The following is a 57,671-nucleotide window of genomic DNA, read 5'->3' as shown; positions in this document are numbered from 1 at the left end:
TGGATCCCTTGCCGGACGATATCCATGCTCAGCTCTTGGGCTCGAAGCCGCACTACTTGCGAGTTGCGTCCAGTAATCAGGCCACACTTAAAACCTGCTTGCCGCCACAGCTTGAATCCCAAACCGTCACGGATGTGAAACTGCTTCGACTCAACGCCTTCGTTGTTCAATATGACCCCGCCGTCGGTCAATACACCATCGACATCGGTCAACAATAGTTCGATCGCCTGGCATCGCTGTTCCAGATTCATCTACGCCTCTCGTTCGTCTTGGTTCGGATAACGAATTTTGAGGGTCGGTCGTTCGGCTTGCCCCGTCGACGAATCTTCGTCGCGAGGAACCTGACCCACCATATCCGTCACATCCAACATACCAAGAGGCCGACCGTCGGCGTCAATCACCGGCAACTCGCTGATTTTTTCATTCGCCAGGCGGTTGAGTGCCGCCTGAAATCGAGTTCCGATGATGGTGGTCTTGGGGTGCGTTGTCATCACCGTTGAAATCGGAGCATGAATATCGACCAGGTCGTCTCGTTCAAAGAGCCTCGCCAAATCGCTATCGGTGAAGATCCCAGATAGTCGCCCGGCGTTGTCGACCAGCATCACCGCTCCGGTACGTCGCCCGGTAACGCGCACCTTTTGGAAGACGTCGCGAATCGAAAGCTTATCGGAAGCAACGCGACACTGAGCCAGCGGGCGCATCTTTTCTTCAACGAAAGCCAACTTACGGCCAAGACTTCCGCCGGGGTGATAACGGGCAAAGTCTTCGGGACGAAAACCGCGATGCTGACTGACTGTCATCGCCAACGCGTCGCCCATCGCCAACATAGCGGCAGTACTTGCCGTGGGTGCTAAATTCAGCGGGCAAGCTTCCGTAATGCCACCCAATTCCAAGACGACTGTCGCTGCTTTGCCCAAGGTGTTTTCGGCCGACGAAGTAATGGCAATCAGCGAAGCCCCCAACCCGTGGATCATCGGCAGCAAGCGTACGACTTCTTCGGTTTCGCCACTTTGCGACAACATGATCACAATGTCTTGTTCGCCAACGCGTCCCAGGTCACCATGAATCGCTTCGGCCGGATGAAGAAAGTGACTGCGTGTTCCTGTCGATGCAAAAGTGGCCGCCAGCTTCGTTCCGACATGACCTGCTTTGCCGATGCCGCTGATGATCACATCCCCGGGGCAACGCAGCACCATTTCGACTGCCGTAGCAAATCGATCGTCAAGCGCATCCGCGACGCGCAGCATGACGTCTGCTTCGTGGCGAATCGTAGCTTGGCCATGCTCAATCCAATGAGCACGGGGCAGGGAGGTTTCTTCCCGACGAATGGGCGAACTCATGACACGCGTCTTCCTTGACAGGGTCATTGCTGCGGCGGACCGGATGCAACGTAGGCAACCGAAGCGGGGCGATTCTACGCGTTTTCGCGAAATGCCTCAACAGAAACTGCCGAACGACCACACTGGCTCATTTTGAGACAATTCGTCTCAGATCGACAGCAAGTCATAAATATTAGTCAAGTTCGATGCGAATTATTTTGCGGCAAGAAGTCGGGCAGCCATAACGGCTTATAGCGAGTATCAGGGAAATCCTGACACTTTGTTCGAATCTGGCGTGTGGTTTGCTCGGTTTAATCTTTTGGCAGAAGAGGCGAACGATTACTATTCCGCGCGCGTCCAAATGATTGCGACCCCTCGCATGCCTAACCGATTTGAGGGAACGATCGATGATTGAGCTATCCAAGTTAGGTCCATTTGCCCTGGAGAACCGCCTCGGCAATGACCCCTCCAGCCATGTGTTCCATGGCTTCCATCTAAAACAAAAACGCCAAGCGGTCGTTTGCATCCTGCCTGAACGATACGCAGAGAATCCTCGTGCTCGGCGGCGGCTCGAAAAGCGTAGTCGTCAGCTGATGAAGATGAATCACCCCAACATTGTCCGCTATCACGGCGCTGGCATCGATCAGGGGATTCCATTCTTTGCACTCGACTTTGTGGACGGTATCAGCCTTCAACAATATCTTGATCAGCATGGGCCACTGCCGTGGGAAACGGTGGTTGAGATTGGCCTGCAGGTTTGTGCCGCGCTCGCGGCCGCCCATCACATGAACATCCATCACCTTGATGTTCGCCCGGCCCACATCCTGCTTTCCGGCGATGGTCTGAAAGATCCACGCCAGCCGCTGAAAGTTCAGCTGACAAGTTTTTGGGCTGATCCTCGCTGGCGACGTTCTTCCTTGTTGCTCTTCCCGAAAGACCGACAGCAGTATCTCTCGCCAGAACAGTTTGAAGATCCACAGTACGTCGACGACGCCACCGATATCTTCTCGCTTGGCTGCGTTCTGTACGAAATGATCACCGGCAAATTGCCGTTCAACCCGCTCGCTTCGGGTGAAGAGCGTTGGAAACTGCCCGAACGCCCTGCGTCGCTGGAACTGGACTGTCCGGTTTGGCTCGATCGCGTCATCATGCGAATGATCGAAGTGATGCCTGACCGTCGCCCATCTGATATCGACGCGGTCGCCGCTGGTCTTCGCGAATCGCAAGACGCCGTCGCGCGAGGCATGAGCGCCATCGAACACGCGTTGGTTGGCAACAATGGACGCGAGAGCATCATCGATATCGGGATCGATCGGAGCGAGGCAGAAAAGCTTCTGCATAAGCCGAGATACCAGGAACGTGGCTCGTTCTTTAACAGCCGAATCTTCCTCGGTTTGGCGTTGATCGTGGTAGTTGGTGCACTGGTTTGGCTGCTTCGCCCGCTAAACGACGCTCAGCTTTACGCCAAAGCGGAACCGTTGATGCTGACCGAAGACACCACCAAGTGGCGCGAGGCGGAAACGAATTACATTCAACCGCTACTAGATCGCTATCCTGAAAGTGAGTATGCCGAAACAGCCCACGGCTGGATCGACATGATTCACGTAGAACGCGCCGAGGCTCGCTTGGCAATCAGCCTACGTATGGGACGCGAGTTCCGAAGCGATGCCGAGCGTCGTTTGGCCAATGCACGCGGCTTGGAAGAAGCCGGCAATCATCTTGCTGCGTGGCATCAATACGACAAGATGCTGGAAGAACTTCCTGATACCACCGACAACCGTCCCTATCATTTGATCGCCCAAAAAGAGATTAACCTTCTCCAGCATTTGCGTGTTCGAAGCGGCGTCCAGCAGTCTTCGCTGAACGACTTCGTTCTGCAAGCCGAAGAAATGATTCTCTCGGGCGAAGTGAAAGAAGGACGCGAGATCTTCCGTCGTATCATCTCGCTGTACCAGGAATATCCTGACGGGGAAGGGGCCGTCGAGCTTGCCAAAAGTGTGCTGGCGAAACCAATCTCCGTAAACAATGGCAAAGAAGCAGCCGCTTCCAAACCGCGTATCGCGCAGGGAACCGATGCCCAGCAAGAGGTTCGCAAGCCAGAAATGGCTGCGGCCGAAGAAGACGTTGACACATCGCCTGCCGAGACAACCGACACCGAACCGATGGAAGACGCATCTCCAGCCGAATCGGACATGACTCCGGCCGAGGAGGCACTGGACGTCGACGTTTCGGAAGTCGCGACGCCGGAAGCTGGTCCTATCGAGAGCGAAACACCGACCAAGCGAGCTCCTTTGTTCCCCGTGAATCCTGGCTTCTCGTCAGGTGAAACACAGTTCTAACTTCGCAATTCGCTTAGTTCGTTCCTACAAAAGAGGCCTGTCGAGTGAGTCACTCGGCAGGCCTCTTCTATTTGTATCGATTGCAACGGCTTTAGCAACGTAGATCCATCCGAGAGGTGGGGATTACCGCAACCATCTGGCGGCCCTGATCTGTTTCCCGGCATAAGGTTGAAGTGAGTCGAGCGGCCCTGTTTGCATGAACCGCGGCCACCATGAACTGCCCCGATCTCAGGACTCAGCTTCAATGCTTCGTGTTTTGGAAATTAACGAGCCGCAGGATTTGTCCTACGTGCGATGCAACTGGCATCGCTTGTGGGAATCGACTCCCGGCGCGACGTTCTTCCAGACCTTGGAATGGCTTCAAATCTATTGGAAGCACTTCGGAGAAGGTAAATCGCTGCGCGTCATCCTTGTATTGGAAGAGCAGCGACTTGTTGGGGTCGTACCTCTGGTTGTTGTGAACGAGCCGACACGTCTGGGGCGCGTTCGCGTTCTGACTTATCCACTGGCCGACTGGGGAACCCACTTCAGCGTGCTTGCTGAGAACCCTCAAAAGACATTAAGCCGTGCGCTTCAGCACGTTCAGGAAACTCCTCGAAACTGGGACATGATCGATCTGCGCTGGCTGGCAGAAGAAGACATGGAGATCAATCTGACCAGCAGCGCGATGACCGAAGCAGGCTACTCCGCGAACCCAGGAGTTTGGAAAGAAACGGCGTTCGTCGACTTCGACGGAGACTGGGAAGACTATTTGCGGGCACGCAGTCCAAAGCTGCGTAGCGAGATTCGCCGCAAGTTAAAGAAATTCGATCTTACCGGACGGGTTCATCTCGAGCGTTATCGACCCAAGGGCAAAGAAGCCGGGGACTGCGATCCTCGCTGGGATTTGTATACCCAAGCTACAGCAATCGCCGAGAAAAGCTGGCAAGGGCATTCAACCACAGGCACCACGATTTCGCATCGCCAGATTCGCGCCTACATTAAGTCCTGTCACATCGCTGCGACAGAACTAGGCATGCTCGACTTGGCCATCTTGCACTTCGATGGGCGACCAGTTGGATTCTGCTACAACTATTGCTCACACGGACATATCTTCGGACTGCGCCGTGGCGATGCTCCTAAAGCAAGAGAACATGGCCTGGGAACCGTGCTGACGGCCATGCTGATTCGCGATAGCTTCGAGCGAGGGGACGTATCGCTCGATATGGGGCCAGGCTCTTTTGAGGCCAAACGTCGCTGGATGACGCGAATTGCCACCGTTGGTCGCATGACACACTATCCGATGTTAGCTCCCCGCGCTCAGATTCTTCGACTGAAACATTGGTGGCAAAGCTGTCGCGACCGCAAGACCGGGCGTCTTCGCACGACGCTGGAAGAAAAGCAAGGAAGCGTTTGAGCTAGCTAAATGTTCTGAAGAAAAGCTCAAACGAATGATCAAGACTATCTGATCGCTTGGCAAATAATTAATAGCCTGCGAACGAACTTCTCGGAATAACTTCCCCAAGAAACGAAACACGGCCGAAAGTCTTTACTACCACGAGGTAATCAGGGGCTTTCGACCGTCGCGCTTCGTTGGATTATGTCGCCGGGACTGTTTTACCCGGCTTTTTCCCGAGGAAGTAACAACTTCGACGGGCTGATGTTGCTTGGTTATTAATAGGTTCGCAGTGAGGTCTCGATTTTCTTCCCGCTCTGCGAAACTTTTTTCACCTTTTTCTAGGCGACCAATTCCTTGATAACTTTGCCACCATTGGCGATCTTCATCGGACGACCGCTCTTGCTGGTGAACGTTGTATCAAGCGAGATACCCATTGCACGGCAAACCGTAGCCATCAGGTCTTCCGAGCTGTATGGTTCCGTTTCGACGCGAGTACCATCCGAGCTGGTCGCACCGACAGCGATACCGCCGTTGATACCACCACCACCGACGACCGTGCTCCAGCTGCGAGCCCAGTGGTCACGACCGGTGTTGCCGTTGATACGTGGGGTACGGCTGAATTCACCCATCCACACGATCGTGGTGCTTTCGAGCAAGCCACGCTGCTTGAGGTCGGTCACCAACGCGCTCATCGCACGATCGAGAACCGGCAGCTTGTTGTCGGAAAGGGTGTTGAAGATGTTCTGGTGGTTATCCCAACCGCCCAGGTCAACTTCGATGAACGGAACGCCTGCTTCGACCAAACGTCGAGCCAGCAAGCAACCACGGCCGAAGCCATCGTTACCGTACAGTTCCTTCATTTCTTCCGGCTCTTCCATCACCTTGAAGGCCTTCATCTGATCGCTGGTCATCAGCTTGACGGTCTTGTCCAGGATCTTTGCATGATCCATGGCAGCCTGACCGCGATCTTGGCTGACGAAACCACGTTCGATCATTTGCAGCATGCTCAAGCGGCTTTGCAGCGTTTCATCGCCCCAGCCCTTCATACCCAGGTTACGAACCTGACCGCTGCTGCTGACAGTGAACGGTGCCCACGACATTCCGAGGAAGCCTGGACCGACACTACCACCACCAACGGAGACGAATGGAGGAATTTCCAATTCGTTGTGGTCGCTGGCCAATTCGTGAGCGATCACCGAACCGTAGCTTGGGTGCTCGATGTTTGGATTAGGAACGTAGCCGGTGTGCATGTAGTAACGACCACGACCGTGATCCGCTTCACGCGTGCTCATCGAGCGAACGATCGAGAGGTTATCCATCACCTGGGCGACCTTCGGAAGGTGTTCCGAGATCTGCACGTCGCCCTTGGTGCTGATGGGACGGAAAGGACCGCCGGTGTTCGTACCAGGCTTCAAGTCCCACAAGTCCATCGTGCTTGGACCACCACCCATCCACAGCATGATGCAGCTCTTGCCGCGTTTCTTCAATTCTTGGGCGTTGGCCTGAATGGCACTTCCCATCATCAGCGACGGAGCAACCATTGCGGAAGCACCAGCCATGTGAGACATGAAGTGACGTCGGGTCATCCCCTGAGGAGTCATACTCATAGAAAAGTTCCTTATTGATGCGCCCGACGACTCGGGCCAGCGATGTGGTTACTGGTTGGAGTACGTCGAAAGTTTAGTGATTCAAAATGAACTCGTTGCTGTTCAGCAGGGCCCAGAAGACATCTTGCAATGCTTTGGCCATGTCGCCCTTATGAACGCCAATCAAGTAGTTAGCAGCTTGCAGCTCGTTGCGTGTCGGACGTCGAGCGACCGTTGCCATGTACAAGTGATTAATCGCTTCCTTGCCATCGCGGCCTTCGGAAGCCATCGTGTGGATGAAGCTACCAGGCTTGGTGCTCACAGCGTCCATGACCAAGTCGCCATTGAACATCATGAGCGCTTGAGGAATGGTACCGTTGAACGTCGTCGCTTCGTCCCCTTCGTCGGTGCCGAAAGCGGTGACGAACTGCTGCATCCATTCGCTCTTCTTCTTTTCCTGAGCTTCGTAGCTGCCGCGAGTCTTGTGAGCTTCGGTGGCTACAAGCAGCGATTCGTACAGTTGTTCGGCCTGCATCTGACGCAGATAGAAATGACTGAACTTAGGTGGTTCACCCACCGTCGGATCATCCAGGGCATTCCCCTTAGTGATTCGGCTGGAAAGACCATACGCTTCGCTCAGCGCGATCCAACGGATCAGGTCCTTCAAGTTAAAGCTGTTTCCACGAACTTCTTCGCCCAAGTAGCTGATCAGTTCAGGATGAGTAGGACGATTGTGCGGTCCCATGTCATCCACAGGCTTGGTGAAACCATAACCGAGGAAGTGGCCCCAGTAACGATTCGCGATCGCTTCCGGCAGACTTTCCGAGTCGGTGATGAACTTCGCAAGTTCATCACGGCGGTTCACTTCGTTCACGCGACCGCTGGTTGGAATCTTTTGGCCATCCAGAAATTCTGGATAGGCGACTTTCAGCAAACCGTTACGTAGTTCGTAGTAGATTTCTGCATTGTTGATGTTACGGCCTTCGCCCATGAAGTCGACATTGCTGAGCGTCATTGCTCGCATGTTGTCGTCGCCACCGGCTGGCATCTCGCCACGGCGTGCTCGCGTTTGACGGAAGAACGCATTCAGGTTCCAGAACTTCTCTTGCTTCCATTCGTTGAACGGATGGTTATGGCACTGCGTGCATTGCACCTGCATGCCCAAGAAGATCTGTGCCGTTTTGGCGGTTGCCTGGACGCCGTTTTCGTCCAGCTTATCCATATAGAAGTTGACCGCACCGTTGAAGCCAGGCATCCCAGGCGTATTGGCCCCTGTCGCACTGACAAGCTCTTTCACCATTTGATCGTATGGCTTGTTACGAGCAAAGCTGTCACGCAGGTACTTCTGCATGCCAGGACGGCTGATCTGCGAGTTGTTATCCGTTCCGCCATTACGACCGATCAGAACGTTCGTCCAGATAGTGGTCCAGTTTCGGGCGTACTCTTCGGTGTACTTCTCGTCGTAGAGCAGTTTGTCGACAAGTGCCTTCTTCTTATCTTTCGAGCGATCACGCTGAAATTCGTTCAGTTCATCAACCGAAGGAACACGCCCCAGCACGTCTAAGAACAGCCGACGAGCCCAAACGGTGTCGATTTCTTCCGGTGAAGGGGTGATTCCGTAGTCTTCCCAGCCCAGGCGAATCTGTTCGTTGATCTTTGCGACCTGAGGGATGCCGTAATCATTCGACTTATCGGCGGCCGACGAACCCGCGGCAAATGCGAGCACTAAGCCGAAAGTGACGGGAATAAATTGCCAGCGCGACATGGGGTTACCTCTTCTACAATTGAAATGGACGGCGAAAAGCCCTCGTGCGTAACGAGTTAGGTTGTCCATCGTGAGCTACCATCCTGACGAGACATTGCTACAATGTCGTAACTCACCCTGGATAAACGAGTCTGTACTATGAATGTACTCGTTGTTTTTCCTGGATTGGCGGGATTTCTGCGAGTTTTCTCCCGCTTAGAGCTGCGATACCGGGCTTTTAATCTATTCTGCGGATTTCAAGTAGATTATTCCGGGGTGGGAAAAAGTTGGTTTTTTAGCACCAATTTTCATTTTTCGATTTGGTATCGCATTTCGCAGCACTGAAACCCCCATCCGGGGCGTATCAAAATTGCACACTGATCAATTTTGCAACGTGCAAAATAAAACAGGCGAGTCGCTTCAGTGAAACGAACTCGCCTGTTCTATTCGGGATGGAAGGGGGAGATCCTTCCAACTCAAGCCTCTTATCATCCTTTCGGAACGACCTTAACCCAATGCCTCTAAAGGATTAAGGCCAAAAACCGGTGTGCCTCTTCTTAATACCGGCCCCTGTTATCCAGGATCCTCTTCTCTGTTACGACCCTGTCTCAACTTCCGTTAGGATGCTAGGTATATATGCAATGGGCGTGCCAAAAGAATTTCCTTACCAAGAAATCGCCCGCAAACTTCCCTCATACACCATGCAGACCCTGTCCATACTTTTTCAATGTTCCTTGTACACTCCGGTATAATACGTCCAGCGTTGTTCAGACTTGCTTGTCTTGGCTTGTCCTCATGCCCCTTGCAGCTCTTTCGAGGGGGCAAAGAAACCTTTGTTCGTGGCCGGGGTTATTCTTTGGGTACCCTGATTCATGATGACCACCTTGTTGAACAAGCCGTAGCGGACCACAGCGACCACGCGGAACCCACAAGCCCAGGCTGCTAGTTTTTGCCGATATCAGTCCCTAGACTGAAACGCTGGGAAGTAACGTCCCGGTGGAAAACGTTGTCACGTCGGCTCGCGGAGAAGATGCCTTGTCGATTTCGGAATCGACTGCCCGAAAGTACGAACTGCAAGATCCGGATGTCCGGCTCATGCTGTTGGTGCGCGATGATGACGCCGCCGCGTTCGAAGAGCTCATGCTCCGTTACCAGCGCCGCGTGGTGACCGTGTTGGAACACCTCACCGGCAAACGAGATCTCGCCGAAGATCTGGCCCAAGATGTCTTCATGCGCGTTTACCGCTCGCGAAAGACTTACGTGCCCGGCTCGCGGTTTTCGACTTGGCTCTTCACCATCGTCAATAACGTCGCCAGCAATGCGCGGCGAAGCCTGGCAAGACGCAAAGAAGTCCAAGTCACCAACACCGTCGATCAGTCTGGCAGCCAGCCGGCGAACCCGATGGAACGCATTGCCACCGCGGCAAGTGGCATGATGCCGACCAGACAACTCGATAAGTCCGAGATGGGTTCGATCGTCCGCCAGGCCATCGAAACCCTCAACGAGCGGCAACGCATGGCCGTGCTGCTGTCGAAGTTCGAGGAAATGAGTTACGCCGATATCGCCGAAACGATGGGCATGTCGGTCCAAGCGATCAAGTCGTTGTTGTCCCGCGCCAGGGCCAACCTCAAAGAAGCCCTGCAACCCTACTTACAAGAAGGAACGGTTCCTTAAACATTGCCGAGAGCTCTCTTTCCAGTCCCCTCTCCCTTTCCAAGGGAGAGGGCTACGGTGAGGGTTGTGAAGTGGGTACCCGTTTCGCCCCTCACCCTAACCCTCTCCCCGCAGGGGCGAGGGGACTGGAAAGAAGACATGCCCACGCAGACGAGGGCATGGCACCCACGCCATCCATGATCAATGACAATGCTAAGGAACTTTAGCGGATCAAGCGGGTTCAACCCGTTTACCTAGCGACGTAGCCATGACTGATCCCACCGCACATCCCGACGCCACTACCGAGATGGACGAGCTGTTAGCCGCCTATCTCGACAACGAGCTTTCCGACTCGGAAAGAGCGATGGTCGAAACGCGCCTCGCCGAGGACGAAGCGTTCCGTAGTCGCTTGGACGAACTCGATCGCGCGTGGGACATGCTCGACTCGCTTCCCAAAGCCGACCTGGACGACGAAAAGTTCGTTCGTACCACCGTCGAGATGATCACTGTTGCCGCCTCGCAAGAGATCCAACAGTTCGAGCAACAGAAGAAACGCACAGCCACGATTCGTCAAATTGGTATCGCCCTGGGAATCGTTGCCTTGGTCGGCATGGGCTACATGCTCACGCAGTGGCGACTCACGCGGCCTGATCGAGTCCTTGTCGAGAACCTGCCGGTGATCGAAAACGTCGACGAGTTCGAGCGTATCGACAATATCGAGTTCCTCGAGTCGCTCCGCAAAGAAGGCCTCTTCACGGGAGAAACCAGCGATGAATCGTAACGGCATCACAGCCGCCACCATCGTTGCCCTCGTGTTGGTCACCTCGCTGATCGGCCACGCGCAAGAGAGCATTTCGGATCGCGTGGCACGTATCGAAACGATGTCGGCCGCCGACAAAACGGAACTGCGTCAAAAGCTGGAACGCTTCGAGAAGCTTTCGTCCGAAGAACGCAATCGCCGCATCGCACTCAACGACGCGCTGAACGAACATCCCGAAGGGGATCAGCTTCGAGAAGTGATGCATCGTTATTACGACTGGCTGAAAACCATCAGCTCGGTCGAACGTCTTAAGCTTCAGGAACTGCCGCCGGACGAACGCATCACCGAAATCAAACGCATCATTCAGATGCAGGAACGCAAAGAGTTCGACGAGCTGACTCGATACGCGTTCCGCGACATAAAACCGAAGCGGGAAGACTTCGACGCCATTCGTCAGTGGTTCAACCAGTGGCTTATCAATCACAAAGAAGAGATCCTGGCCAACGAGCCGAAGCTGTACGAGAAAGTTCCTTGGCTGAAAGAACGCCTGGAAGACGCCTCGGAAGATCGAAAGCTGTTTGTCATCTGGGTCTGGATGTTCCGCGTTCCTGACGTGAAAGCGTTGACGCCGTCGGACGAAGACTTCGACAAATTGGCTTCCCAGTTAGACAAAGACACGCAGACGAAGTTGAAAGCAGAGCCGGTCGAACGCCAGCGAGGGCTATTGGGCGCATTGATGCAGGCCGCCGTCTTCTCACATTTCCAAAACCGCGTGGACGACGACGAGCTACAAAAGTTCTATCGCAAACTGCCGGAGAGTCGCCAATCGGAACTTGCGGCAATGTCACCGGAGGCGTTCGATAAAGAATTGCGTCGCGACTATATGCGTGAGAATGGCAACCGTTTCTTTGGTGGTCGTCCGCCTGGTCCACCTCCATGGGAACGTGACCGAGACGATCGTGACGGGCGCCGAGGCAACGACCGAGATGGCCGCCGCGGCGATGGACGCGGTGGCGATAACCGCGGTCCGGATGGCCGTGGCGATCGCGGCCCCGAAGGCCGAGGCCCTGATGGTCGGGGACCTGGCGGCCCAGGCATGCGTGGCGATCGCGAGTTCGGACCGCGACCTGAGTTCGACGGACCTCCCCCGATGCGCGACGGCGACTTCGACCCTCCGATGCCTATGCCCCCAATGGACGACGACGCCAAACCAACCGCTTCATCACCAAGCAAGTAGGTTAGTCCGGATTCGTCGATTTATTCTTCTAGTTCCGGGTGCCATGCCCTCGTTCGCGTGGGCATATCTTCTTCCCTCTCTTCGCATCGCAAGTCGCTCCCCTTTTTCACACAGCGGCTCCAAGATGTTAGACTCCGAGGCGAATAGCGTAAGTACATTGAACATCGCTTGGTCGCGATAACGCCTGCAGGGAGCCTCGATATGCACAACAGAACAAGCGTCTTGCTTATGGGAGTGGTCATCGTTGCCGCGGCGACGGGATGTTATCAACCGAAGAATACAACGCCCATTCCTGTTCCCAAAGGTGCGTTGATCGAGATCTATCAGATCACTCCAACCCAGGGAGCCAACACAAAACCGGCGATCGATCCGGTCAACGGGACGCCGATCTATCTCGTCACGCCACCGGTCGTGGCGACAAACGATATCGAAACCATCGCAGTCCAAGAAACCGATTTGCCTGACTCCCCAGGCCTCGCCCTCAAGCTAAAGCCATCCGGCTCGCGAAAAATGGTCGCCGCAACAACGACGGCCGGCGTCACGCAGCTGGCATTCGTCGTCAATGGCTCCGTGGTATCGGTTCCCAAAGTCAGGGCAATGATCGGAGATCGCATGGTCATTACCGGCAGCGCGAATGACCCTCAGTTCGCCAATGCCATGAAGATTTTCGGTAAATAGTCGTACCCCTTTCTAATACGGCTAGAATAGCGAACTTCCGCAAATCGGTTTCCTCGCTTTTCTGCCACCGAAAGATGCGACGTTCATGTTCGACTTCGAAAACAAAACGACTCCGTCCGAACTAATGGGCGAACTAGAACGATTCATTGAGTTCTGGCTGGGGCCTCGCTGCGAATCTTATGGTGAGCCCGTAGAAAACCTCGATCAGCTCAAGTTGCCGGAGCCCCTTCGTCGATTGTATGCATTCGCAGGCCGATGGCCGGCGATCGATGGTCGCGATGCGATGTACGAGAAGTATGGCTGGGTCAGCAACTTTGCCACGCAAGACATGTTGCTGCGTCCGGAACGACTGCAATGGACCGACGATGGTAAAGTTGTGTTTCTCCAAGAGAACCAAGGCTGCTGGTTGATGGCTGCCAACGCCGAAGGCGAAGATTCGCCGGTGTGGTGCGACACGCAGGACGAAGGAATAGAACGAATAGATCAGTGGCCGCAAATCAGCAACTCTCTGGCTGAACTGCTTGTTACGTTTTGTTTTCAAGAGCTAACGTTCGGCAGCCGCTATGGGGAGTGGGATACCAGTCTTTCCCGACGCTTCGAATCGGAAGACTCGGACAAGCTGCTTCTTTGGGAAAACGGTCGCTATGCCTGGTCTGAATGCAACTACAGCTTCTATTTGATGGACGGGGATATTCTTGTCGGAGACTTCCAAGGGATGGGCTCTGATGACTTCTTTTTTGGAGCGAACAGCGACGACGCGATCGATCGAATCGAGTTGCTGGAAAGCCCAATCGTCGCTTGTTATCTGGAAACGCCAACTCGCTGGAGGGTCGATCTTTTCGAGAACGGTTCGGCGAAAGTTAGTGTCCTGACGCAAAACAATTCCGAAGCAACATGCACGCCAAATACGTTCGACTTTCGTTCTATTCGCGATGAACTGTTATCGAAAGTCACCGACGGCGGGCGTTATGGCGAAGACACCACCGCCTTCTTCTTTCGAGAGGGGCGTGGATATGCCCAAGGGCAAACGCTAAAAGATTGGAGCGTTGTGGAAGAGCTTTTTGCCAAAGCGTTCGCCAACATTGACAGGGAAGAGTCGTCGTTTGCAGAGTGCCGACGCACGATACCGCTACGGTCTTGATGCATTTTGCGTTTGTAACTCTCGCGATTTGTTCGTCCGCTTTCGGTTCCTTAAAATGGGCGACACCTCTTTTTACCTCTTGCCGAGAGAGCCTGCCGGATGTTGCTTCGTTTGATGGTTGTGTTGTTGGTGCTGATCGCCGGCGTGGTGCATGTGTCGGCTGTCTTTGCACAGCGGTTGCCTCGTGAGAATCTTCTTTTGTATCGCGATGCGACAGGGCAGACGCGGCCGGTGATGTCGATCGATGACTGGCAGCAACGACGAGCCGAAGTGGTTCGCGGCATGCAGTCGGTGATGGGCGAGCTGCCGGGCGACGAGAAGCGATGCGAATTGGAAGTGGAACTGATCGAAGAGATCGATTGCGGTTCGTACGTGCGGCGTTTGATTCGGTATCAGTCGGAGCCTGGCTGCTTTGTGCCGGCTTACTTGTGCGTGCCGAAAAAGGCCCTTCGCAGCGATGCCGATCCGGTGCCAGGCATTCTTTGTTTGCATGGAACCGATAACACGATCGGCCATGGCACGGTGGTTGGCTTGGGTCGGCCGAATCGGAACTATGCCGGCGAGTTGGCCGAACGTGGTTTCGTGACGCTGGCGCCGAACTATCCGCTGTTGGCCAAGTATCAGCCTGACATCGAAGCACTCGGCTGGCAGAGCGGCACGCTGAAGGGGGTGTGGGACAACATGCGGGGGATCGACTTGCTGGAGACGCTTCCCTTCGTGCAGCAGGATCGTTACGGTGCGATCGGGCACTCGCTCGGCGGGCATGGCTCGGTGTACACGGGCGTTTTCGATCCGCGAATTGCCGTGGTGGTCAGTAGCTGCGGGCTCGACTCGTACGTCGATTATTACGACGGCAACCCTGACGTTTGGCAGAACGGAAGAGGATGGACGCAGCTGCGATACATGCCACGGATGGCCGACTATCGTGGCAAGCTGGAAAGCATTCCGTTCGACTTCCACGAAATGATCGGCGCGTTGGCCCCGCGCCGCGTGCTGATTATTGCTCCGCTGCGGGACAGCAATTTCCGCCATGAAAGCGTCGACCGAATCGTTCGCGCGGCGAAGCCGATCTATGGCCTCTACGGTGCCGAGGCATCGCTAGAGGTCAAACACCCCGACGTCCAACACGACTTCCCGCCCGAGATGCGGGAAGCGGCGTACGCGTTTCTCAGCAAGGGGCTTACCAGCAAGCCGTAAGCCCCGAGGCGAATCAGCTCGGCTTACTTCTGCCCAGCCTTCGACGAAAGGCTTTCCAGGTAGGTCACCAGGTCGGCGAGTTCCTGGACGGTGACATCGTTGGCCAGGCCGACCGGCATGATCGAGATATCGTCCTTCTTCTGACCGAGGATCTCGTCTGGATTCAGCGTGATCTCGTTCCCCTGATTATCGCGAATGACAATCTTTTCGGGGCCTTCGAAGGTGATGAAGCCTGACAGCAGGCGACCATCTTCCATCTGGAAAATGTTTGTCACGAACCCTTGGGCGAGCGACTTGCTCGGCAGGACGATCGCTTCGGTCAGCTGATCTCGCTTGTACGTCTTCGCGACTTGCGGCAAGTAAGGCCCGCGAGGCGTTTCGTTCGGCTCGACGGTGTGGCACTTGTTACACGTCAGCTTGGCAAAGAGCTGTTCGCCGCGAGCTTTGTCACCCTTCATGCCGACGACCTGTTGGACGACTTCCTGCGGATCGATGGTCGCCACCTTCGGTCCGGTCGGCTTGTTCATCTGGGCCTTCAGCTTCCACGCGGCGGCTACTTTGCCGGCGGCCGAAGCGACTTCGGCGTTCTGACTGTCGAGCAGCCCGCGAACTTTATCTTCCAACTGGCGATCGTTGACGATCATCGCCGCGGCAAGCAGGTTCGGCTGACGAGCCGGATCGTTCCAGCCACTTTCCAGCGAACCGTTCACGCTGCTTTCGACTTCCGGCGAAAGTTTCTTTTGCTGCGACAACGTCAACATGGCGGCTTCGGCCCAGATAGCGTCAGCAGAAGTTGGCGTCTTCGCGAGCGATTCCAGCACGCCGATCTGGCGGCTCAGCTGATCTTTGTTCTGGAACTCGGCAAACGCCTTCTTGTAGGCGGCACCGTTGGCGTCCTCGGCGTGCAGCTTTGTCAGGCCGGCCAGTGCGGCTTCGACGGTCTCGGCGTCGGTACTGCGGAGCAGGGCAGTGATGGCCTGACCGCGAGTTTCAGCTTGGGTATCCTCGGCCGTCGCGGTCGCCGTCAGCAAGCCGATTGCTTCGCTGGGAAGTTCGTTCGACTCGGCGATCATGCTCACCGCGGCGGCGGCGAACTTCGGATCGTTGGCCGCTTTCAGCAGTGCCAGGCGAAGCGTGCCGTCCAGTTCAATCCGGTGACGACGCAGCTGCTCTAGCAGGAACGCCGATTCCTCGCTGTCGGCCGAGGCCAATGTACTGCGAAGGACGCCGCCGATCTTGTCGGACAGCTCCCATTTCTCGGGCTGGTAGTATGGCCCGCGTGTGTCAGGCCGCGTGCCCCAACTGTTTCCCTTCCACTCGCCGTCGACGAAGTAAAGTCGGCACAGGGCGGTTAACAATCCTTGACGGCGGTACGCGTTGTCTTCCTTAGCAACTCGCTCGATCAACCCATCCACGACTTCCGGCTTGTGCATCCGCTGGAGGGCGAACAACGCGAATTGACGCTTACGTTCGGTCGCGGTGCGGCCATCCAGGATGAAGAAGAGGGGTTCGTACGCTTCACGATTGGCGAGGGCACGAAACGCCGTGTGACGGATCACCGGATCATCGTTGCCCAGAAATTTGGTCAACGCTACGTTTGCGGCTGTCATGTCTGGGGAAGAAGTAACTCGCGGGTCACGGTTAACACGGCCGAGAGCGATAATGGCCTCTAGCTGCGTACGCGAATCCTTACTGCCAAGATAAGTGGGAGCACCTCTCTCAATGGCCTTCATTTGAGGGACGATCGACAAGCGATCTACATCGGAAAGTGCTCGAATTGCCAGTGCTCCAACTTTCTGGTCCTTGGCCAATTGAGGCAACACATTACTAACGATTTCAGGTAATGTCCGGCCCCGACGATCGGAACCTTCAAACGTCCCGTCGGTTTCGACAGCAATCAACGTTGCCAGGTAGAGAGCGGCCACTTGGGTCTCTACCGAAAGGTTCGTATTTCGAGGTTGCGTCGCCATCTTGATCGCTTCATCGAAAATCTTCTTACGTCGTCCCAGCAGCACTTTCGCTTGTTCTTCGTTCTTTATTTCGCCTTGGCAGCGTGCGAGTAGTTCTCGCTGGGCGGCCAAGCGTCGACGATGGCTGTCGGAATGCAGCAGTTCAAACAGTTGATCGTCGGAAGCCTCTGCCAGCTTCGGCATGGTAGCCGGCTGATATCCCTTAGGTGTCACCTGAACCAAGTAACCGACATCTTCGCCGTTGTACTTGAAGGTTGCTCCCTTCCAGCTGGCGGCGTAGATGTTGCTGTTGGCGTCGACGTCTAAGTCGGTCACGCGAGGGATGCCGAGGAACTCTTCCTGGTTGACCTCGAACGTTGCTCCTTGGCGTTTCGGATTATGGCGATAGATCCAGCTGCGTCCCCAGTCGGCTGTGTAGAGGGCGTTGCCGTAACCTTCGGGGAAGCCTGGCTCGTCCATGTAGAGTGCGCCGCACCCGGAACCGCCGCCGTAATCAGCCAGCGGCTGCACGATTTCGTCGCCGAAATTCATGTACAGTCGAGGATAGCCGTGATCTTCCAGACCGCTGAAGTGGTGCAGACGAATGTCCCAGCCGCCACCATCGTTGGTGTTGTCACGCGTGAACGCGTTCATTAGCGGGTCGACCGCCACTTCCAGAATGTTTCGCGTACCGTAGCTGTAAACCTCCATGTCCGTTCCGTCTGGTCGAACACGCAGGACACCCCCGCCACGCATTTGCAGCTTCTTACCGTCGGCCCCTTCCGCTTCCATGAAACCGAAGTCGCCGATGGCGAGGTAAAGCCAGCCATCGATCCCGAGGGTCACGCCGTTGGAGGTATGGTCGGCGGGGCGATCTTTGAACGTGAACGCCAGGTTCTTGATCAGAATCTCTTGCTTGTCGCTACGGCCGTCACCATCTTCGTCGATGAACGCACTGAGGTGCGGCGGGTGCAGCACGTACAACCGATCGCGATCCCAGACGATCCCCCGCGGCGAATCGACATCGGGCACAAACAGCTTCACTTCGTCCGCTTTGCCGTCGCCGTCGGTGTCTCGCAGGCGGTGGATGGCACCTCGCTTCAGTTCGCGGTCGAGCGAGCCATTCTTGTCGACCGAAACGTAAACGTCCCCTTCAGGAGATGCGGCGACAAACACTGGGTAGTTCACCGCGGGAGGTGCCGCGAAGATCTTCTTCTCGAAGCCTTCCGGTAGTTTCACTTCGGCCAGCTTCTTGGCGTCTTCGTCTTCCTGCGACTTTTGCGGAGTGACTTCGACAAGTTCTTTGCCAAGCAGGCGGAGCTCGCGAATCGAGGCCCAGCCGCCGGAGTTCTTGCCTTGGGCGTCGATGCGGACATGCTGGATACCGTCGGCGTTGATTTCAAAGTCGTAGGTGTTGCCGTTGTTCTTCGATTGGTCGAGCAGTGTCTCCCAACTTTCGCCGTCGCGGCTGCCTTGGACGACGTATTGATAGACGCCGTTGTTTTCCCATTCGATCTGCACGCCGCGAATGTCTTGCGGCTGGCCCAAGTCGACTTGCAGCCACTGTGGATAGCTGCCGCTACTGGCACACCAACGTGTCGACTCTTTGCCGTCGAAGGCATTCTTGGCGAAATTGTTTTTGCCGGTCTCTTCGCTGGAAGCTTTGGCCGACTTGTTCAATGCCAGGTTCACAGGCACCAGCTTCGGAGCGGCGCTGACTTCTTTCAGGTATTCGTCGGAAAGCTTATCGCACGCCCAGAGGGTGCCGCGGGTCAGCATGTTAAGGAATTCGTCCGCTTCCATCGTTTCGTTGTGATGACCAAGCGTGGTGCCGAAGACTTTGGCTTTGCCATATTGATTGGTCCAGATACAAGCATGCTCGGTCCCTTGGTCACGCTCTTTGGAAGCCCCCAAAACATGCGCGGTGTCCCAGACTTTAGCGATGTGATAAAGCTCGCCTTGCGGATTGGCCCAAGCAGGTCCGAAGCCTTGCATGATGGGATGTTCGGCGTCGTAGTTGTAAACGGCGTGGGGGTAATGGGCACCGTGGCGATGCGAGGTAACGCCGCAGAACTTGAACCACTGGTCGGTTCCGTCGCGGTAGCAGTGCATCGCACAATGAATGACCACGCCGGGGAGCCCTTCCTGGTGCGGCTTCAACACGCGGGCGGTCCATGCCGGATCTTTCACCGCGGCAAAACATTCGTTGTGCAGAACGATGTCGTAACCGTCGGCCCAGTTGGGATCTTGATAAAGGGGAATCTTCGTGTCGGTGGTGCTGCCCCCTTCGTGGACGACCGTCACTTCGATATGAGCACGTGCCTCGAGGCCTTCTTTGATGATGTTCTTTTGTGTCTGATAGTCGTGGCAACAACCGCCGGTGACCAAAAGGGCCTTGAGAGGCTTGGGAGCATCGGCTGCCGACAAAGTGGCCGGAAGAAGACAAAGCGTGACAACAGACAGAACGCGGGCAAAAAGCGAGCGAGGGGGTGTCATCAAGGAAAAACCTACTTGCTTTTGAAGTTTTCGGGGGTGGGAAAGGGGAGAGAGGGTCCGCATTTACTATAGTTCATGCCGCTGGAATCGAAAGGCAAGTTGGCGTGGTGATTTCACGTGGCATGGAGATATTTCTTCTGTTTTCAGCCTGAAAAGAGGCTTTCTGACGCGAAATATGGGTCTCTAGCGGCAGCGTGCCGCGTGCGTTAAGCCGCAGTCGACGGGTGGATCGGTTCGCCGGTGAAGACGCTGAGCAGCAGATAGATGGCCAAAGCCAAGCCCAGGAACGTAACGACCGCCGAAACCCAAACGGCGAGTTGCATGCTGTAGTTTGCCGGTCGCTGGTCGAGAGTCATCTTGCGAATGAAGCCGGTATGCTGCCAGGCCGAGACGCCAATGAGTGTGGCTCCCAGCAAAACGAAACCGATACCGATCAGCGAAGAAATCAACGGCGGACTAATGTCGACGCCGGGGTGCCGCAGCATTTCCAGGAACAGCCCGAACCGCGCGACGAGAAAGCCAACGCCAATAATGGCCAGCCCCGTTCGCAGCCACGCCAGCATGGTGCGTTCGGCAGCAAAGAAGACCCGCGGATCGGAAGGGGGCAATGGTTTGGTTTCGTCTTCGCTCATGATGACGATTATGCCCTGTCGCACGGCATGGTGCCACTGGCTTAGCGAGCGGCACCATGGGCGGATTCGATCAATACTTCCGGAACGAGCCTACGCCGACTTGGCCATTTCGTTATGGGCGTGGTTCGTTTCGACTTGCGGTGCTTTGGCAGTCCGAGCTTTGTGCTGCTTCGCTTTTCCGCAGCGGTTCCACAAATCCATAAACGCATGCCGGAACGAATACTCGTTGGTGCGATGATACGGCGAGCCCTCAGGCAGCTTCTCCATCAAGCGGCGGTGAGCCTCTGGCATCGCATGGTATGGCAGCGAAGGGAACATGTGATGCAGCGCGTGGAAGCGTGTTCCGATAGGGGCCCAGATCTGTGTGACCCATTTGTTGGAGGGGAAGTTAACCGAGTCCAACAGCTGTTCGAGGAACGTCATTTCCCCTTCATGATTGTGCCAACGATGGGCGACCAGCGTACGCAGTGCATTGAGCGTTAAGATAAACACGCCGGTGCAGTAGGCTTGAATGATGAACGGGTAAGGGTAACCTCCCACCGTCAAAGCACCAATCAGGATGCCCAGACACCACAGAAAGCACAAACCTTCCTGCAGGCGAATCAATCGCATGGCTTTCTTGGTTGGCAGCGGGCGAATGTACTTCGGATCGATCACCATCGACGACGCATGCTGGAAAGCCCAGTTGCGAAAGCGAGGGCTGACCCAAGTCAGCGGCGTGAGGATCAAGAAGCGGAAGACGGCCAAGATCGGTACGACGAAACTGGAAGCCAGAAACGCGAAGATCTGCCAACGCCCTTCATGTTCGATCGGAAGGTACTCGCCATCCATGTCGGTGCCGTAGTGCTTTCGGCGATGATGGTCGAGGTGCGTATAATAGACGAACGACGGCATCAGAAACGGAATGCCGACCAACAGGTTCCACGTCACGCGGAAAGCGGTCATCGTGCCTGTGCGAAGGTGGACAAGTTCGTGAATGAACATTGCCAACCGGTAAAACAGGGCACTGCTGATCACGAAGCAGGTAATTTGCTGCCAGCTGAACAATTCGCTTTCGCGAACCATACGAAAGCAAACAATGCCAACGGCAAAGCAAACCAAGAAATCAGTCCAATAGACCCAAGGCTTCGGCTTGAACAAGTCGCCGATCGTCTTGCGGGCTTCGGCCATCGAGAAATCTTCAGACTTGTTGCAGTGCAAAGGAGCTTGCGAGGCTTTGTCGGAGGTGTGGCTCATGGCTGTATCGATTAGGTGCCGGGTTCGCAGTTTCGGTAAAACCATCCATGAATCAGGATTTACTTCCTAAGCATCAAAATCGGCTGAGGCGATAGGGCGGGTTCCGCCAATTGTCCAGTCTCGGTCAACTTTCCGGCGGAAGTGGGGTAAGCAGTGACGATTACAGGGTCCAAGGTGTGCATCTAGCTATCATGTTAAGCGTAATTCATGGAAATATCACAACCCACCCTTCCAAGATGGTATTTTCTGCCTAAATTATCGACATTGCCGCGATTTTTCGGAAATGGCGAAAGTGCCGGCGTAAGGCCGATCTAGGGAAGGGCAGGGCCGACCGATATAACAGACAATCAATCTTTCGCGATCGCTTCAGGAAAGCCAAGCATTCGGATGCAATCCCAAGTCGAAGTCGTAATCACCGGTAACGGGCTCGTCAGCCCCATTGGAGTCGGCAACGAAGCCGTCTGGGAAAGCCTCATGCAAGGCAAGTCAGGCATTGCGCCCCTGACAGAAATTGCCATGCCAGGCTATCCAGTCACATTTGGGGGAGAGCTGACTGGCTTCGAAGGCAAGAAGTACGTCAAACCTCGCAAAGCCCTGAAGGTGATGTGCCGTGAAATCCAAACGGGTTTTGCCGCAGCCGCGATCGGCATGGAGCAAGCCGGCCTCGAACCCGGCAGCGTCGATCCGGAACGGCTCGGTGTCGTCTATGGCGCCGAGATGATGTACAGCGACTTCGAGGACCTTCGAGACGCATACAACCAGTGCATTGAAGAAGGCTGGTATCAGCACGATCGCTGGGGACCGTCCGCGATGAGCGAGACGAATCCTTTGTGGATGCTGAAGTACCTTCCGAACATGCCGGCGTGCCATGTCGGTATCTACTACGACGGCCGTGGACACAACAACACCATCTGCTTGGAAGAAGCCAGCGCGATCAACGCGATGGCCGAAGCGCTCGCGCATCTGCGACGCGGTACGATGGACTGCATGATCGCCGGCGCGACCGGTTCTCGCTTGAACTTGAACGTGCTGCTCTATCGTGGCGACTCGCTTCTTTCGCATCGCAATGACGAACCGGAGAAAGCTTCGCGTCCGTTCGAGAAAGATCGTGACGGCATGGTCAGTAGCGAAGCAGCTGCCGCGTTGGTTCTGGAAACGCGGGAAAAAGCAGAAGCTCGCGGGGCGAAGATTATTGGGAAAGTCCTCGGAGCAGCCTCGACATTTGGTCGTGTGACCCCGGAAGCTCCGATTTCGCCTGAGGCGATTAGAAACTGCGTGACAGCGACACTTCGCGATGCGGGGATCACCGCCGACGATCTAGCGTGCGTCTTCGCCCATGGAAGCGGCAATATCGCGGACGATCCGCTGGAAGCTGCAGGGATCAAGTCCGCACTTCCTGGCGTTCCTGTCACGGCCCTTAAAAGCTATTACGGGCACTCAGGTTCGGCTTGTGGTGCTGTCGATGCGGCTGTTGCCGTGTTAGCTCTGGAACATGGCAAAGTTCCTGCGACGCTGAACTACGACACGCCCGATCCTGATTGCGATCTGCCGATCGTGCATGGCGAGCCACTTTCGATTGATAAACGCGCGATCCTGATTCTCAGCCAGACGCGCAAAGGGCACTGTGCGGGCATGGTCATCGCAAAAGACTAACTCATCTATTTCGTTGCTAACACGATGGAGAAGCGGATGCACGAAGAATCTCCATTTGCCTCGCCGCAAACAACCAACGAAATCGACGAAACGCTCGACGAACGCTCCCGCGAGATCTTCCGCGTCGCCAACGGACTGCGTTGGCTCGAGATTGTCTGTGCGTTTTCCTTCGGCGGGCTGCTCGCTCCACTCATGATTTTGGCCGAGATTGAAGGGCGATCTTCAAACAGCCTGACCAACTTCCAAGTTGTGCTTCTGCTCGGGTCGATGTGGGCAGGAGCCAGCTTGCTGGTCGCTGGCGTAATATTCTGCATCTTCATGTGGCTCGACGTTCCGAAGCGGCATTTCTGGATGGTAGCCATCGCAGCGCTGCCGCTCTTGTCGATCTTCGGCACGTTCCCCGCCGCGCGACTCTTGCAACACAAGCTTCGTAGCTATGGGCTGCAGTTTGGCTGGATCGGTCCTTCGCAGAAGCAAATCCTCGAACAACTTCGCCACCACGACGGCACGCCAGCCGATCCGAAAACGTTGGGCATGAAGTAGACACGTTTCGCAAACATTCGCACCACGGCAACGCACTTAATGGATTCATCACCCTTTGCTTCGCCCAGCCTGGAATCGACCGCTGCTCAAGAGGCTGATACTTCGCGTTTCCTGAAACTGGCCTGGTTGCAGCGAGCCATCTTGGTCTGCGCACTCTTTCAATCGCTAACGCATCTTTTCCTTGGTTTGTTCAACACCGTCATCGAACCATTGGAAGATGCCGTAAAGCTGGGCACCCTCCCCACATGGCTGCCAATGGCATATGTCCTTTCCATTACCCTCTTTGCCCTAATCACAATCATTATCACGACGCTTTTCCTGCGCCGTCTATCGCACGCCACCCAACACGAAATCGGCTGGCTTATCCCGGCAGCCTGTCAGTTGTTGCCGTACATTTCCATCATCATCCTCTTGGTGATCAGTTATCGAACGTCAAAATACTTCCTCCGAAACGGCCTGAGTGTCGGTATGCTGGGAATCAGCCAACGAGCCCTTCGGCAACAACTGGAGCAATCGGAATGACTGCCAGTCGGCATGTCGTGCTCTGGTGCGTTGCTCTTGCGGGAGCACTTCCGTGACATCCTCCGATCAGCGTGACTCACCTTATAAGTCCCCAGGCATGGACGACGCGGACTTGGTTCGCAGGGTGTACGGAGATGCGATCGTTCGATGCTTTCGGCATTTGCGTTGGGCCTACATCGCCATCGCACTGCAACTGGGACTGTTCGCCTGCGTTCCCGTCCTCGCTGGCCTGACGAATATCTTGCCTGATGAAGAACTGGGCAAACAAATCTTTTCCTATTCGTCATCGATCTTACTGGGTTTGATCTACTTGTTCTCGGTCTGGTGTATGTTCCGCCTTCTGCGATCTCTCGAAAACGCACGCTGGCATGACTACATCTTCTTTTTGATCTGGGCGGCGATTCCGTGCCTTGGACTGTTCGGTCTGCTGAGTGTTGTAGGGACCATCCGTGAACACTTCGAGGCGCAAGGCATACCGTTCGGTCACTTCGGTCCCAACTGGAAAGCTTTACGCGAGATGGCTGCCCAGGCGGAAGCAGAACAGCCGTAGGGCCGGCGATGCTTTAGCACCTTCATAGAAGTGTTACCCCGGCGAAGATCATCTGACCTGTTTCGGTAGTTTTTTCGCGTTGGTAAGTAGCTAGATGCTGCACTCTATCCACATGTAAAAGAGTCTCGACGAAAAGATGTGCGAAGTTGATTCACCCTTTCGTTCGCCAAACGCCTCCTCAGTGCACCATTTCGTGGACGAGCGGCAAGCGATCTATCGCATCGCTCGCTATCGCCAGTGGGTCGGCTGGGCGTTTGCGGGAACGGTTACTTCGCAGTTTGTCGCGTTAATATGTGGCGCGTTATGGAATTACATTTACAACGTGTGGGAATTTCCTGGCTGGTTATTCCCAAGTTATGTATTCGTATATCTCATTTCCGTTCTTTCCATCCCGCCGATCATACTTTTCTCGGTGGTCTCGGGCTTTGCATTGACGCGATGTTTGACCAATAGCGTGGTAGCCACCGTGACGGCAATCCTTATCTGCATACCTGTCATTTCGCTGGTGACGTTACTGCTTCTTTACGAGTTCAGCAATCAAATGCTACGGAAGGAGGGACTTGAGATCGGCCAGCTAGGATCGAGTGCTCGCAATATTTTCAAGCAGTTACAGCGTCGGTAGAAAGAAGGTTTCGCCAATCGAATTGCTTATCGATTAACCAGAAAATAACGCCAGGAACGTGGACTCGGGTGTTGCGCCAAAGTACACTCTCAGTCAACTAAAGTTCCCTGGCTGGAGATCATCTCATGCGCTGCGTTTTGCTGCTTACCATCTTGCTTTTGGCGACAACCACTTCGCTTTCGGCCGCCGAAAAAACGAAACATGTGCTTCTGCTGGGGATCGATGGGTGTCGCTTTGATGCCATGACGAAAGCCCAAACGCCGAATCTCGACAAGTTGAAAGCAAACGGGATTTACTCGCCGACGGCGCTGATCCTGGGAGACCGTTACCAGAAGAACGACACCATCAGTGGGCCAGGCTGGGGCAGCATTAACACCGGCGTTTGGGCCGACAAGCACAACGTGCAGGGGAATCAGTTCAAAGAGCCAAAGTTCGACAAGTACCCACACTTCTTCCACTTCGTGAAACAGGCCCTGCCGCAAGCCAAGACGGTTTCGATCATCAACTGGACGCCGATTGCGAAGTACATCGTTTCGTCCGCAGACGTTTCCCTGGATACCGCCAAGGGAACTTCGTATGCCGAAGCAGACGACGACGCACTGGCCGCGGCCTTGAAAGAGTTGAGCGAGAAAGAGGGCCCCACGGCAATGATGTTGTACTTCGGTGAAGTGGACGAAGCAGGCCATGCCCATGGCTTTCACCCCGCGGTGCCACAGTACATTGCCGCGATCGAACATGTCGATACGCTTGTGGGCGAAGTGGTCAACGCGATCGACAAACGCACCGACGAACAATGGTTGATTGTCGTAACCAGCGATCACGGCGGAGCTGGCAAGGGACATGGTGGCGGTCACAAAAACCCTGACATCCTGCACAGCTTTTTGATTGTCAGTGGCGAAGGAGCCGAGAAAGGGAAGTTCGACAATCAGGTCTACATCGTCGATGCCGTGCCGACGCTGTTAACTTATTTGGGTGTCGATATCGACGACGCGTGGGAACTTGACGGTCATCCAGTTGGCTTGAAGAAGTAGCCAACAGCCCCGATCGATGCCACGTATAATCGAGGGATGAAACCTAGTGAATCTCCGTTTCGATCACCCAGCCTAGAACCTTCGGCCGACAGACCGAGGCTTCGCGAGAATCCGTACGTGTTGCTGGTTGCCGCCGCGATTGTCGGTCATGTGGTGACCTACGCCACGTTTGGGTTCGCTTCTTCTTTGGTGGGACCCATACTCAACGTGCATGGCCCTGAGCCGCCAGAGTGGACAGGTCTGGCGCTGCAAGTGTTAACCTACATGCTGCTGGTGATGGTACCGCTCAGCTTCCTGCTTGGCGTGACTTCCGTCTTTCTTCTTTGGCGACACTGGGACAATTGGCGAGGTGCGACAATCGTCGCGCTGTTGGCGGCCATTCCGGTGATTACGCTGGTTGTCTCGACGTATGTTTTGTTGCGAGCCGACCAGGAATTGAAACGCCGGGATCCTGCCGAGGAGGCATGAAAAAAGCCATCACATGTACACGTGATGGCTTTGATTTTTGCAGGTTCGTGGGACGAAGCTTTACCACTTCAAGCCGAACTTGGAACCTTCGCTTTGGTCGTTGGTGATGCCACCCTTGAGTGGCTGGTTCGACTTCTTCTTGACCGACAGTTCACGATCGATATCGGTTTCGACTTCGTCCTTACGGCGACCACCCTGACGCGAATCGGCCGGTGGCGGCTGGGTCGCTTTGATCGAGAGGCTGATACGTCGTTTGGCCTGATCGATGCTGAGGACTTTCACTTCAACGTCTTCGCCGACCTTCAACACGCTGGAAACACGGCTGATTCGGGCATAGCTCACTTCGCTGACGTGAACGAGACCTTCGATGCCAGGAGCGACTTCGACAAACGCCCCGAAGTCCATCAGCTTGGTGACTTTACCAGGGACAACTTTGCCGACAGCAAATTCCTGGGCCACTTTCTGCCATGGGTTTTCCATGGTGTCGCGAATGGAAAGACCGATCTTGCCGGTCTCAGGATCCATCTTGGTGACTTTGACTTTGACGGCCTGACCTTCGGCAAGGACGTCGGACGGGTGCGAAACGCGATCCCAACTGATTTGGCTGACATGCACCAAGCCATCGATGCCGCCCAGATCGACGAACGCTCCGAAGTCTTGGATGCGAGTTACCGTGCCTTCGCGAATTTGACCGACCGTCAAGCTACCGAGCACTTCCTTCTTGTTGTCCTCGGCCAGCTTTTCCGCCACCGCACGAGCACTGAGAACCAGGTTGCGTTTCTCAGGATTGGCCTCCGTGACGAGGCATTGCATCTTGCGGCCTTTGAACTCTTCCAAGTCCTTCACGTGGTACGTGGCGACCTGGCTGGCAGGGATAAAGCCGCGAGCAGTACCGACGGCACACTCCAAGCCACCCTTGTTCACGCCATCGACGACGGCGTCGACAATGATCCCTTCCTTGATGTCGCCCCAGTCTTGCACGCTGGTCGAAGCACCAGGGATGCCCACTTCGTACAGTCGCTGTCCGCCGTTGAATTCGCCGATGGAAACTTCCATCTTGTCGCCCACCGAAGGAGTCGCGACAAAGTTGCGGATCGAAGCAATCCCCTGATTCCCTTGCGGGAGGTCGAAGAAGACATCTTCGCGATGCACGCGAATGACGGTCGCGGTCACGCGATCGCCTTCGTCCAAACGGACGGCCGCCGGAGCTGGGGTCTGGTTGGTCATCACGTCGTCGATCGATTTATCGCCGAACGCTGCTTCCAGTTCCGCTTCGATGTCGTCCATCGTTTCGCGGCGATTGGGCACATGCACTTTGCCCCCTTCAACTGGAAGGCGATAGTCTGGTTCGCCTTCTTCTTGAGGAGCGTCGGCAAGCGTTTCGGAAATGTCGTCCGGAATTTTTGTTGGATCGTCGTCGTCCGCTTGTGGCTTTGGCTGCGAAGGACGTTTTGGCTTGGGCGGCTGTCGCTTCGTTTCGACGGGCTTCGGATCTCGCTGCGAACCGATGAGCACCTTCTTCTTATCGCCGTCGGCATCCGTGTCGCTGGAATCAGCGGCAGGCGTTTCCGCGGGTGCTGGGGTGTTCTCAGGGGCGGAAGCATCAGCAGCCGCAGCTTCAGGATTTTGGGGGGTGGGTTCCACGGAAGCGGGATCCTTTTGAGGATCAGTCGACATGGGAATGCCTCGGACGAGAATCAGAAAATCGGAAGGTCGTGTAACTATTAGCGCCCCGTAGGTCACTACTTAGTGCCAGGGCGAAGTCCCTGAGTTTATCAGCGAAAAATCGGCGTGAACAGGGAATCTAGCGTGTAGCGGACATGCTATCCAGATTTTCGAAATAGTTAGGTCGCTAGCGGACGAAAACCTGATAAGCTAGGTCCATGGCTAATTAACCATAAAGTGTGCCCCTCGCAGGAAGTGATCTTCTCGACAGCATGAATTTCGACGCGTATCCATCTGAAATTGCCGACCTTATCCAAAGTGCCCCGCTTTGCCCTTTGGGGCCGGGCAACGCGGATCGATCGGCTTACGACCGACTACAGGCAATCGGCGTAAGTTCTTTGAGTGACAAGCCTTTGAAAGATCGCGAGATGGCTCGCGCTTGCATCAGTGGCTTGTGGCTTCTGTGGAACTATTTAGACGAATCGCACGACATCAGCCAAGATTTGCCCAGTTCAACGGGCAGTTACTGGCACGGAATCATGCATCGTCGCGAACCAGATTATGGCAACGCCAAGTATTGGTTCCGACGTACCGGCGATCATCCTGCGATGGAAACCCTGGGCGAAAAATCCAATCAACTTGCCGAAGGCGCGGATCTCGATAGCCATACCCAATTCCTGGCGGAGCGACATTGGGATCCGATGGCCATGGTAGACGCGTGCGAAGCAGTTGCCCGCGGCAAATGCGCAAACGAGGAACTTTTGCGTCAGGTTGCCCGCGCAGAATGGGAAACCTTATTTGAAACATGTTATTCACGTGCGTTTTAGTACGTGTAATGACCGATGGCAGTGATAGAGAAGCAGGCTGACTCATCCATTTTCTTATCTAGTACTTCAGCCTCAGAAACGAAGAGACAAAGAATGCTCCGTTACGACTTCGAAGATAGTTTGGGCTACTGGGTCTTCAGTGTTGCCCACATGATGACTCGCGCGATGAACGACGAGTTAGGCAAACTTGGCATCACCTACCGACAGTGGGAAGTGCTTTGCTGGCTTTCTTACATGGGCGAGATCACTCAAAGCGAACTAGCCGACCAAATGCGCATCGAAGCGCCAACGTTGGTCGGTGTGATCGACCGCATGGAACGCGATGGCTGGATCGTTCGCGAGACCGATCCCAATGACCGCCGTAAAAAGATCATCCGTGCCACCGAAAAAGTGGAACCGATGTGGGAACAGATGGTCAACTGCGCCAAAAGCGTTCGTGCGAAGGCCTTGCGAGACGTCCCACCCGACGACGTCCAACGCGTAAAATCGACGCTGGCCACCATTCGTGGCAATTTGATTTCCGAGCTGCCGGGGAATACCATCCCAGCAGAGCCAATCGGTCAAAAACAGCCGACAGAATCGCGATAATAAGAGAGTTTTAAGTTTACAGTGTTCAGTTTTCAGCGAAGAGTGATGAGCTTTTCTCGCGGTAAATTCGATTCGCACTGAAAACTGAAAACCGAACACTGAAAACTCCTACATGTCGACGCATCATCTACATACCCAGCACCAGCGAACGTTCGAGGGGAACCGGTTTGTTTATCCGGTCCTCTCTCGCCGGAGCAAAGGGTTGTCGATCGGCGTGAATCTGAACCCCGACAAAATCTGCAATTTCGATTGCATCTATTGTCAGGTCGATCGCCGCACCGAAAGCGAAGTCCGCTTCGTGGAAAGTGATCGCTACTTCCACGAGTTGGAAGAGATGCTCGACTTGTGTGCCTCGGGCGAGATCTTTCAGACCGCCAAGTTCACGGAAACGCCAGAGCATCTGCGGCGGGTGAACGATATCGCCTTCAGCGGCGACGGCGAGCCGACCACCTATAAAAACTTCGACGAACTAATCGAGCGGAGTGCGGCCATCAAGCGAAAGCATGGCCTCGACGATGTGAAGATGGTGCTGATTACCAATGCCACTATGTTCCATCGACCGCACGTGCAGCGGGGGCTCGAAATTCTGGACGCCAACCAAGGCGAGATCTGGGCCAAGCTCGATGCTGGGACGGAGAATTACTACCGCACCATCGAGCGTACCAAGATTCCCTTTCAGCGTGTGCTCGACAACTTGCTTCTCGCGGCTCAAGCACGTCCCATCGTCATTCAATCGATGTTCCTGAAACTGCTCGAGCAAAGTCCTTCGGCAGAAGAGATATCGGCATTCTGCGACCGCTTGAATGAGATCACCGACGGCGGCGGTCAAATCAAGCTCGTTCAGGTTTATACCGTCGCGCGTCGTCCGGCGGAATCGATTGTTTCACCGCTGGAAGACGCCGAAGTGGATGCCATTGCTCAAGCGGTACGCGATCGAACCGGCCTTGCGGCAGAAGTTTACTACGGTAGCTCGGACTATTAAGCATGGCATCCCAATCGAAAAACGCCGGCTATCTGCTTGCCGTGGTCATCGCAGCGTTGGCCGTATGGGGGATCTACCTGGCGATCGGCTCGTATCTTGGCCTAGCGGATGGAACACGTGGTTTCGATATCCGTCGAGGATTGATCGTGATTGCCTGCATGGGTGGCTTTCTGCTTTTCTGGGGTGCACTACTCTGGAATCGCCAACGACGACTTCGCTCCGACGATGAGTAGTCGAAGTGCCTGAAGCGACGCTTTGCCCAAACGTCGTCCAATCTTCATCTTCTCGACCAAGCACCGGGCTGACTTCTCGGTGGGACTTCCCTAGAATGCAGACAGAAGGTCCACGTAGCCATCCCTATAGTGAAGGATCGGGAAATGTCTGAAACGAAGATTCGCATCCGTGATAATGGTCCATTTTTGGTCGAAGGCCCAGTGACGTTGGAGGACTCGGAAGGGAACTCCTACACGATCGACAAACCTTCGATCGCCCTCTGCCGCTGTGGTGCTTCTGACAACAAGCCGTTCTGCGACGGCAAGCACAAGCATTGCGGATTTACTTCCGAAGATCGCGCCAACTCGGCCTAAACATTGGGCCAGCAGGCGTCTCCCGATTCGACACCATTTGCCAGGAGCAACCTCATGGAACCGGTCGATATTCGTCGCGATACCGAGACGTACTGCAACTTGATGAACGCCTATCTATTGGCTCAAATCGCCGAACTCGATGCCACGCTACAGCAGAATGGCATCGATGACGAAGGAATCCGAAAGAGCATCTGTGCCCAATTCGGCATGAGCATGGGGCAGGTGTTCGACATGGGCTGGATCGGTGTCGAAGGAAAGCGTTTCCATCCGCTGCTGATGTTCAGCGAAAAGTACCTGGACGACGCCGCAACACCCATCGGAGAAGTGGGCCCTTTAGAGGGGCCTACCCGAGAAGATGACTTCCATGCGATGGCGGTCGATGCGGTTAGTACGTTTTACGACGACTTGAAGGGGGACCTTTCTCAGGTCCCCTACGGAGCGCTCGACGAAGAGCTATAGCTCCCTTCTTTTCCCGATCGGTGTGGCCGCAACTTCACTTGAAATCGTCAGCCTCCGCACCACTTAACACGGTATTTCCGCAGAACGATTTGGCTTCGAAATTCGCCAGCCAAGATCGACATGTCGCCGACAAGTTATCCCCATATTTTCGACATCTGTGTGGAGAATTTGTGAAGGCCTAAGTTGTTGTTACACAACTTCTTGCCAGGGATTTCTAGCAGAATTTTCTGACGATCGCCGCTTCGTTGGTAGAACGGCCCGAGGCCCTATGCGTAGAATTCGTGCCGCATTGAAGTTGCCCCGCTCTGCAAGAAGAATTGCCAGCGACAGGGCCCCCCTAATTTGGATCACGTCTCGAGAGGATAGGAAGCCAAGTCCGCATGGAAGAACCAACTGTCGATCTCGCCGCAACCGAAAATACCGATACGGCTGCACCAGCCGAGCCACTTTCCTCGGAAGAAAAAGCGGCGTCCGATTTCCCCCTCAGCGAAGAACTGCTGGCGAAGCTGGAAGAAGCATCCGCTCCTTTCCTGGGCCAGTGGACCAAGCTGATCAGCACCACCAACTGGGACAAGGGAAAGATCATTTACCAGTGGCGAACGTCGCTGCAGGAAGCTGGTGCTCCTGCCGCTGAGTATGCCGACGACGCCTGGGCTCGCCGCGTGGGTGGCGTCACTGGCCAGCACGTTGGCCGTCTACGCCGCGTGTTCGAACGTTTCGGTGACAACTACCCGACATACGATGGACTGTACTGGAGCCACTTCCAAGCCGCCATCGAGTGGGAAGATGCCGAAATGTGGCTCGAAGGGGCTGCCAACAATAAGTGGTCGGTCGCTTCGATGCGTAACCAACGCTGGGAAACGATGGGCAAGATCGAGTCAGAGCGTCCCGAAGAAAGCGATGTCGTCGCTTCGGAAGTGGACGAAGACTTCGAGCCAGCCCAGGGCAACGATGGCGAAGTTCGTGGCAGCATCGGTGAAATGGACGGCCCAACAGGTCCTTCCCACGAAGGCCCAGACTTCGGCGACGAAGAACAAGAGTCGCACGCTCGCGAATCGAGCGGCATGGCAGAAGGGGATGTGGGCGATTCGACCGAAGCTCCTTCGCTGGTCAAACCGTTCGCCGAGATCGGTTCGATGCCAGACGACGTGCTGGACGCCTTCGAGGCATTCAAGCTGGCGATCATTCGTCATCGTGGTGCCGCCTGGGAAGAGATCAGCCAGGAAGACATGATCAGTTGTCTCGAATCGCTGAAGGTACTCGTCAACGCTCCAAGCGGCGAGCCAGACAAGCCGAAACGCACTGAAGAAGCGAAAGAGGGCTCGGCGCCGTTCTAAGGAACGTTGCCGCCGCACCGCCAAACGAGTAGATGGCTATCGATGGCATATCGATAGCCATCTTTTTATGCGCTCAGCACAGTTATGACGATTGCAACGATTGCTCCGGCCGTGCCGCTTATTTAGTCGCAGATTGCCGAGGGACGATTGCTTGCCAGGGTGCCAGATGCGACGCAAGCTTCCAACAAAGTCTCTTCGTTTTTGTTGGAAGTATCTTATGTCTTATCTCGTCATATTCGCCGGCCTGCTCGGCCTGACTTTGTATCTTGATTTAACCGTAGCAATGGCCGCTGGCGTTATCCTGATCGGCATGACCATTTGGGCCGTGCTGATGAATCGCAAGCTGCACATCCCGAAGTGGTAAGCGACACGGCTTCTACTTCGGCAAAAGCAGCCACGTCATCAGAGCATCTCGATCGCTATCGACGCGTAGGTTCACTCCGCGATTGACCGCTACGGTCTCTCCGAAATAGTTGATAAGCTCTTGGCGAAACAAGCTGCCCACTTTTAGCTCCGTGCTGAACACACTCGCCGCAAGCTTGCTTAGATGATACCGCGTCAGGTCGTCGTACAACTTCTCGAGCATGTGGCCGTCGACCAACACTCGCCAAATTTGGGTACGCTCGGCCTCTTCCTGAATACGGTAGATCAACGCTTCCCACTCCGCACGCGTATGATCGTTGCCTGAGAGAACATACTCGAGAAACTCTGGGTGCTCGATCTGCTCGACTTGAAGATTACCCATGGTCGTTTCTCGTACGTTGCGGACGGTTGTTTCGCGGGAAAGATCAGGTCGGTTCCAGCAACCAGGTCACTAGTGCGTCTCGGTCGCTACCTGCTTGAACGTTCGACCCACGGTTGTGAGCCACCGTTTCCCAAAAGTGATTGACCTCGTCGGCGGGATTCAGGGCGGCGACTTTCAAGCTCGCCCCAATCTTTTCGCCAACCAACAATCCCAAGCGATACCGCATCATATTGTCGATCGGTTGAAGCAAACCGAGCACGTTGATCAGAATCCGGGTCTCTTCCTTTCGTGTTGCATCGGCACGGATCTGCTGAAGCAATTCGACCCAGTCATCGAAGACATGTTCGCCGGAACAAACATACTCGAGGTAGTGTGGGTGTTCGATCAATTCGACGTGAAGCTTTTCCATGACACGTATAAACGAGGTGGGATGAATTCGCAGGCAGGACTCTGTTATCGTTGCCAGGCCTGCGAATTACAAGTCACACGTGTGCCTGCGAAGCATCATTCGTCTAGAAGAAGCCACTCGATCAGCGGCTCGCGAGCGACGCCAACGCGTACGGTGGCACCTCGATTGGTCGCAACATCCTCGAAGAAATTGTCCGTCCCCGCCGCCGGAGACTGCACCGCGACACGCACCGCGGCCCCAAACGACTCGGCCATCAACAGGGCCATGCGATAAACGACCATTGGTTCGACGGGTTTCTCAGCAGGCCCACTGCTTCGATCGATGAAGATCCTTCCTTTACCCGTTGCTCGCTGGGCATCGACCATTGCCTGAAGCATGGCCCGCCAATACGTTTCGTCGTGATCTCCTTTGGGGACGACCCACTCAAGAAACATCTCGTGTTCGATATGAGGAAAACGTTCGTCAGTCATAGGACGCGGCAACCGCGACACGTGCGCGGCGTAGTGCGAGTTGGGCAGTTTCATCAATCGGTTTCCAAAAGCCACTCCATCAGCTTTTCCCGGTCGGTTGACGAACGAGCCATTGCTCCGCGGTTCGTTGCAACCGTTTCCCAGAAGTTGTCATCCATCCAACTTGGCTGAAGCACTGCAATCCTGGCGTCGATGCCAAAAGTCGCTCCGGTTCTAACCCCCATCCGATAACGAGTCATCGGATCAGTCGCCGTAGTTAATTTTGAACCATCGATAAAAATGCGAGGTTTGGTTGTCTGGCCGATTTTCTCGACGACGGTATGCAACAACTTAACCCAGTCCGATTCACTGGGTTCGCCATGGACGATGAATTCCAGGAATTCTTCGTGCTCGACGATGTCGAAACTTGTGTTCGGCATGTCAGCCTATAGACCGTAATCGCTGATAAGCGTTCGTTGATAAGAAAAGGAGATAAGGAAGTGCCCCTGGGAACCGCGGATTGGTTCCCAAGGTTAACACTTTCATTATCGCCACATATCAACAAACTCGAATACCGATTTCCCTAAAGAAAGAATCGTTTCTTGCTGTTTTGAATCGTTAAGCGACCCATCATCAGCAAACGCATTATTAGCCTGCGAAATAGCCATCTGCTTAGGGAGCACAATCACGCCGATATTCTGCAAGATAGCACGCACGTGGACCAAGCCGCGAAGCCCACCAAGGCCCCCAGGCGAAGCGCTCATCAGTGCGCATATTTTGTTCTTATAGGCGGCCAATGGTTGCTCACCTTCGAAGGGGCGCGAGACCCAATCGATCGTATTCTTCAGTAGCGGCGTGATGGAACTGTTGTATTCCGGACACGAGAGCAAAAGTCCCTGATGGGCCAGAAAGAGTTCTTTGAGAGCTTTCGCGTTCTCCGGAATCCCTTGCTCCGCTTCCAAGTCGCCGTCGTACAACGGCAGGGGAAAGTCAGCGAGATCTAGCAGCGTCACTTCTGCCCCCGCTTCTTCCGCACCGCGAGCAGCAATTCGCACCAGCTTTTTATTGAACGAATCGCGGCGGGCACTGCCTGCGAAAGCAAGGATCTTCGGTCGACTCATGACGCGTGGCTCCTAAGATGAATGGCTCGTGGGGCTGAACCATCATCGTAACAGCGCACTTACGCGTGAAAAGAGTGTCGCCGGAGCGCGACTAACCGAGAGCGAACAGTTCTGGACCGCACTCTTGCGTAACGACTTCGCCAAAAAGCGTGTGGGCATGGCAGTCGTACACAACCACGGGCAAAATCTTGCCAATCTGACGCGGATTGCCATCAAACACGACAATTCGGTCGCAGTGGGTTCGTCCGATCAACTGCGTCGCGTGCGAAGCCTCTCCCTTGTCAGCCTTTTTAACGGCCGTTTTGCTGGGACCTTCGACGAGCACATGAACCGTGTCGCCGATCAGCTTTTGGTTGTCTTCCAGGCTAATCCGATTTTGAATTGCCAGCAGATCGTTGTTACGTTGCTGCTTCACGTGATGCGGGATGTCGTCGATGAACAGCTCCGCGCCCCGGGTCCCTTCTCGTTCGCTGTATTTGAAGATGAAGCTGTTCTTGAACCGACATTCTTCGACCAGCTCGACGGTCTTCTGGAAGTCTTCTTCCGTTTCGCCGCAGAAGCCGACGATGAAGTCGCTACTGACCGCATAGCCTGGGACGATCTCGCGAATCCGTTCCATCATCTCGCGATAGTCGGCCACTGTATAGCCGCGCTTCATTCGCTTGAGCACTTCGTCCGAGCCACTTTGCAACGGCACGTGCAGGTAGGGCGAAACCTTGCTCAGATCGCGAACCGATTCCAACAGTTCGCGCGTCATATCCTTTGGATAGTTGGTGACGAACTTGATTCGCTCGAGTCCGTCGATGGCCTGAAGCTCGGTCAACAGATCGGCCAATCGCCACAGCTTGCCGCTGGAGTCTTTCGCTTTGTAGCTGTTAACCGTTTGCCCAACGAGAGTGATCTCGACGGTACCATGCTCGGCCAGGTGACGGCATTCCTGGAGGATATCTTCCGGCGAACGTCCTTGTTCCGGTCCGCGAACACTCGGCACGATGCAGTACGTGCAAAACTTGTCGCAACCGATCTGAATGCGGACGTAAGCCTGAAATGGCGTCGGTCGCATTTCAGGGTCGCGCAGCGGATCGAAGCTTTCGTGACTTCGCGTGATCTGATCGCGAGTACCATCCTTACGTCCCAGGCTGACTTCGATCTGCTTGCCCTCGCCGTTGTTGATCTTGTCGATCATCGTTGGGATTTGATGCAGCTGCCCGGGGCCAACGATCAGATCGACATAAGGAGCGCGGGTAAAGATTTTGTGCTGATGGTTCTGAGCCATGCAGCCCATCACGCCGATAACTTTTTCGGGGTTCTGCTCTTTGAGATCCCGCAGCATGCCGAGGTGACTGTACGTCTTGTTTTCAGACTGGGCACGAACGCTGCACGTGTTGAAGAGCAGGGTGTCGGCATCTTCCGGCTTGGTTGTCAGGACATAGCCTTGCTTACGCAGCGAAGCCACAACGAGCTCGCTATCGAGCATGTTCATCTGACAACCGACGGTTTCAATATAAAGACGTTTTTCCATGCGGACAGATCTTCTGGGTGAACCTAATCAGCTCGTGTGTAAGAACGAGGTTAGGCTGCCTCTTTTTGTTTCTGCTTGATGAATTCTTCGAACTGTTGCTGCTGGGCAACTTCGCGGGCTTTGCGTTCGTCCTCCGCTTGCTGCTTAAGGACGACTTGGCGTTGTTTGCGGAATTCCTCTTGGAATTGCCGTTCCAAGCGAATACGACGGACCCGCATCAGTCGCACCAAACCCATGATGGCGACGTAACAGGCAACCGCGAACAGAACAATATCCCAGCGACTCACAGCGTATAATCCCGCGTCCATGCAGAAAACCAACGGTGTATCTTAAACAATGGCCCCCTTTCGGGGCGAGAGGGATTTCCGCGTCAAACTGGGCAATTCAGGCGAGAATCGGCCGGTTTTCGCTTTAAAGCTGCGATTCCGTTAGCAATCGATCACCCACATGGGGATGATGACCATGCACGAAGTCGGCAATCGGCATCGCCTTCCTGCCAGCTGGCTGGATCACATCGACGACGATCTGGCCTCCCTTGGCCGCGAAATAAAGACGATCTTCCGCCACGACCGAGACCGTCCCTGGGGCCACCCCTTCCGGAGCTGGCTCATTCAATAGGCGAACTTGCTTCAAGATCAGTCGCAGCGGCGGCTTGCCGTCTTGCTCCATATGCGTGAAACAGCCAGGCCACGGCTGATATGCGCGGAACTTTTTGTAAATCAGCTCCGCTGGTTCGTCCCAATTGATATCCGCATCTGATTTAGCCAAACGCGGAGCCTTGGTTGCGAGCGACTGATCCTGCACTACGCCTGGGGTCCCTTCTGGGCCGTGAGCCTCCAGCATCTCGATCGACTCGAGCACCGCGGGAACGCCAAGTTGAGCCAAGCGTGGCTCTAGTTCGACCGTTGTTTCGGTTGCCCCGATCGGCGTGCGCACCACTTTCAGGCAAGGGCCGCCATCCAGCTTTGGCGTCATGTGAATGACGGTGATGCCGGTTTCCTCGTCCCCGTTAAGAATGGCCCAGTTGACTGGAGCGGCGCCGCGATACTTCGGCAAGATCGAGCCGTGCAAATTAATGCCGCCGTAGGTTGCCGTCGCAAGGATATAGTCTTTCAAAATCTGGCCGTAATCGCACACCACCAACAGATCTGGCTTCAGCTCTTGAAGGAGTTGTTGCGACTCTTCGGTGTTGATGCTGACTGGATCGTGGATTGGAATCCCATGGGCACCAGCCACATCCCGCATGGGCGTCGGAATGGAAGACTTGCGACGATGCACCGAACGGACCGGCTGCGTGAATAGACAAACAACGTCGTGATCGCTGGCAATCAACGCTTCAAACGAGGGAACGGCAAATGGCCCAGTCCCCATCATGACGATTTTCATACGGAATCCTGCGGATAGCTTTCAGTGTTCAGTTTCCAAGTGCTCAGTCGGGAAGGACTGCACACAAACGCTCGCCGATGCAGAGAATTGGTTTAGAAGCGAAACTCCTTCACTTGCTGAAAACTGAACTCTTCCGACTGAAAGCTACTAGGCATATTTCTTTTCCAGTTCGTCCTGGAACTTCTTGATCGCTTCGTCGGTGGGTAGCTTGCCTTCTCCACGGAGACGCTCGAAGGTGAGCTCGAACTGATCGACTTGCGGCTGAATCTCGTACAGCGAATCTTCGTCCATGCGATCGGTGAACATCACACCGTCCAAGTGGTCCGTTTCGTGCTGAACGCAACGCGCGAACATGCCGTCGACTTTCTGCTCGAACTTTTCGCCATTGGGCATGTAAGCACTGAAGAGAATTTCCGCGGGTCGCATTACCGGTCCGTAAACGCCCGGCAGACTGAGGCAACCTTCTTCCGCTTCATCCGATCCGGTGCCACGGTTGATGGTGGGATTGATGAAGACGAGCTCTTCGCCTTCCCCTTTTTCGCCGGCCAGATTCATGACGAAAAATCGCAGAGGAATGCCCACTTGATTGGCGGCCAGACCGATTCCTCGCGCCGCATACATCAGCTCGAACATCTCGGCGATCATGCCGCGAAGTTCCGCATCGACGCGTTTCACAGGCTTCGATTTGTAACGCAGAGTCGGGTGAGGAAAGTGGATAATCTGCAACGTAGCGGTCCTAAGAGCCGGGCCCAAACGGTTCGAGTCGCCCCCCTTATTGGCACAAAAGGAGGGCGTGAAAACGATCCATTATAGAGAGAATCGGGCCTCGGTCGACAGGCGGACCACGCAGCACCCACTAGGCTGGGCGACTGCGTCCATGCACCGGATAAACGCGTGGCTCGTCCGATTCCTCGCCATTTTCAGCAGCAGGAGCTTCCTGCGGTGGATCTTGAGGGGGTTGAGCAGCCGAATCGTCGTCGTTGTCGGTGACGCTCGACTTCGACTTATGCCCAGGACGGAAGACCCGGCCGAGCGGTCCCGCCAACAGGGCCGGCAGGAAGATCAAGTCACCCACCAACGCAACCGCCAAAAGCGAAACCATCAGGTAGCCAAATCGCTGCGTCGGCGTGAACGTGCTGAAGGCAAACACAGCCAAGCCTAAGCCGCCGATAATGGTGGTCTGGAACATGGCCATCGCACAACGACTGTAGGCTTCTTTAATGGCTCGCCCGCGCGTGTAGCCTTCGTCCAAGCCCCAGCGGAACCATGTCAGGAAGTGAACCGTATCATCCACGGCCACACCCATCGCCACGCTGGCAGTCATCATCGTACCAATGTCGACTTCCATCCCTGTCCAGGACATAAAGCCAAAGACAATACAGATCGGAAAGACGTTCGGCAGCATCGAGATCAGGCCCGCGCGGAAACTCTTCAGCACCAGCATCATCACGATGGCGATCAAAGCGAACGCCCAGACGGTACTTTCGATCAGGTTGGAAAGCAGCGTGCGTGCCGCTTTGTAGACGACAGGAACCACGCCGGTGTAAACCAACGAAACAGGAGCCCGTTCGGCGCTGTACATCCGCGGCGTTTCTTGCCCGGTGTATTCGTGTGCGGTAACGTCGAACGTCTTATGGATGTTCGGGTTCTCGGCAATCGCCGCCATGTCGTACATCGGGTTAGGCTCGACGAGCACGATGTAATCGGAATGTGTTTTATCGGCCAAGATATAGTCGAGACGATCTTGCGAATGCATGCCTGGATCGTGGTCGACCAGCTTGATACGTGCATTGATCAAGAGGTCTCGCAGCGTCTCGGCGAACACCTTGGTCGCGTCGAGGTGACCGTAACGACTGTGATGCTTTTCGCCACCTTCGGCCGCTTCTTGCTTAGCGGCCGTCTCATAGTTGACACCGAGCAGCGCCACGCGAGCATTGACGTAGCCGCCTCCTTCTCGATCTTGATCGATCTGAGCGAGGATCTCGTCACGAGCCTGATAGGCATCCATGATCGGCTCGGTCACTTGCTTCAAGTCGTTGACGAAGTTGCCGTAGTCAATGTTTTCCAATGCTCCCAAGCGAAGGCTGATTCGCCACAGTTCAGCTCCGTTGGTCTTGTCGACACGAAGGTAGTCGGAACCGACGAACTCGTTGAACGACGCCTCCAGCTGCGAACTGTACGCGTATCGCTCTGAAAGTGATGCGGTGCTGTTGCCAGGCCCTGGAAGTTCCGGAGCGAACGTCAACGCCGACATCGGCGGACCGACCACCTGAGCACCGTCCGGGCCGAGGTACTCCTCGACGACATTCGCGACACGCTGGGCGATTTCCATCCGCTCGAGGAACTTGTAGCGGAACTTCGGATCAACTTTATTTTCGTTGGCGAGTGCCAAAGGGTTGAGCGGCTTTTCGGCGTTGGCTTGGTTGGAATCGTCGTAGTAAAGCACCTCTGGCTCGACGCGAACAACCAACTCCATCGGCACAAGCTTGCCGAGATGCCCTTCCAACCAGGCGTAGTCCTTAATAATCCGAGCTTCGTCGTCGAACATCTTCAGCAGTTGGACTGACGTCTTTAAGTACTGTAGGCCGAACGCGAAGAAGAGGAACATCGCCAAACAACCGAGGGCGACTTTAATGTTGTGGGCAATGACGAAGTCACCGATACGATCTCCCACACCACGAATCCAAGCTCCAGCCGGCGACGGCTCTTTCGGTTTGAATTCGCCTTTCTTCGGAGCCGCATTCGGAGGCCACATTTGCAGCGCGGCGGGCAAGTAAGTGAACAGAAGAAACAACGTCGCCAAGACACCCATCGCCGAGAAGATCCCAAACTTATGGATCGGCGTAATGCTACTTGTCGCCAGCGAACCGAGACCAACCGCCGTAGTCACCGCCGCGATCGTACATGGATACCAACCATGCGAGATCGTCAGTTCCGGTGCGTTGCGGAGCGTGCCATTTTCCTGCACGACGTCACGATAGTAGTTCACGATATGGATAGCGCCAGATAGCCCCAGCACATAAACGACCGCCGGCATCGACATCATCACCGCGTCGGTCGTCGGATCGAGCCACCAGATAAATCGCCCGGCCGTCCACCAGACCAGCGAGAGACTCGTCACGGCACTAATCCCACCGACGAAGAAGACCATGATGGTTAGCTTGACGCTTCGCAAACACATGTACGAAAGCCCCAAGCCAATGATGACACTGAAGCTCACCAAGCGAGCAAGCGTCCGTTCGCCTTCTTCATCGATCGAAACGTTGTCGACAGGAGGACCACCCAAGCGAAGGTTATCAGGCTTGATTCCCGCTTGTTCGGCAAGCTGCAGAAGCTGCCCTTCTGGCCGCCCCAGCACACCATGCCCCATGGTTCGGCGAAGATCGACTTTCCCTGCGTCGGTCAGCGTAACGATTAAACAGGTTTGCTTTCCGTCGGGACCGAACAATGTGCCGGTCAATCGATCGAGCGCCTTCTTCCGCGCTTCTTCCAGTTCGCGCGGAGTGGGATCGTCGTCACGGACCAATGTCCCGCCAGGCGCAGCCAACTGCGCAAGGACGTCCGGGCCGGAGGTGACCGACTTGAAGAGCCTGGCCTGAAGCAGCTTCGGCTTCTTGTAATATTCTTCGTCGACTTTCTTGACGTAGTCGCTTCCCTCGATGGAATTCCCGCCGGTGAAGACACGCTCGGTAGCACGGCTTAGCGCACCGATGACGGTGCTTTGCCCGTCCCACTTATAGATCTCGCCATTGGGCAAGACGTAATACCATGTCGAGTCGTTACCGAGGAACCATTTCTCTTCTTTGCCACCCCAGTTCTGGTGATCGTCGCCGGGGTAATAGAGACCGAGTTCGTCTCCGATGAAATCGGGCTGCCGATGAGCTATCGGCCCATCAGGCTCTTCCCCTTCTTCAAGCGGTGGCGGTACCAACAAGCGGGAAAGATAGTCCAATCGCTGGTCATCGGCCGTACAGCCATCCCAACTGACCAATACAAACTGCTCACCAAGGAAATGTTCGCGAAACCAATCGAGCTCGGAGGTTTCCGCGAAGTCATCGGGGAGCCAGTCCTTCACATCATTCTTCATCTGCTCCAGCGACAATCGTGCCCCGCGCAGCGCGAAGGGGACGAGAAAGAAAATCGCCATCAGTATGAACAGGGCGTAACGCTCGAAGAATGTAGGTCGACGCATCTGCATCAAAATCCGCTCTTTGAGAATCCTGGAGCAGCTTCGAAGTTGGTAAGTCGGCTTACGGTACCAAATTCGGACACCATCGGCTCGGCCAATGGACATGGCCACGGGGCGCAGCGAATGCCGCTAGTAACTCCCCCACTTTCCGCCATGTGCTGCCAATTGCGCAAACCGGCCAAAACTTCGCCAATTTTTGCGCGCTCAAGCGATTAAAGCTACAGTTTTCTTCATGATGAGTCCATGGCAGGCGCAATTCCCCCAGTTTACGTATTCCCGCCAAGTGGCCATTGGGGTGCATTCCACCACCTTCGGTCCTTAGAAAAAGAGGAATCGCGCCGCTCACTTCGGTAGAATACGGCAACTTCGTCCCATTCGCCTTTCCGCAACCAGAGAAGGATTCCCAGTATGACGACGCCACTCGAGACACTCATTCAAGCAGGCACCAAGGTGTGGCTCGATTCGATCGATCCCCAGTTAGTCGATTCCAATTTCAAACTTGGCGTTTCCGGAGCGACATCCAATCCGGTCATCGTTTCCGACTTGTTGAAATCAGGAAAGTTTGACGACTGGATCGAAGAACTGACTGCTCAAGGGAAAGATGCCGACGAAATTGCCTGGACGATCACCGATCGCCTGGTTCAGAAGGCGCAAGACGTCTTTCTGCCGGTCTGGGAACGAACTGAAGGCAACGATGGCTATGTCAGCTTCGAGCTCGACCCCTTGCTGGAAGATCCTGATCGCAACATGCCGCACGAAGAACGTGTCGCTCAGTACATCGAGCTCGGCAAGAAGTGGGGCATCGGTCATAAGAACCGCATGATCAAAGTGCCTGCGACGCCGGCCGGCATTGATGCATTAGAAGAACTTTGTGCCGCTGGCATCACGCTGAACGTGACACTTTGTTTCACCATGCGACAATATCATGCGGCCCGCGAAGCCGTTTGGCGCGGAGCCCAACGTCGCGAATCGACCGATGGCTTCAAGAGCGTTTACTCCATTTTCGTTTCCCGTGTCGATGTTTACTCGCAGAAGCATTTGCCCGATCTCAGCGACGAAGCTCAAGGACAACTGGGGATCGTCAATGCGAAGAATATCTGGCGCGACAATGCCGAGTTCTGGAAAGACAAAGGCTTGAAGCTTCAGCAAGAGCTGATCTTCGCGTCGACGGGAACCAAGCTCGCTTCCGATCCACCATGGAAGTATGTCGCTGCGTTCGCGGGCGATGGTATCGAAACAAACCCGCCGAAAACGAACGAACAAGTTCAAGAGAGCGGCAAAACGTTCGAGAAAGAAGTCGATCAAATGCCATCCCAGGCCGTTCTCGACGAACTGGAAGCAAAAGTCGACTACGCTGACCTGGAAAAAGTGCTGATGGAAGAAGGGATCGCCAAGTTCGCCGATCCACAAAAGGCACTGCTCGAATTGATCGAGTCGAAGAAAGCGGCCGTCTGAACCGTTTCTACAGGTAGTCGGCAAACAAATCTTTCTCCGGCCAGTTCTTGATTTCACTGGCCGGAGCATGCAGCGGACCGTCGATCTTCGTCGCGTAGGCGGTCCCATCGGGCGTGGAATCTTGATTGAACAGCACGGCCCACGTCACACCATCGGCACGCGAAACCATGAGCGACGAGACGCCGGTCAAACTACCGTTGTGCCAACAAGTCCAAGGAAGAACGTCTCCTTTCGCGGAGCGTACCAGCCATCCGCAGGCGTAATAAGCCTGATTCCCGCGTGGTTTCTCTTCCCCTGCGATCTCGGGAGGTGCGAACATCGATTGCAATGTCTTGCGCGTGAGCACCTCCTTGGCTGGCGGAAAGAACAGTCCCGACGCGAAGCGAACCATATCGACACTGCTCGCCAACCACCCACCGACTGCGGCTAGGTTCTCGATTCGTTCAATGCCGTAAGGGAAGGGGACCGGATCGGTTTCTTTCAGCCCCATCACACTCCGACCGGTGCGTCCTTTCGAATCACGATACTGCACCTCGCCATCGGCGCGATCTTTCGGCAGCGTCTTCGCCAATCGCATTCGCTTAATACCCAGCGGCGAAAGGATGGCCGTGCGAACATATTGCTCGTACGACAAACGGCTGACTTTTTCGATCATCAGCCCCAGCATCAAATAACCGACATTCGCGTAGACGTGCTTCGTACCAGGCTCGAAGTCGAGCTTTCGTGTCAACGCAAAACGGAGGACATCTTTTTTCTCTAACGGGTACTCAACGCCCAATTTCCATCGGACCAAACCGCTCATCGCAAATGGATCGCCAGATGCCGAGGTATCGAATCCGGCGGTGTGTTGCAAACATTGCCGAATGGTCACCTCCTTCATTCGCGCGTCTGCCGGTTCGTAGTCGATCGGCAAAAGGGGGAGGATCGGCTGATCGAGTTCGACTTGGCCATCTTCCACTAGTTTCATCACGGCTGTGGCGGTCACCGGCTTGCTAAGGCTGGCAATCCGAAAGAGCGAAGTGGGCTCGACTACTTCCTGCCGGGCGAGGTCGGCGTGCCCGTATCCTTTCGCGAACTTCAGCTTGCCTCGATACGCGACTGCCAGCGATGCCCCCAGCGGCTGGTACTTTTGGCAAAACTGTCGCATCAACGCATCGAACGGTTCGAGCCCTTTCAGGAGTGTGCCTGCGGACGGCACAGGTTGATCGGCATCGTCGTCCGCGAGAAGCGGCACTGAAATGCTGCTTGCCAACAACGAAGCGGCTTGGGCAAGGAACGTTCGACGGGCGATCGAAGCGAGACTCATGACTGCAAGCTTTCGACTTCGGTTAGATAGCCATTGTCACGAAACCAGACCAAAGCGTCTCGCAATGTTTGGTCGAGCGGACGAATCTGATAGTCGAGCTCTTCGATCGCTTTGTCGCTGCGATAAAAGTGATATAGGCTTCCCATTTTGATGGCGGCCGAATTGACTTCCGGTTCCTTGCCATCCATCTGACCATAGATATCGCCACAAAGCCCAGCCGCCATCGCGATTAACGGACCTAGTCGGGCCCAAGGAGCACGTCGCCCGGCGATCTTGGCCATGCGTTTCCACAGATCCAAGTAAGTGAGGTTTTCGCCTCCCAAGATATAGTTCTCGCCGACACGTCCCTTTTGCGTCGCTTGAATGATGGCGGCGGCGACATCTCGGACATCGCACGTACTGCCACCTCCGCGCGGGGCCAACGGAGGCTGCTGTTTGACGACCGAGATCAGCATGCGTCCGGATGAAGGCTTCCAGTCCCAGGGACCAAACATCAGTCCCGGGTTCACGATCACAACGTTCAAACCTTCGGCAACCATCTCGCGCAGGGCGTCTTCGGCGGCCCGTTTGGTGATCACGTAAGGGCACTGCGTCTTCCCTTCGCGAGGCGTCTCTTCGTTGGCGGAAGCATCCTTCTTGCCGACCCCCAACGCGTCGACCGATGAGACTTGCACCATGCGGATCCCTTGCTTCAAAGCCGCTTTCGCTACCGACTTGGTCCCCTCGACGTTGACTTGGTGCATGACTTCTTCCTTCGACCAGCCAATATGCACCATGGCTGCCGAATGGATCACCGCGTCGACCCCAAGTGTCGCGGTTCTAACGGCTTCTTCGTCCCGAATATCGCCCGGAACGACTTCGACGTCTAATCCAGCCAACGAACGATCGATACGAGGGTCGCGTACCATCACGCGGACTTGATGTCCTTGCTGCAGCAGCATGCGTGTTACGTTGTTACCGACTAACCCTGTTGCTCCCGTCACCAGTACGAGCACTATCTTTCTCCCCTAAACCAAAGTTGGCCGCTTGATATCGATCGATTGTCGTTGATATCCATTGCAATGGATACCAGATTGAATAAAGCCTAATTCTTGCCCGCTAAACACCTCTCTAGAGGCAAACGGCAACCCGCATTCCAGAAAATGAAAACTTTGAATCTCTGGAAAAGGTTTCCCTTGGTCGATAAGATCTAAGCGTCGTCTTTCTTACGATACTTTTCGACGACTTATCCTCGCTCCCTTTCGCCTCTTCACGGGAAAAAACTCGATGCTTCGTTTTGGTTCTTTTCGGACTCGCGGGTTCACGCTCGTCGAATTACTAGTCGTCATTGCCATTATTGGCGTTTTGATAGCGTTGTTGCTGCCAGCCGTTCAGCAAGCTCGCGAAGCCGCGCGACGGATGCAGTGCACCAATCATCTCAAGCAAAACACGCTTGCGATGCACAACTACCACGATAGTTACGGCCAGTTTCCGCTGCCAGGAATGGCCGCCAATCACCTTGGTTGGAGTTCTTCGATTCTTCCGCAGATGGAACAGTCGGCCATCGCCGATGGCTTGGACTACACCGAAGGGAGTCACAATGCAGTTGGCCGACGAAAGTTTGGGCCAGCCCGGATTGAGTCTTACCTTTGTCCTAGCGCCCCTAGTTCAGACGTTTACTCGTCGAACACGGACGAAGATTACAACGGCGAGAAATCCTATTCAATTCACTACTACGGTATTCTTGGCCCGCAGGGAGTCAACGCGACGACCGGCAACAACTATGCTTGCCAGAACACTTCCGACGCGTTCGGCGGCGACTGCACCGAAGGGATCATGTGGCAGTACGGATCAAAGATGCGAGACATTACCGATGGTTTGTCGAACACTTACCTGTTCGGTGAAAACTCGTGGATCAACACGGCATTTCGTCGTAGCTGGTTGCGTGGCAAATATAGCGACAGCCGCGGTACTTTGTACCTGATTTCCAAGAACGTGCAGCACCCGATTAACAGCGGTGTATCGACCAAGTGGAACTCGATCGCCTTCGGTAGCATGCACCCAGGCGGAGCCATGTTCTCTCGTGCAGATGGTTCGGTTTCGTTTGTCCCTGAGACAGTTGACTTCTCGATCTACATGGCTGGTGCCAGCAAGTCAGGTGGTGAGCCCGTTTCCGCCAACTAACTTCTTTTGAGGGCAAATCCATCACAACGAATAGCCGAAAGAAATCCATCATGACGTGCACCTCGATTTGGCAAGCACTTGCGGCCACGCTGCTGCTATGTGCCGTGTTAGGCTGTGGCTCTGAAAGCGGCTTGGAAAGTTATCCCATCTCGGGAAGCATCACCTATGGTGGCAAGCCGATCCCAGCCGGTTCGATCACGTTCGTGCCGAACTCTCGCCAAGGGAACACGGGAGCGGCTGTCTCGATGGAAATCAAAGACGGAAAGTACGATTCCAATTCGGCTGACCATGGCCACATCGGCGGTCCCCACCTAGTGACCGTCGTCGGTCTCGATGGCAACGGTGACGGCGATCTCTTTCCGATGGGACAGATGCTGTTTCCAGACTACGAACTGGAAATTGAACTGCCCAAAGAAACGTCGGTCCAAGATATCGACGTCCCTGGCGACCGCAAATTGAAGCCACGCCGAGGCCCCGTCAATCAAGGCCCATAACCCAAACCTCTACGCATCAGGGCGAGCTGACTTGCCCGTGCATGCAGTCATTTCGGGCCACTTGACCAAAGCCTTTCGAGTGGCTTTTGGCCAGCTTCTTACGCTTATGCGCCGATAAGGGTGCATGAAATCTCATTTTCCCCTGGTTCGCCCTAGATCGGTAACCAGTGGGACTATAAAGTTAGCCCACTAGGCTTAATAAATATCTATCTAAGCTTTCCTGAGTTTTGCCCCGAAAGCTCCAAAATCGAGAACGACGATGACAAACACCTCCCTGACTACTCGCCGTGGCTTTACGTTAGTTGAACTATTGGTGGTCATTGCCATCATCGGTGTCTTGATCGCGCTACTGCTTCCAGCCGTGCAACAAGCTCGCGAAGCGGCTCGACGCATGCAGTGCTCGAACAATCTCAAGCAAACTGCCCTCGCAATGCATACCTATCACGACATCCATGGCCAGTTTCCGCTTCCTGGCATGTCGGCCAACGAGCTCGGCTGGACCGCTTCGATCTTGCCACAGATTGAACAGTCGGCCATCGCTGACAATTTGAACTACAACGAAGGCAAGATTCAGGACGTCAGCAAACGAAAATTCGGTCCCACTCGGATCGATGCCTATCTCTGCCCTAGTGCCCCGGCCTCTGAGTACTACTCGCCCCGTGCCGACGAAGAATACAACGGCGAGCAATCGTACGCACTTCACTACTATGGCATCCTCGGCCCACAAGGTACCAATCCCGCGACCGGGGTCTCTTACTCGTGTAAAGACACCACGGCTGTCTTCGGGGGCGAATGCCAGGAAGGGATTATGTCGCAGTGGAGCTCGAAGATGCGAGACATCACCGACGGATTGTCCAACACCTATTTGCTCGGCGAAAACTCGTGGGTCAACACTGATAAACGTCGATATTGGCTGCGTGGCAAGTTCAAAGATGCATCGCGGGGTTACCTTTACCTGATCTCGAAGAACATCACCGCCACGCTGAACAGCGGCTTTGACGACAAGTGGAATTCCGTAGCGTTCGGCAGCATGCATCCAGGCGGGGCCATGTTCTCGAAGGCGGACGGTTCGGTAACGTTCGTTCCTGAAACGATTGACTTCAGCACCTATCAGGCCACCTCCAGCAAAGCAGGCGGCGAAGTATTCAGCGGCAGCTAGTCTAGCGCCATCACGGACGCTTGCTCACGGTTGAACACTCAGGATTTCAGGATTCCGACGATGCGTAGCTTCTCGATCTGTTTCATGCTATTGGCTGGAATGCTTTTGACGGCTGGCTGTGGCTCTGGCAGCTCAATCACCACTTATCCGATCTCAGGTACCGTGACGTTCAAAGGGGAAGCGGTTCCCAAGGGTTCGATCACTTTCGTCCCGGATACTCGCCGAGACAATCGTGGAGCGTCGGTCTCAATCGATATCGTGGACGGGAAGTTCGATTCTTCAACCGCTTCGCGCGGGCATGTCGGTGGTCCGCACATCGTGCGTGTTGTCGGGTTGGATGGAAAGTCAGGCGACGAGTTTTTTCCAGACGGCGAGATGCTGTTCCCTGACTATGAAGTCGAAATGGATCTACCCAGCGAATCTTCGACCCAAACGCTTGAAGTTCCTGCCGACTTGAAGTTTCCCAAACGACGCTTTCAGCTGGGCAACGGAGCGTAGGCAAATAAACTGTCAGCGCGCAAAAATGGACGCACCCGATTATTCGAGTGCGTCCTCCCGCTTTCGCGGCGTGCGTGGCTCTTCTTGCTACTTCGAGTAGCGTTAGCGAAGGCGACTATTTGCTGCTGGTTTCAGCGAAAGCCTTCTTCACGTTTTCACGCGTTTCTTCGCTATCAAGTTCGTGGTAGTACTTGTCCGAGGTTACTTTCGGAGCAGCACCAACGATGTTCTTGTCAGCGTCGATCGTAGCGGTGTACTGATTGTCGTTGGTCTTGTTGATCTTGACGTTCTTGACAGGAATGGCCGTATATTCTTCACCGACGCCTAGCGTACCACCGGAACCGATGATGTAGTATTCAGCTTCACAAGCGTCCAAGTTGTGGTTGAACACGACGTCGTCCAACTGACCAACCGATTCGTTACCAGTACCCTTCACGTCGATGTCGTTCAGACCCGACAGAAGAAGCATTTCGCCTTCCTTTACTTTAGGAGCGTCGGCAGTCTTGAAGTACTTGCTGTTACGTTCGTGGAACGAAGCAACGGTCAAGTCAGCACAATGCTCGAGCGAAAGAGCAGGGGCGTTACCCAGATCTTCGGCCGTCATTGGAAGGCTCAACTGCAGCGTTGGTTCGCCATCAGTGTTCTTCCAGGCCATGTCAACAGCGTCGGCGGGGACGGCGTGGTTGGTTTCACCAACACCGGCGACACCACCGCTACCGATGATCATGTAGATCACCTGACCATCTTTATTCATGACCAAGTCATTGACCGAACCAATCGTGTCTTCTTTGTTGGTTCCGTATACGCTGGCATCAACCACTTGGCTGGCAGCAATACGATCCGACTTGTCGGTCGATTCTTTCTTAGTTTCTTTGTCCTCGGCGACTGCAGGAACGACCAGAGCCAGAGCGAGGAAAAGTCCTAATATGCGCGTCACTAACATTGCAAAATCTCCTAAATGAAACTGAAGTTGTTGATAGGCGATAGAAGACTGTCGCAACTGCCATACCGGCTTCGGGAAACTGAAGAAAAAAAGCTCAAGTGCCGAGTAAACTTCGGAATTTAGGCGGATTACGTATACCAGAAGGCGCAAAACCAAGACTGATTTCATGCGACGTTCATCAAGGCAACAAGTAGATTGATCGTTGCCCGAACAAGCTGCTCGCCAACCCATCAGCGAGCAGCTTCCCAGAGTGAAGCGCTTACGCTTCTGGGTCTTGAGAGTAGATCAGCATGCTGTAGGGACTGATCGAAAGCGTACCTTTGTGCGACAAGCCGTCGTACGGTTCTTCTTCAGGCGTTAGCTCAGAAATCGTCGAAGAAACAAACGTCGCATTGTAAACGGGAGCCGCCGTATTCAAGCGCAGCTTCCACTTACCGCCGCAAGGAAAACCGATTTCATAGTTCTCGATCGCATCGATCGAAAAGTTGACGACCACCACGACATCGTCGCCAGGTCCATGATCTTCCCAACGCTGATAAGCAATCAATTTTTGTTGATCATTGCGATGGAATACATTGACGTTTTGCCCCTGCAAACCGCGTGTGACGCCATGCAAGTTGCGGCGAGCATGGATCATATCGCGGTATAGAAGCACCACGCCGGGGAATTCCTGCTTCCGATGCCAATCGAGAGGGTCGGTATCCTGGAACCAGCCATCTTGCAGAAACTCTTGTCCCTGAAACAACATCGGAACGCCTGGCGTCGTCATCATGATGCCGGCCGCCAATGTCGAGCGATGTCGTGCATAACCGTCCGTCGGATCGTTAGGATCGATCTCAGAAGGAAGACGCGACTTGCCATTGGCCACTTCGTCGTGCGATTCGGTGTAAATGACTCGTTCAAATGCGTCGAGGTTATAACGAAACGTGATTGCACTGATCAGCTTGTTTAAGTCGCGACCTTCATCGCTGGGCTGCTTGGCAACGTCTCGCACGGGATGAACGAACTCGGCGTCCCACTGACTCGAGAAATGAGCCCCACCGTCCGACGCATGCTTCGTCAGGTATTCGTTGGTTTGAAGATCTTCCGCAATCAGCATCGTGCCGGGTCGAGCGGTACGAATGTCTTCGTTAATCCACTGCGTCAAGCTCCATCCTTCCGGCAGTTCGTCTTGCCCGTCGACACTACGCATGTAGAGCGTCATGTCATATCGCAGGCCATCGACATGATAGTCGTTCAGCCACATCATCGCGTTGTCGTAGATAAACTGACGAACTTCGCCACGTCCGTAGTCTGGTCGAGTATCGCCCCACGGCGTTTTGCTGCGCCAGTCGTTGTAGAAATAAATGCCACCCTTGTCGTTCTCGTTCCACAGATCGAACTGCCAGATATCGAGGTCACTCGGGCCAAAGTGGTTGTAAACGACGTCTTGAATCACGCCGATTCCACGTTCGTGGGCTGCTTTGACAAACCGCTTGAATCCACGCGGACCACCGTAAGCACTTTCCACAGCAAAGATTTGAGCCGGGTTGTATCCCCAGCTGATATCGCCTGCGAACTCTGCTAGCGGCATAAGCTGCACGACATTCACGCCCAGCTTTACCAGGTGATCGAGCCGCTGGATAGCGTCTTTGAACGTTCCGACCGTTTCGTCATCGGTTCGATTAAATGTCCCCAAATGCATTTCATAAAGGACAATCTCATTCCAAGCCGGCAACTTGTAGTTGTCTTCGCCCCAGTCGAAATCGGTTCGATGAATCACGCTGTTGCCAACCGAGTTAGTCACTTCGCGGGCCCGCGGATCCATGCGACTGACTTCCTGATCGCCACACTTAAGCAGGTAGCGATACTCGTCGCCAGCTTTTGCCCCGGGAACATCAATCGCCCAGTTGCCGTTCTCTTCGGCCTGCATTGGCATCGCTTCAGGGTTCCATTGGTTGAAGTCGCCGACAATGCTGACCGCGTCGGCATGCGGAGCCCACACGCGAAATGCGGTTCCTTCTTCATGCGGAATAGGTCCCATGCCGGGACGGACTTGCGAATCGACAGACGACGAACCAGAAAGGCTTGCCATAGTTGTAGTTTCCTAGAGAAGCGATCGATCAGATTTTGGGATCGTATCGCTGTGAAGCTGGCGGTGCCAGTACATCGTGGTGGTTGGAAAGAAAAAGGTGCACGGCAAAAAAAAGGACACCGTGGACGTCGACTCGAAATCGGGGGTTCTCAAGCCGACATTCCACGGGCCACTTGCCTGCTTCCTGGAAATTTTCACAGACTTATCAACTGCCGCAAAAGCGGATGTGAATCTATGAAAAATCCTGAAATAGGCCAGGTTTAGTGATTCACGACTTTCGCGACTGCCCGGCCCTAGGTTGCACTTGGTGTGCCAATTCACACTTCTGCGGCAAAAATGGCTTCAAATTCGAGGTATTCGCCCTAAATCGCAATAAAATGGGATACATAGCCCCACTTGGCTTTTTTCATCAATCGTAACGCTGGCCGTTTAGAGATCGAACTGATCTCAAATCACGCTTGTCGCAACGAGGGTCGATAGCTAAAAACCAGTTTCACCAAACCACTTACCTCGCGAGCGCGTATGACGACTACCTCGCAACTCGAATCGATTCACCCGGGCGATCAGACCGAATGGGTCAAATCACGACGGACGATGCCAGCATGGCTTCTGTCGCTACTGATCCATCTTGCGCTGGGCCTTCTGCTGATCCTGACCGTTCGCACGGTCAGCAAAGGAATCGGCGACGAGCCAGCTCGCAAAGGCAACATCGCGCTGGCCAATCGAAGTGAGAACGCGACCGAGTACTTCGATGGCGATTCGAGCCAGGCCGCCGACAGCCAAGAGGCGACCGACTCGCAGCAAGCCGCTCAATCGATGAGCCAGGCGCTTCCGGCAATGGATCTTCCACCCAGTGTTGTCGGCAACCTGCTACCGCGCGGCGATCAGGCCCTCACCGGACAAGAAGCGGACGGTCTTCCTTCTGCCGGTGGTATGACCGCAGGCGGAGCAACCTCGAAAGGTGGCTTGGACAAAGAAGGCAAAACAAGCGTCTTCGGTGCCGAAGGGCAGGGGAACAAGTTTGTCTACGTGTTCGACCGCAGCGGAAGCATGGCTGGTCGACCTCTTGCTGCCGCCAAGCAGGAACTGATCAACAGTCTGCACGATTTAGAGAAGCTGCATCAATTCGCGATTATCTTCTATAACGAAAATCCCCAGGTCTTCAGCCCCCACGGCGGCGGTCCCAAGCTGGTCTTCGCGGACGAACAAGGGAAGAACCTCGCCGAACGTTTCGTCCGAGGCGTGATCGCCAGCGGTAGCACTTCGCACCAAGATGCGTTGTCGTTGGCACTGAAGATGAACCCTGACGTGGTCTTCTTCTTAACCGACGCCGATCAACCGCAGCTTTACCCCAACGACTTAGCCAACATCCGCAAGCTGAACAAAGGCTGCTCGATTCATGCCATCGAATTTGGCTATGGCCCCTACGATGGTCGACGGAACTTTCTGGTAAAATTGGCGGAGGCCAACGACGGCAAGCATGTTTATGTCGACATCTCGCAGCTTGGTGCTCGCCCGTAGCCGCTTTGTTCCTTGAAGAAAATAGAGAAGTCCTTTGCCTCGTCGCGTGCTTTGTTATCTGCTGGTTCTCGCTGCTGCCCTCGCGACATGTGGCATGGAGCGGTGCGCGGCGGAAGATGTCGTGACGCTTTATCCAGCGCAAGCCGGAGCGGAACCGACCAAAGTTCGTGGCAATGTCATCGACTACACCGGGCAGCTACTTACACTGCAGACCCCCAGCGGCCAAACAACAATTCCCGCCGATAAAGTTGCCTCGGTTCAAACCGACTACGCTTCCGACGTCGTTCAAGCGAATCAGCTACTAACGGCAGGCAAGTCGAGTGAAGCGGCTCGTATGTTTGAATCGGCCGTCACGGGAGAACGTCGCCCCTGGGTTCGTCGAGAAATCTTGGCCCGTCAGGCGATCGCGTTACATAACGCCGGACGTATCGCGGACGCGGGAAACACGTTCCTCAAGATTACCGAAGACGATCCCCAGACGATTCATATCGCCGCGATGCCGCTGGCCTGGTTCAGTTTGCCCCCCAGTTTCGATCGCGATCGGGCCGCTCGACAATGGATCGAGTCATCTTCGCCGTACGCGCAGCTATTGGGTGCCAGTTGGTTGCTCGGTACGAGCGATCGAACGTTGGCCATGGGCGTGCTCGGCAATCTTCGCCGCAGCAACGTTCCGCCGATTGCCTTGCTGGCCGAAGCACAGCTGTGGCAAACGAAAATTGTCACCGCGAAAGAAGCCGACATCCGCCAATGGCAACAACAGCTCGACGCCGGCATTCTGCGCGGGGCGGCACTGGCAGGGCCGACGCTTGTCATCGGCAAAGCCTGGCGACAACTCGATAACGACTCCACCGCAGCTCTCACGTTGATGCGACCGCCAATTCTCTATCCCAACCATCGCCCTGTCGCAGCCGAGTGCTTACTACAAGCAGGTCGTTCACTGGAAAGAGCAGGGCAGGCCGACGAAGCGGCTCGGGTCTTGCGAGAAGCGATCGAGCAATATGGCGATCAACCGGCGCGGCAGGAAGCAGAAATCATCATCAAACGACTCGCCAGCTCAGGTGGCAACTAGGAGGCAACCTTGGCAAATTTGACTCGAATAGGAATCTGGATCACGTGCCTGGCCGTGCTATGCGTCGGCATGCTCGGCCCAGGGTCGAAGTTGTTCTCGGTGGCTGGACCGCAGTCGGCGATCGCGCAAGATACCCCCGCGGCCGATCCTCCGGCCGACTCACCAAGTCCAGCACCGCAGCAAACGGGATTCGTCGATATCATCCTCAGTGGCGGGATCGTCGGTGGGCTGATCCTGATCTTTCTGCTCGCGTTGTCGATGACGGCCGCCTATCTCGTCTTCGAGCAAGCGATGACCATCCGTAAAAGCGAGATCATGCCGCTCGACTTGGGCGACACCGTTCGCGACTTGCTGCTTTCCGGCAAAGTGCAAGATGCCGAACGCGTTTGCCGCGAGCGCCCCAGCTTCTTGTCGTTTGTCCTGCTTAGCGGCATCGCCGAACTGGATGGCGGCTGGACCGCTGTCGAGAAAGCCTTGGAAGATGCCACTGCTGAACAGTCGGCTCGGCTATTCCGCAAGATCGAATACCTCTCGGTGATCGGCAACATCGCGCCGATGGTAGGTCTGCTTGGTACGGTGACAGGGATGATTTTCGCGTTCCAGCAAGTCGCCGCCACGCAAGGTGCGGCCGGAGCAGGCGACTTAGCCGAAGGCATTTACCAGGCGCTCGTCACGACGGTAGGTGGCTTGTTGGTGGCGATTCCATCGCTCGGTGCGTTCGCCATCTTCCGCAACTGGGTCGACGAGTTGGTGGCCGAAGCGGCCTATGTCGCGCAGCAAGTGTTCACACCGCTCAAACGTCGCAAACGGCAAGCCGCCGCCCAGGCAAGGAGCTAACTCCCGTGCGCGTGCCGAGCAATTTGAAACCCGGCCAGGCCGACTTCAACATGACACCAATGATCGACGTGGTGTTCTTGTTGATTATTTTCTTCCTCGTTTCCAGCCACTTGGCGAAGCAGGAAGCCCAGATGCCGTTGCCGCTGCCCACCGCCGAAAGCGGGCAAGAGATCATCGACAACGAACAGCAGCCACGCGTTGTCGTGAACATCGAAGCAGACGGTTCGCTGATTCTCGCTGGTCGGCGCGTTCCGCCGGAACAACTTGCCAAACGGTTGGCCGTGGAACGGGATCGAAGCGGCGACTCGATCGAGCTCCGCATCCGTTGCGATCGTGCGACACCCTACGCCAACGTTAAACCGGTGATGCTTGCCGCCACCGAAGCTGGCATTTGGAGCGTTGCGTTCTCGGTGATTCGTCCGGAGGATGCCGGCCGATGAAACACCCTAGCCCTTTCAAAGATCGCAAGTCGCTGCAAGTCGCGATGACGCCAATGATCGACGTCGTCTTCCTGCTGCTGATCTTCTTTCTATGGACAGCCAGTTTTCAGATTGTCGAGTACTCGCTGCCGAGCACCGTTTCGGCACCAGCCAACGTCGGATCGTCGGCGGAAAAAGAACTGGAAGTGGAAGACTTCGAGCAAATCGTCGTTCGCATCACCGGTCAGCCGGGCGATTTGACGTACGCCGTCAACCAACGCCGCACACGGGAACTTGTTGAGGTTCGCGAGATCCTGGGCACTTTATCCACCATTAAAAACGACGTCCCGCTGATCATCGACCCCGACGAAATCGTCCCTGTCGGCCAGGTGATCGATGTGTACGACATCGGCCGTGTTCTCAACTTCCAAGAGATCCAATTCGCCGTTGAAGTCAAATAAGATCAAAACAACGCCAGACAATTGCTCCTATTCGACGCTGATGAAGACTTGTTCCGCCATCTCGATTCTATTGCTTACGTTCGCTGCGAGCGTGGCGTCGGCTCAGGCTGCGTGGGACGACGATCGGAAGATGATCGAGGGGCTTCTTTCGCGGCAGTTATTTTCGCTCGCCGAGCGTTACGCGGCCCAGCAGGTCGTCGCAGAGAACATCACGCCTTCGCAACGGGCCGAGATGGCGGCGGAACTAGTGCGTGCCTATTCGCTGCATGCCC

Annotated in this window: 56 protein-coding genes (2 of these 56 running past the window's edge); 34 read left to right on the top strand and 22 right to left on the bottom strand. The window is 55.1% G+C overall.

The genetic code is table 11. The features are described 5' to 3' along the window. Together LA756_RS18655 and LA756_RS18650 are read right to left on the bottom strand one after the other, a co-directional pair. A protein-coding gene (locus LA756_RS18655) for an HAD family hydrolase (protein WP_224436241.1) crosses the window boundary here: on the bottom strand, positions 1–251 show its beginning. It extends 265 nt beyond the left edge of the window; the window shows 251 of its 516 coding nt (coding positions 1–251); its start codon is at positions 249–251; the stop codon falls past the left edge of the window. Beyond that, on the bottom strand, positions 252–1,340 hold the full coding sequence (locus tag LA756_RS18650; protein WP_224436240.1) for an SIS domain-containing protein: 1,089 nt from the start codon (positions 1,338–1,340) through the stop codon (positions 252–254). It lies immediately after the preceding gene. 386 nt (positions 1,341–1,726) lie between these two features. On the opposite strand from LA756_RS18650, the gene LA756_RS18645 reads away from it, so the two are divergent. Beyond that, on the top strand, positions 1,727–3,658 hold the full coding sequence (locus tag LA756_RS18645; protein ID WP_224436239.1) for a serine/threonine-protein kinase: 1,932 nt from the start codon (positions 1,727–1,729) through the stop codon (positions 3,656–3,658). A gap of 244 nt (positions 3,659–3,902) precedes the next feature. Beyond that, positions 3,903–5,054 carry a GNAT family N-acetyltransferase gene (locus LA756_RS18640; protein ID WP_224436238.1) on the top strand — a complete coding sequence of 384 codons (1,152 nt, stop codon included), beginning with the start codon at positions 3,903–3,905 and terminating at the stop codon, positions 5,052–5,054. Positions 5,055–5,374: 320 nt separating this feature from the next. Here the strand turns inward: LA756_RS18640 and LA756_RS18635 are convergent, their stop codons facing one another. Continuing rightward, positions 5,375–6,643, bottom strand: a complete 1,269-nt coding sequence (locus LA756_RS18635) for a DUF1501 domain-containing protein (protein ID WP_224436237.1) — start codon at positions 6,641–6,643, stop codon at positions 5,375–5,377. A gap of 73 nt (positions 6,644–6,716) precedes the next feature. Beyond that, a complete protein-coding gene (locus LA756_RS18630) occupies positions 6,717–8,387 on the bottom strand; it encodes a DUF1549 domain-containing protein (RefSeq protein ID WP_224436236.1) in 1,671 nt (556 codons plus the stop codon). A gap of 975 nt (positions 8,388–9,362) precedes the next feature. On the opposite strand from LA756_RS18630, the gene LA756_RS18625 reads away from it, so the two are divergent. From LA756_RS18625 to LA756_RS18600, 6 genes are all read left to right on the top strand, one after another. Beyond that, on the top strand, positions 9,363–10,040 hold the full coding sequence (locus LA756_RS18625) for an RNA polymerase sigma factor (protein WP_224436235.1): 678 nt from the start codon (positions 9,363–9,365) through the stop codon (positions 10,038–10,040). Between the two features lie 247 nt (positions 10,041–10,287). Next, positions 10,288–10,800 carry an anti-sigma factor gene (locus tag LA756_RS18620; RefSeq protein WP_224436234.1) on the top strand — a complete coding sequence of 171 codons (513 nt, stop codon included), beginning with the start codon at positions 10,288–10,290 and terminating at the stop codon, positions 10,798–10,800. Continuing rightward, on the top strand, positions 10,790–12,016 hold the full coding sequence (locus LA756_RS18615) for a hypothetical protein (protein ID WP_224436233.1): 1,227 nt from the start codon (positions 10,790–10,792) through the stop codon (positions 12,014–12,016). The genes LA756_RS18620 and LA756_RS18615 overlap by 11 nt, the downstream gene beginning before the upstream one ends. A gap of 201 nt (positions 12,017–12,217) precedes the next feature. Beyond that, entirely contained in the window at positions 12,218–12,694 is a 477-nt protein-coding gene (locus LA756_RS18610) for a hypothetical protein (protein WP_224436232.1), read from the top strand. Positions 12,695–12,779: 85 nt separating this feature from the next. Next, entirely contained in the window at positions 12,780–13,835 is a 1,056-nt protein-coding gene (locus LA756_RS18605; RefSeq protein WP_224436231.1) for a hypothetical protein, read from the top strand. 99 nt (positions 13,836–13,934) lie between these two features. Beyond that, entirely contained in the window at positions 13,935–15,032 is a 1,098-nt protein-coding gene (locus LA756_RS18600) for a S9 family peptidase (RefSeq protein WP_224436230.1), read from the top strand. A 23-nt stretch (positions 15,033–15,055) separates the two neighbouring features. Here the strand turns inward: LA756_RS18600 and LA756_RS18595 are convergent, their stop codons facing one another. From LA756_RS18595 to LA756_RS18585, 3 genes are all read right to left on the bottom strand, one after another. Then, positions 15,056–19,477, bottom strand: coding sequence for a discoidin domain-containing protein (locus LA756_RS18595; RefSeq protein ID WP_224436229.1), 4,422 nt, complete (start codon positions 19,475–19,477; stop codon positions 15,056–15,058). Positions 19,478–19,683: 206 nt separating this feature from the next. Beyond that, positions 19,684–20,109: a YidH family protein gene (locus LA756_RS18590; RefSeq protein ID WP_224436228.1), complete on the bottom strand. Its 426-nt coding sequence runs from the start codon at positions 20,107–20,109 to the stop codon at positions 19,684–19,686. A gap of 90 nt (positions 20,110–20,199) precedes the next feature. Beyond that, complete coding sequence (locus LA756_RS18585) at positions 20,200–21,345, bottom strand: fatty acid desaturase (RefSeq protein ID WP_224436227.1); 1,146 nt, start codon at positions 21,343–21,345, stop codon at positions 20,200–20,202. A 387-nt stretch (positions 21,346–21,732) separates the two neighbouring features. Here LA756_RS18585 and LA756_RS18580 point away from each other — a divergent pair, with 387 nt between their 5' ends. The 7 genes from LA756_RS18580 (at position 21,733) to LA756_RS18550 (ending at position 26,734) form a co-directional block, all read left to right on the top strand. Next, entirely contained in the window at positions 21,733–22,998 is a 1,266-nt protein-coding gene (locus LA756_RS18580) for a beta-ketoacyl synthase (RefSeq protein ID WP_224436226.1), read from the top strand. Between the two features lie 36 nt (positions 22,999–23,034). Continuing rightward, the gene (locus tag LA756_RS18575) at positions 23,035–23,541 is read left to right on the top strand and encodes a hypothetical protein (protein ID WP_224436225.1); all 507 of its coding nucleotides are present in this window, start codon (positions 23,035–23,037) and stop codon (positions 23,539–23,541) included. 39 nt (positions 23,542–23,580) lie between these two features. Further along, the gene (locus tag LA756_RS18570; protein ID WP_224436224.1) at positions 23,581–24,063 is read left to right on the top strand and encodes a hypothetical protein; all 483 of its coding nucleotides are present in this window, start codon (positions 23,581–23,583) and stop codon (positions 24,061–24,063) included. A 52-nt stretch (positions 24,064–24,115) separates the two neighbouring features. Further along, the gene (locus LA756_RS18565) at positions 24,116–24,613 is read left to right on the top strand and encodes a hypothetical protein (RefSeq protein ID WP_224436223.1); all 498 of its coding nucleotides are present in this window, start codon (positions 24,116–24,118) and stop codon (positions 24,611–24,613) included. Positions 24,614–24,794: 181 nt separating this feature from the next. After that, positions 24,795–25,235 (top strand): hypothetical protein, encoded by a 441-nt coding sequence (locus LA756_RS18560; RefSeq protein WP_224436222.1) that lies wholly within the window; start codon positions 24,795–24,797, stop codon positions 25,233–25,235. 125 nt (positions 25,236–25,360) lie between these two features. Further along, entirely contained in the window at positions 25,361–26,266 is a 906-nt protein-coding gene (locus tag LA756_RS18555) for an alkaline phosphatase family protein (RefSeq protein WP_224436221.1), read from the top strand. 117 nt (positions 26,267–26,383) lie between these two features. Then, positions 26,384–26,734, top strand: a complete 351-nt coding sequence (locus LA756_RS18550) for a hypothetical protein (RefSeq protein WP_224436220.1) — start codon at positions 26,384–26,386, stop codon at positions 26,732–26,734. 60 nt (positions 26,735–26,794) lie between these two features. Here the strand turns inward: LA756_RS18550 and LA756_RS18545 are convergent, their stop codons facing one another. Next, positions 26,795–28,378, bottom strand: coding sequence for a S1 RNA-binding domain-containing protein (locus LA756_RS18545; RefSeq protein ID WP_224436219.1), 1,584 nt, complete (start codon positions 28,376–28,378; stop codon positions 26,795–26,797). 449 nt (positions 28,379–28,827) lie between these two features. Here LA756_RS18545 and LA756_RS18540 point away from each other — a divergent pair, with 449 nt between their 5' ends. From LA756_RS18540 to LA756_RS18505, 8 genes are all read left to right on the top strand, one after another. Then, a complete protein-coding gene (locus LA756_RS18540) occupies positions 28,828–29,226 on the top strand; it encodes a hypothetical protein (protein ID WP_224436218.1) in 399 nt (132 codons plus the stop codon). Positions 29,227–29,319: 93 nt separating this feature from the next. Then, positions 29,320–29,814, top strand: coding sequence for a MarR family winged helix-turn-helix transcriptional regulator (locus LA756_RS18535; protein ID WP_224436217.1), 495 nt, complete (start codon positions 29,320–29,322; stop codon positions 29,812–29,814). A gap of 112 nt (positions 29,815–29,926) precedes the next feature. Next, on the top strand, positions 29,927–30,796 hold the full coding sequence (locus tag LA756_RS18530; protein ID WP_224436216.1) for a radical SAM protein: 870 nt from the start codon (positions 29,927–29,929) through the stop codon (positions 30,794–30,796). Positions 30,797–30,798: 2 nt separating this feature from the next. Continuing rightward, positions 30,799–31,029, top strand: coding sequence for a hypothetical protein (locus tag LA756_RS18525; RefSeq protein ID WP_224436215.1), 231 nt, complete (start codon positions 30,799–30,801; stop codon positions 31,027–31,029). A gap of 144 nt (positions 31,030–31,173) precedes the next feature. Further along, entirely contained in the window at positions 31,174–31,383 is a 210-nt protein-coding gene (locus tag LA756_RS18520) for a CDGSH iron-sulfur domain-containing protein (protein ID WP_224436214.1), read from the top strand. Between the two features lie 54 nt (positions 31,384–31,437). Continuing rightward, on the top strand, positions 31,438–31,842 hold the full coding sequence (locus tag LA756_RS18515; protein ID WP_224436213.1) for a hypothetical protein: 405 nt from the start codon (positions 31,438–31,440) through the stop codon (positions 31,840–31,842). Between the two features lie 380 nt (positions 31,843–32,222). Beyond that, positions 32,223–33,179 carry a hypothetical protein gene (locus LA756_RS18510; protein WP_224436212.1) on the top strand — a complete coding sequence of 319 codons (957 nt, stop codon included), beginning with the start codon at positions 32,223–32,225 and terminating at the stop codon, positions 33,177–33,179. Positions 33,180–33,396: 217 nt separating this feature from the next. Continuing rightward, positions 33,397–33,543 (top strand): hypothetical protein, encoded by a 147-nt coding sequence (locus tag LA756_RS18505; protein WP_224436211.1) that lies wholly within the window; start codon positions 33,397–33,399, stop codon positions 33,541–33,543. A 12-nt stretch (positions 33,544–33,555) separates the two neighbouring features. Here LA756_RS18505 and LA756_RS18500 read toward each other — a convergent pair whose 3' ends face one another. The 10 genes from LA756_RS18500 to LA756_RS18455 all read right to left on the bottom strand — a co-directional run bounded on the left by LA756_RS18500 (position 33,556) and on the right by LA756_RS18455 (position 43,009). Continuing rightward, positions 33,556–33,924 carry a hypothetical protein gene (locus LA756_RS18500; protein ID WP_224436210.1) on the bottom strand — a complete coding sequence of 123 codons (369 nt, stop codon included), beginning with the start codon at positions 33,922–33,924 and terminating at the stop codon, positions 33,556–33,558. 43 nt (positions 33,925–33,967) lie between these two features. After that, on the bottom strand, positions 33,968–34,333 hold the full coding sequence (locus tag LA756_RS18495) for a hypothetical protein (RefSeq protein WP_224436209.1): 366 nt from the start codon (positions 34,331–34,333) through the stop codon (positions 33,968–33,970). A 95-nt stretch (positions 34,334–34,428) separates the two neighbouring features. Continuing rightward, complete coding sequence (locus LA756_RS18490; protein ID WP_224436208.1) at positions 34,429–34,857, bottom strand: hypothetical protein; 429 nt, start codon at positions 34,855–34,857, stop codon at positions 34,429–34,431. Next, complete coding sequence (locus LA756_RS18485) at positions 34,857–35,222, bottom strand: hypothetical protein (RefSeq protein WP_224436207.1); 366 nt, start codon at positions 35,220–35,222, stop codon at positions 34,857–34,859. The genes LA756_RS18490 and LA756_RS18485 overlap by 1 nt, the downstream gene beginning before the upstream one ends. A gap of 105 nt (positions 35,223–35,327) precedes the next feature. Continuing rightward, the gene (locus LA756_RS18480) at positions 35,328–35,903 is read right to left on the bottom strand and encodes an NADPH-dependent FMN reductase (RefSeq protein WP_224436206.1); all 576 of its coding nucleotides are present in this window, start codon (positions 35,901–35,903) and stop codon (positions 35,328–35,330) included. A 91-nt stretch (positions 35,904–35,994) separates the two neighbouring features. Beyond that, positions 35,995–37,425, bottom strand: a complete 1,431-nt coding sequence (gene miaB / locus LA756_RS18475; RefSeq protein ID WP_224436205.1) for a tRNA (N6-isopentenyl adenosine(37)-C2)-methylthiotransferase MiaB — start codon at positions 37,423–37,425, stop codon at positions 35,995–35,997. Between the two features lie 50 nt (positions 37,426–37,475). Beyond that, a complete protein-coding gene (locus LA756_RS18470) occupies positions 37,476–37,712 on the bottom strand; it encodes a hypothetical protein (RefSeq protein WP_224436204.1) in 237 nt (78 codons plus the stop codon). 124 nt (positions 37,713–37,836) lie between these two features. Next, complete coding sequence (fmt, locus tag LA756_RS18465; RefSeq protein ID WP_224436203.1) at positions 37,837–38,811, bottom strand: methionyl-tRNA formyltransferase; 975 nt, start codon at positions 38,809–38,811, stop codon at positions 37,837–37,839. A gap of 147 nt (positions 38,812–38,958) precedes the next feature. Further along, complete coding sequence (def, locus tag LA756_RS18460; RefSeq protein WP_224436202.1) at positions 38,959–39,537, bottom strand: peptide deformylase; 579 nt, start codon at positions 39,535–39,537, stop codon at positions 38,959–38,961. A gap of 130 nt (positions 39,538–39,667) precedes the next feature. Continuing rightward, positions 39,668–43,009: an RND family transporter gene (locus LA756_RS18455; protein WP_224436201.1), complete on the bottom strand. Its 3,342-nt coding sequence runs from the start codon at positions 43,007–43,009 to the stop codon at positions 39,668–39,670. A 399-nt stretch (positions 43,010–43,408) separates the two neighbouring features. On the opposite strand from LA756_RS18455, the gene LA756_RS18450 reads away from it, so the two are divergent. After that, positions 43,409–44,455, top strand: coding sequence for a transaldolase family protein (locus tag LA756_RS18450; protein WP_224436200.1), 1,047 nt, complete (start codon positions 43,409–43,411; stop codon positions 44,453–44,455). A 7-nt stretch (positions 44,456–44,462) separates the two neighbouring features. Here the strand turns inward: LA756_RS18450 and LA756_RS18445 are convergent, their stop codons facing one another. Together LA756_RS18445 and LA756_RS18440 are read right to left on the bottom strand one after the other, a co-directional pair. Beyond that, complete coding sequence (locus LA756_RS18445; protein ID WP_224436199.1) at positions 44,463–45,761, bottom strand: serine hydrolase; 1,299 nt, start codon at positions 45,759–45,761, stop codon at positions 44,463–44,465. After that, the gene (locus LA756_RS18440) at positions 45,758–46,756 is read right to left on the bottom strand and encodes an NAD-dependent epimerase/dehydratase family protein (protein WP_224436198.1); all 999 of its coding nucleotides are present in this window, start codon (positions 46,754–46,756) and stop codon (positions 45,758–45,760) included. Before LA756_RS18440 ends, LA756_RS18445 begins: the two co-directional genes overlap by 4 nt. A gap of 271 nt (positions 46,757–47,027) precedes the next feature. On the opposite strand from LA756_RS18440, the gene LA756_RS18435 reads away from it, so the two are divergent. The 4 genes from LA756_RS18435 (at position 47,028) to LA756_RS18420 (ending at position 50,075) form a co-directional block, all read left to right on the top strand. Then, entirely contained in the window at positions 47,028–47,924 is an 897-nt protein-coding gene (locus LA756_RS18435) for a DUF1559 domain-containing protein (RefSeq protein WP_224436197.1), read from the top strand. A 50-nt stretch (positions 47,925–47,974) separates the two neighbouring features. Next, positions 47,975–48,418 (top strand): hypothetical protein, encoded by a 444-nt coding sequence (locus LA756_RS18430; protein ID WP_224436196.1) that lies wholly within the window; start codon positions 47,975–47,977, stop codon positions 48,416–48,418. 259 nt (positions 48,419–48,677) lie between these two features. Next, complete coding sequence (locus LA756_RS18425; RefSeq protein WP_224436195.1) at positions 48,678–49,577, top strand: DUF1559 domain-containing protein; 900 nt, start codon at positions 48,678–48,680, stop codon at positions 49,575–49,577. Between the two features lie 60 nt (positions 49,578–49,637). After that, positions 49,638–50,075 carry a hypothetical protein gene (locus tag LA756_RS18420; protein WP_224436194.1) on the top strand — a complete coding sequence of 146 codons (438 nt, stop codon included), beginning with the start codon at positions 49,638–49,640 and terminating at the stop codon, positions 50,073–50,075. 115 nt (positions 50,076–50,190) lie between these two features. Here the strand turns inward: LA756_RS18420 and LA756_RS18415 are convergent, their stop codons facing one another. Continuing rightward, positions 50,191–51,018 (bottom strand): PRC-barrel domain-containing protein, encoded by an 828-nt coding sequence (locus tag LA756_RS18415; RefSeq protein ID WP_224436193.1) that lies wholly within the window; start codon positions 51,016–51,018, stop codon positions 50,191–50,193. Between the two features lie 259 nt (positions 51,019–51,277). Continuing rightward, positions 51,278–53,092, bottom strand: a complete 1,815-nt coding sequence (locus LA756_RS18410) for an alpha-amylase family glycosyl hydrolase (protein ID WP_224436192.1) — start codon at positions 53,090–53,092, stop codon at positions 51,278–51,280. 522 nt (positions 53,093–53,614) lie between these two features. On the opposite strand from LA756_RS18410, the gene LA756_RS18405 reads away from it, so the two are divergent. The 6 genes in view from LA756_RS18405 to LA756_RS18380 are tightly spaced (at most 40 nt apart) and all read left to right on the top strand, a layout consistent with a single transcriptional unit that may run on beyond the window. Beyond that, the gene (locus LA756_RS18405; RefSeq protein ID WP_224436191.1) at positions 53,615–54,613 is read left to right on the top strand and encodes a VWA domain-containing protein; all 999 of its coding nucleotides are present in this window, start codon (positions 53,615–53,617) and stop codon (positions 54,611–54,613) included. A gap of 34 nt (positions 54,614–54,647) precedes the next feature. Next, positions 54,648–55,682 (top strand): tol-pal system YbgF family protein, encoded by a 1,035-nt coding sequence (locus LA756_RS18400; protein WP_224436190.1) that lies wholly within the window; start codon positions 54,648–54,650, stop codon positions 55,680–55,682. A 9-nt stretch (positions 55,683–55,691) separates the two neighbouring features. Beyond that, a complete protein-coding gene (locus tag LA756_RS18395) occupies positions 55,692–56,519 on the top strand; it encodes a MotA/TolQ/ExbB proton channel family protein (RefSeq protein WP_224436189.1) in 828 nt (275 codons plus the stop codon). A gap of 5 nt (positions 56,520–56,524) precedes the next feature. Next, entirely contained in the window at positions 56,525–56,959 is a 435-nt protein-coding gene (locus LA756_RS18390; RefSeq protein WP_224436188.1) for a biopolymer transporter ExbD, read from the top strand. Then, complete coding sequence (locus LA756_RS18385) at positions 56,956–57,399, top strand: biopolymer transporter ExbD (protein ID WP_224436187.1); 444 nt, start codon at positions 56,956–56,958, stop codon at positions 57,397–57,399. The genes LA756_RS18390 and LA756_RS18385 overlap by 4 nt, the downstream gene beginning before the upstream one ends. A gap of 40 nt (positions 57,400–57,439) precedes the next feature. Then, positions 57,440–57,671: the start of a hypothetical protein gene (locus LA756_RS18380; RefSeq protein WP_224436186.1), read on the top strand. 2,267 nt of this gene lie beyond the right edge of the window; 232 of the gene's 2,499 nt are visible here — the first part of the coding sequence; the start codon lies at positions 57,440–57,442; its stop codon lies off the right edge, out of view.

The organism is Bremerella sp. TYQ1, from assembly GCF_020150455.1.
GTDB lineage: Bacteria > Planctomycetota > Planctomycetia > Pirellulales > Pirellulaceae > Bremerella > Bremerella volcania_A.
Note: the sequence above shows the minus strand (reverse complement) of the source record. Positions and strands in the feature narration are given on the sequence as shown.

What these genes read in the sequence shown, in the direction of transcription:
- LA756_RS18650 (WP_224436240.1), bottom strand. Translation starts at nt 1,340, where the DNA reads ATGAGTTCGCCCATTCGTCGGGAAGAAACCTCCCTGCCCCGTGCTCAT.
- LA756_RS18645 (WP_224436239.1), top strand. Translation starts at nt 1,727, where the DNA reads ATGATTGAGCTATCCAAGTTAGGTCCATTTGCCCTGGAGAACCGCCTC.
- LA756_RS18640 (WP_224436238.1), top strand. Translation starts at nt 3,903, where the DNA reads ATGCTTCGTGTTTTGGAAATTAACGAGCCGCAGGATTTGTCCTACGTG.
- LA756_RS18635 (WP_224436237.1), bottom strand. Translation starts at nt 6,643, where the DNA reads ATGAGTATGACTCCTCAGGGGATGACCCGACGTCACTTCATGTCTCAC.
- LA756_RS18630 (WP_224436236.1), bottom strand. Translation starts at nt 8,387, where the DNA reads ATGTCGCGCTGGCAATTTATTCCCGTCACTTTCGGCTTAGTGCTCGCA.
- LA756_RS18620 (WP_224436234.1), top strand. Translation starts at nt 10,288, where the DNA reads ATGACTGATCCCACCGCACATCCCGACGCCACTACCGAGATGGACGAG.
- LA756_RS18615 (WP_224436233.1), top strand. Translation starts at nt 10,790, where the DNA reads ATGAATCGTAACGGCATCACAGCCGCCACCATCGTTGCCCTCGTGTTG.
- LA756_RS18610 (WP_224436232.1), top strand. Translation starts at nt 12,218, where the DNA reads ATGCACAACAGAACAAGCGTCTTGCTTATGGGAGTGGTCATCGTTGCC.
- LA756_RS18605 (WP_224436231.1), top strand. Translation starts at nt 12,780, where the DNA reads ATGTTCGACTTCGAAAACAAAACGACTCCGTCCGAACTAATGGGCGAA.
- LA756_RS18600 (WP_224436230.1), top strand. Translation starts at nt 13,935, where the DNA reads ATGTTGCTTCGTTTGATGGTTGTGTTGTTGGTGCTGATCGCCGGCGTG.
- LA756_RS18595 (WP_224436229.1), bottom strand. Translation starts at nt 19,477, where the DNA reads ATGACACCCCCTCGCTCGCTTTTTGCCCGCGTTCTGTCTGTTGTCACG.
- LA756_RS18590 (WP_224436228.1), bottom strand. Translation starts at nt 20,109, where the DNA reads ATGAGCGAAGACGAAACCAAACCATTGCCCCCTTCCGATCCGCGGGTC.
- LA756_RS18585 (WP_224436227.1), bottom strand. Translation starts at nt 21,345, where the DNA reads ATGAGCCACACCTCCGACAAAGCCTCGCAAGCTCCTTTGCACTGCAAC.
- LA756_RS18580 (WP_224436226.1), top strand. Translation starts at nt 21,733, where the DNA reads ATGCAATCCCAAGTCGAAGTCGTAATCACCGGTAACGGGCTCGTCAGC.
- LA756_RS18575 (WP_224436225.1), top strand. Translation starts at nt 23,035, where the DNA reads ATGCACGAAGAATCTCCATTTGCCTCGCCGCAAACAACCAACGAAATC.
- LA756_RS18570 (WP_224436224.1), top strand. Translation starts at nt 23,581, where the DNA reads ATGGATTCATCACCCTTTGCTTCGCCCAGCCTGGAATCGACCGCTGCT.
- LA756_RS18555 (WP_224436221.1), top strand. Translation starts at nt 25,361, where the DNA reads ATGCGCTGCGTTTTGCTGCTTACCATCTTGCTTTTGGCGACAACCACT.
- LA756_RS18540 (WP_224436218.1), top strand. Translation starts at nt 28,828, where the DNA reads ATGGCTCGCGCTTGCATCAGTGGCTTGTGGCTTCTGTGGAACTATTTA.
- LA756_RS18535 (WP_224436217.1), top strand. Translation starts at nt 29,320, where the DNA reads ATGCTCCGTTACGACTTCGAAGATAGTTTGGGCTACTGGGTCTTCAGT.
- LA756_RS18530 (WP_224436216.1), top strand. Translation starts at nt 29,927, where the DNA reads ATGTCGACGCATCATCTACATACCCAGCACCAGCGAACGTTCGAGGGG.
- LA756_RS18525 (WP_224436215.1), top strand. Translation starts at nt 30,799, where the DNA reads ATGGCATCCCAATCGAAAAACGCCGGCTATCTGCTTGCCGTGGTCATC.
- LA756_RS18520 (WP_224436214.1), top strand. Translation starts at nt 31,174, where the DNA reads ATGTCTGAAACGAAGATTCGCATCCGTGATAATGGTCCATTTTTGGTC.
- LA756_RS18515 (WP_224436213.1), top strand. Translation starts at nt 31,438, where the DNA reads ATGGAACCGGTCGATATTCGTCGCGATACCGAGACGTACTGCAACTTG.
- LA756_RS18510 (WP_224436212.1), top strand. Translation starts at nt 32,223, where the DNA reads ATGGAAGAACCAACTGTCGATCTCGCCGCAACCGAAAATACCGATACG.
- LA756_RS18505 (WP_224436211.1), top strand. Translation starts at nt 33,397, where the DNA reads ATGTCTTATCTCGTCATATTCGCCGGCCTGCTCGGCCTGACTTTGTAT.
- LA756_RS18500 (WP_224436210.1), bottom strand. Translation starts at nt 33,924, where the DNA reads ATGGGTAATCTTCAAGTCGAGCAGATCGAGCACCCAGAGTTTCTCGAG.
- LA756_RS18495 (WP_224436209.1), bottom strand. Translation starts at nt 34,333, where the DNA reads ATGGAAAAGCTTCACGTCGAATTGATCGAACACCCACACTACCTCGAG.
- LA756_RS18490 (WP_224436208.1), bottom strand. Translation starts at nt 34,857, where the DNA reads ATGAAACTGCCCAACTCGCACTACGCCGCGCACGTGTCGCGGTTGCCG.
- LA756_RS18485 (WP_224436207.1), bottom strand. Translation starts at nt 35,222, where the DNA reads ATGCCGAACACAAGTTTCGACATCGTCGAGCACGAAGAATTCCTGGAA.
- LA756_RS18480 (WP_224436206.1), bottom strand. Translation starts at nt 35,903, where the DNA reads ATGAGTCGACCGAAGATCCTTGCTTTCGCAGGCAGTGCCCGCCGCGAT.
- miaB (WP_224436205.1), bottom strand. Translation starts at nt 37,425, where the DNA reads ATGGAAAAACGTCTTTATATTGAAACCGTCGGTTGTCAGATGAACATG.
- fmt (WP_224436203.1), bottom strand. Translation starts at nt 38,811, where the DNA reads ATGAAAATCGTCATGATGGGGACTGGGCCATTTGCCGTTCCCTCGTTT.
- LA756_RS18455 (WP_224436201.1), bottom strand. Translation starts at nt 43,009, where the DNA reads ATGCAGATGCGTCGACCTACATTCTTCGAGCGTTACGCCCTGTTCATA.
- LA756_RS18450 (WP_224436200.1), top strand. Translation starts at nt 43,409, where the DNA reads ATGACGACGCCACTCGAGACACTCATTCAAGCAGGCACCAAGGTGTGG.
- LA756_RS18445 (WP_224436199.1), bottom strand. Translation starts at nt 45,761, where the DNA reads ATGAGTCTCGCTTCGATCGCCCGTCGAACGTTCCTTGCCCAAGCCGCT.
- LA756_RS18435 (WP_224436197.1), top strand. Translation starts at nt 47,028, where the DNA reads ATGCTTCGTTTTGGTTCTTTTCGGACTCGCGGGTTCACGCTCGTCGAA.
- LA756_RS18430 (WP_224436196.1), top strand. Translation starts at nt 47,975, where the DNA reads ATGACGTGCACCTCGATTTGGCAAGCACTTGCGGCCACGCTGCTGCTA.
- LA756_RS18425 (WP_224436195.1), top strand. Translation starts at nt 48,678, where the DNA reads ATGACAAACACCTCCCTGACTACTCGCCGTGGCTTTACGTTAGTTGAA.
- LA756_RS18420 (WP_224436194.1), top strand. Translation starts at nt 49,638, where the DNA reads ATGCGTAGCTTCTCGATCTGTTTCATGCTATTGGCTGGAATGCTTTTG.
- LA756_RS18415 (WP_224436193.1), bottom strand. Translation starts at nt 51,018, where the DNA reads ATGTTAGTGACGCGCATATTAGGACTTTTCCTCGCTCTGGCTCTGGTC.
- LA756_RS18410 (WP_224436192.1), bottom strand. Translation starts at nt 53,092, where the DNA reads ATGGCAAGCCTTTCTGGTTCGTCGTCTGTCGATTCGCAAGTCCGTCCC.
- LA756_RS18405 (WP_224436191.1), top strand. Translation starts at nt 53,615, where the DNA reads ATGACGACTACCTCGCAACTCGAATCGATTCACCCGGGCGATCAGACC.
- LA756_RS18385 (WP_224436187.1), top strand. Translation starts at nt 56,956, where the DNA reads ATGAAACACCCTAGCCCTTTCAAAGATCGCAAGTCGCTGCAAGTCGCG.